We start from the raw sequence: 57,671 nt of genomic DNA, 5'->3' as shown, positions 1-57,671 counted from the left end.
CCGGCGTCCTGTACTCCAGCACTTCTCTTGGAAGCGTCGGTTCCTTGTACACGGAACGGCTCGCCTCGTTCATGCGGTCACGCAGCTCGTACGACATGTACTTGTACATTTTGTACTCTAAAAGCTGCTGCACCAGCTCGGCTCTCGGGTCCTCTTCCTCGCCTTCCTCATTCACTTCTTTCGGAAGCAGCATGCGGCATTTGATATCCAGAAGCGTCGCCGCCATGACCATGAACTCGCTCATGATGTCGAGGTCTTCCCGCTCCATATGATGAATGTATTCCAGATACTGGTCCGTAATCTCTACAATGGGGATATCGTAAATATCTATTTTGTTTTTATCGATCAGGTGAAGAAGAAGGTCCAGCGGTCCTTCAAACACCGGAAGCTTTACTGGTATCGCCATGTGCTCTGTTCTCCCTTACGGTTTCCCGATATCTGTAATAATCAATTCTCTTCTGTTCCAGATGCGGACCGGAATGGTGTGTTCGCCCGTTCCTGCACTGATGATCTGGCAGGTGCCGCCCGTCAGGAACAGCCCGCGGCAGTTTTTCGAAAAAAGGCGGAAATCCGGCGTCACAAGCCCCCGGTGCGCGCCAAGGCCCACCACGCCGCCGTGATAATGGCCGGAAAGCGTCAGATCGACTCCATATGATGCATAGGAGCTGCGGTAGGCAGGGTGATGCGCCAGCAGAATGCCGTAGTGCGCCGGATCCGGTTTTCCAAGGTTGTCCGTCAGTTCCGAAACCGGCAGCGGTCCGCGGTAAAAGCGGTTGTAATAGGTGCGGTCCATGGCATAGCCGTAGATCCGGACCGGACAGCCGCTGATGGTAAGATCCGCCGTCTCATTTTCCAGATAGCAGATTCCTGCCTTTTTCAGGCGCTCCCGGAGCTTTTCATACAGATCACCGTACTGTTCCGGATACAGCTTCAGACGGTATTCGTGGTTTCCGCAGCCATAGATTACCTGGTATTCCTCCGCAAGACGTTCCGCGAAACTCAGACCCGGGTCGAGGTTCTCCCCCGGCTTTGCCACAATCTGGTCCCCGCCGATGATGACAAGATCCGGAGCCGCCTCATCGATGACTGCCTTTAACACCGTGTTGTCCGGGCCAAACTCCATATTGTGAAGATCACTGATAAACGCCAGACGAAAACCGTTTCCTTCCGGAAATTTTCCGTTTGACGAAAGTTTGTAATAGGTCGTTGTAAATTTTCTCATATCGTTCATTATACTTGATTTTTCGGTGTATGACAACCCGTTTTCCCTGCTGTTTATAAGCCCAGTGCCTGTTTTGCCAGCTGATCGGCTTTTTCGTTGTAGGTGACGCCGGTGTGGCCCTTTACTTTGCAGAAGCGGATCGCAACTTTGGCCGATGCCAGATCGTAAAAATTCCGGTAATCGATGGTTCCCTGTTTTTTCGCCTGCCATTCTCTCGTACACCAGCTTGCGATTCCCTGGTAATCGTGATAGATGGCCAGCTCCGGAATATCATGTGTCAGGCAGTAAGCCATGGCCAGCTCTGCGCCCTTGATCTCGCCTGCCACATTCCGCATGGAGACGAGATCCGGGTCGCTGTATTCTTCTGCAAGATTCAACTCTTTTCCGTCCAGGAAGAGGACCACACCGCAGGAGAACTTTCCGAGCGCATGCTGATAGCTTCCATCCACGTATGCGACGGCGCTCCTGCCGACACCGGCGTATTCCGGGTCTTCGCATGGTTTTTCCGCCAGAATCAGGTGTTCCCAGTCCCAAGAAGAAGGATCGGGTGCTGCCGTGCTCTGTACTGCCTTTCGTTCCGGGGCAGCGAAATACGTTCCTTTTGTTTCCCGCAGCAATGGTTCCGGCATTTTACCGCCGCCCAGAAAGGCCTCTGCCTCCTCCAGACGCTCAAATCCCTTGTAAATTGCGCCAGGATAACCGTGTACCTGCGCTTTGCACGCATCCCATGTCCGGTAGATGCCCGGAACCTTTCCCTGTTTTACCGCATAGTAATTTTTCTTTGCCATGTTTTTCTCCTTTTCGCGCATGATACTCCGGCTTTATGCCGTCCCAAGAAAATATTGTTTCATCGTACATCCGAACAGATCCCACATGCCGGCTCTTGCCACGTCTGCTCCATATAAAATCGCAACGGAACCAAGTTCCTCACCGTCTGCTTTGTAAACAACTCTTCCGGCACACTCGCCTTTCTGGATAGGGGCCTGCACCTCTTCCGGCAGTTCCATCGTTTTTTCCACTTCACCAATCACCGTCCCGCCCGTCGTAAGATAGCGGAATTCTTCCGCATATTCCAGTTCTGCCGTATCCTGCTTTCCGTAAACAACCGAAAGTTCCGGCAGGAGATCACGTTCCCGGTCTATGTAGATGCTGCAGGACGAAAACCCATACTGGAACAGTGACGCTGCATCTGCAAACCGCACCTTGTAGTCCGGTGCTCCCATCACGACTGCCAGCATCGTCAGATCATTTTTCTTCGCCACTGCCGAGACGCAGTACTTCGCCTTCGAGGTGCTTCCTGTTTTCAGTCCCACACAGCCCTCATAGCCGCGGATCAGCTTATTTGTATTGGTGAGGGTGAATGGTTTGCTTCCCTTCTGTGTGACATGCGTAATCTCTTCCATCCAGATAGAGGAATAGTTCAGGATCTGCGGAAAGCGCTCGATCAGCTCCCGAGACATTTTCGCCACATCTGCCGCTGTCGTGTAATGGCCGTCGGAATCCGTGAGGCCGCAGCAGTCCTCAAACTTCGTGTCGTTCATGCCGAGTTCTTTTGCTTTCTGGTTCATCCGGCTGACGAACTCGCTTTCTGTCCCCGCAATATGCTCTGCCATCGCTACAGATGCATCGTTTCCCGAAGCAACGACAATACACTTGATCATCGTCTCAACGGTCTGCTTTTCGCCCTCTTCCAGAAAAACCTGGGACCCGCCCATACTTCTGGCGTGCGCACTCGTCGTCACTTCGTCGGTCAGCTGGAGCGTCCCTTTTTCGAGCTCTTCAAAAATCAGCAGCAGCGTCATGATTTTTGTGATGCTCGCCGGGCTTCGCTGTTCCGACGCATTTTTCTCGTACAGAACAGTTCCGGTCTGTGCCTCCATCAAAAGAACAGACGGCGAAGCCAGCCCAAGGTCCGTTGTCATCTCCGGTGCTGTCTCCTCCGTCTCTTCTGTTTTCTGTTCCGTTGTTTCGTTCTGCTGCTTGTCGGAAGATTCTCCATTCTGCTCTGCCGCAATCACTTTCAAGGGCGCTGCAAGAAGCGCCAGGATCATCAGCAGGCTCCAGACGATATTTCGTGTTCTTCTCTTCATATTCCCCCGAAACATCTGCTCTTTCTTCCCTACAGGCTATGCAGACGACCGCAGAACTATGCTGTCTGTTCCGTTTACAGCAACGGTGCCAGAAACTTCAGCGCACCGCGGAGTGCACGGACTGCAAAATTTTTCTTTCGGCAGTAGTCCATATTGATCTGCTCACACTGTTCAAACGTGATCAGCGCATCCTCTTTTACCTGGGCAACCGCACTGCTGCCGTACATCCAGACACCGCACTCAAAATGCAGGTACATGCTCCGGTAATCCATGTTGATCGTTCCGACCGTCGCAACTTCATCATCACAGACAAAGCTCTTGGAATGGATAAAGCCTGGCGTATACTGGTAAATCTGAACGCCGGATTCCAGCAGGATCTCGTAATTGGCCTGCGTCAGAATATAGACAATCTTCTTATCCGGGATGCCCGGCGTTACAATCCGCACATCGACTCCGCGCTTTGCCGCCATGCAGAGAGCGGTCAGCGTCTCGTTGTCCGGAATCAGATACGGGGTAAAAATATAAAGATATTTTTTCGCCTGTGAAATAATGTTCAGATAAACATGCTCGCCTACTGTCTCTCCATCCAGCGGGGAATCGCCGTACGGCTGCACAAAACCGTCTTTTTTAAACGCTTCCTTGTGATAGATTTCCGGCCGGTATGATTCGAAATCGCATTCCATACCGGTGATTGTGCTCCACATCTGCAGAAACATCACCGTAAAACTCCATACCGCCTCACCATGCAGACAGATTCCGGAATCCTTCCAGTGGCCGAACCGCTCCTTGCGGTTAATGTATTCGTCCGCAAGATTAATGCCGCCCGTGAAAGCCGTATGACCGTCGATCACGGCAATTTTCCGGTGGTCACGGTTATTTAAAATGACATTCAGCACCGGTCGGAACTGATTGAACGCCGCACACTTGATGCCCATCTGCTGCAGCGATTTATAATACTGATACGGCAGTGTCGTCACGCAGCCGAAATCATCGTAAATCAGCCGCACATCCACACCGGCGGCCGCTTTTTCCTTCAGAATCTCCAGCACCGTATCCCACAGATACCCCTCGCTGATGATGAAATATTCCATAAAAATGTAGTGTTCTGCCTTTTTGAGTTCCTCAATAAAGTGCTCAAACCATACATCTCCCAGCGGGTAATACTCTGTTTCTGTATTTTCATAAACAGGATAATGCGCATAATTGGTCAGATAGGAAGACTGCCCCGCTGCCAGGATATTTTCTTCCTCGAGCTTTTTACGCGTCTCTTCTTCCTCTCCAAGAACGCCTCCCTGCGAAAGCAGAACTGTATCGTAATGTGTACGGAATTTTCTTGCCACACTGGAATGGCCGAGAATGCCGTACAGGCAGATTCCGGTTACCGGAAGCGCCAGGATACAGACTGCCCACATCAGTTTGTAGCCGGGATTCATTTTCGGATTATTGATAATCGAAAGCACTGCAATCAGGGAAAGGATCGTGACCGCATAGTTGATGTAGACAGATTTTTCATTGAGCTGCATCACAATTCCGGCCAGCCAGCAAAATTCCAGAAGAAGTGCAACACCGATAATGACCATACGGCTGGTAAGCAGCTTCAGAATCTTTTTCACGATACGAAACAGCTTGTTTGCTATTTTGTACAAAATTCTCATTTGTCACCGCCTTGCTGTTTTGTCAAAACCTGCGACTTTAAGTTACAAGTATAAAAATCCCCGGCAAAACAGATCGCCGGGGATTTTTTGCACATTAATTATACTTACGTTTTCTGGCAGCTTCAGATTTCTTTTTACGACGAACACTTGGTTTCTCGTAATGCTCTCTTTTACGAATCTCCTGCTGAATGCCAGCTTTTGCACAGCTACGCTTAAATCTGCGTAAAGCGCTGTCCAACGTTTCGTTTTCTTTAACGATTACATTTGACATAGTCTCACACCTAACCTCCCTCCAGTTGTAGATTGTGCATAATACAACTGTATGGGTATTTTTTGCACTGTTCTTATTATACCAGAAAAATCTCGTACGTCAACAAGTTTTTTCATTTTTTTGCAAAATTTTTCCCTGCCGCCTGCCTGGCTCCTTTTTCTGCCCTGCAGGCGGCAGGATTTTGTGCTGTTTTTCCTGCTTATTGTTATGCGATCTGGCCTTCCAGTACCTCAGCAGCTTTTGCAACTGCTTCGTCGATCTTCTCCGGATTCTTTCCGCCGGCCTGTGCCATGTTCGGACGTCCACCGCCGCCGCCGCCGACAACGGCTGCCACTTCTTTGATCAGTTTTCCGGCATGTGCACCTTTCTTCATCGCATCATCGGTTACCATGGCAAGAAGGCTTACTTTACCGTCCTTTGCAGATGCCAGAACAACAACGCCGCTTCCCAGTTTTTCTTTCAGCTGGTCGCCAAGGTCACGCAGTCCGTTCATATCGACATCCGGTACGGATGCAGCGAGAAGTTTTACACCTTTGACTTCGGTTACTTTATCCATAACATCGCCGAGCGCTTCTTTTGCCAGTTTGCTCTTTAAGGACTCATTCTCTGCCTGGAGTGCTTTTGCCTCTGCCTGCAGATGAGCGATCTTCTCGAGGAGATCCGCCGGTGTTGTCTTTAAGAGAGCTGCTGCCTCATGTATTTTCTCTTCCTGTGCTTTATAGTATGCAGTAACAGACGGTCCGGTCAGAGCTTCGATTCTGCGGACACCTGCTGCAACGCCTGCCTCAGAAACAAGTTTGAACAGTCCGATTTCAGCGGTATTCTTTACATGGGTACCACCGCAGAGCTCTTTGGAGAAGTCTCCCATGGAAACGACACGTACTTTGTCGCCGTATTTCTCACCGAACAGAGCCATCGCGCCGGATTTCTTTGCTTCCTCAGTATCCATGATGTCGGTTACAACCGGGATCTGCTCCTGAATCTTTTCATTTACCAGATTCTCAACTTTTTCCAGTTCTTCCGGTGTCATAGCCTGGAAGTGGGCAAAGTCGAAACGGAGTCTGGTCGGGGTTACGAGAGAACCTTTCTGCTCTACGTGTGCACCGAGAACAGTCTTTAATGCCTTCTGCAGAAGGTGTGTTGCGCTGTGGTTCTTCTCGATATTTTTTCTTGCCTCTTCGTTGACCTGAAGTGTAACTTCCTCGCCGTTTGAAATCATACCGGATTTCATGACACCGACGTGGCCGTATTTTCCGCCGCGGAGTTTGATGGTATCTTCTACTTCGAATACACCATTTGCTCCTTTGATGATACCGCAGTCGCCTTCCTGACCGCCCATGGTAGCGTAGAACGGAGTTTTCTCTACGAAAATGGTTCCCTTCTGGCCTTCCATCAGAGATTCTGCAATCTCAGTCTCTGTCGTCAGAACGGTTACTTTGGAGGTATCCTCCAGATGATCGTATCCGGTAAACTCAGTTGTTACGGACGGGTCGATCTCATCGTAAACGGTTGCATCAGCACCCATGTAGTTTGTTACTTCACGGCTCGATCTTGCACGCTCTCTCTGCTCTTCCATTGCTGCATGGAAACCGTCCTCGTCGATGCCGTAGCCCTTCTCCTCGAGGATCTCTTTGGTCAGATCCAGCGGGAATCCGTAGGTATCGTACAGTTTGAATGCATCCTGTCCGTCCAGAACTTTTTTGCCTTCGCTCTGCATTTTTTCTTCGAGCTCGGAGAGGATATGAAGTCCCTGGTCGATGGTTTTGTTGAACTGGGTCTCCTCGTTGTTCAGAACGTTGAAGATGAAATCTTTTTTCTCTTCAAGTTCCGGATATCCGTCTTTGGAGCCTTCGATTACGCTTGCGGAAAGGCGGGCAAGGAACAGTCCGTCAATGCCAAGCAGACGGCCATGACGTGCTGCACGGCGGATCAGACGGCGCAGTACGTAGCCTCTTCCTTCGTTGGTCGGCATGATTCCATCGGAAATCATGAATGTTGCGGAACGGATATGGTCTGTGATAAGGCGGATGGAAACATCGGTCTCATGATCTTTATCATACTCTTTTCCGGAGATTTCGCATACTTTGTTGCGGAGTGCCTGAATGGTGTCGACATCGAAGATGGAATCTACATCCTGTACGACAACGGCCAGACGCTCAAGTCCCATACCGGTATCAATGTTCTTCTGGATCAGGTCGGTGTAGTGGCCCTCGCCGTCGTTGTTGAACTGGCTGAATACGTTGTTCCATACTTCCATGTAACGGTCACACTCGCAGCCAACGGTACATCCCGGTTTGCCGCAGCCGTATTTTTCTCCGCGGTCATAATAAATCTCAGAACACGGACCGCACGGACCTGCGCCATGCTCCCAGAAGTTGTCCTCTTTTCCAAAACGGAAAATACGGTCTGCCGGGATGCCGATCTCTTTGTTCCAGATATCAAATGCTTCATCATCGTCCTGATAGATGGATGGGTACAGACGATTCGGATCGAGCCCTACTACCTGTGTTAAAAACTCCCAGGACCATGCGATTGCTTCGTGTTTGAAATAATCACCGAAGGAAAAGTTTCCGAGCATCTCAAAGAAGGTGCCGTGACGGGCTGTTTTTCCTACATTTTCAATATCGCCGGTACGGATACATTTCTGGCATGTTGTTACTCTTCTTCTCGGCGGAATCTCTGCGCCTGTGAAGTAAGGTTTCAGCGGAGCCATACCGGAGTTGATCAGTAAAAGACTTTTATCGTTGTGTGGAATCAACGAAAAACTCTTCATAGCAAAATGTCCTTTGCTCTCGAAGAACTCAAGAAACATCTTTCGTAATTCGTTTACGCCATATTTTTCCATGACTGTTTGTCCTCCAAATAATTCAGTGTGTCCCGGAATTTCTTCCGGGAATCCATTCTTTTATAATAGCACACTTAATTATTTAACGCAAATTTTTTTGAAATTCTTCTTTCCTTTTTTCAGAACGATACCGTCCTCGCCGAAGGCTGCTTTTTCTACGGCATATTTCGGATCTGTGATTTTCTCACCGTCTACGGATACACCGCCCTGCTCTACGGCACGGCGTCCTTCGTTTCTGGTCTTTGCAAGCTCTGCTTTGACAAGAAGGGTTACGATATCGATTTTATCGTCCGTGAAATCCTCTGCAGAAAGTTCACTGGTCGGCATATGCTCGGAGCTTCCGGTAGAGAATACGGCACGTGCGCCTTCCTGCGCTTTCTTTGCTTCTTCCTCGCCGTGTACCATGGAGGTCAGCTCATAGGCCAGGATCTCTTTTGCCTCGTTCAGCTTGCTTCCTTCCCAGGAATCCATCTCGTCGATCTGCTCCAGCGGCAGGAAGGTCAGCATACGGATACATTTTAAGACATCGGCATCGTCCACGTTTCTCCAGTACTGGTAGAAATCGAACGGGCTGGTCTTGTTCGGGTCAAGCCATACAGCGTTTCCTGCGGTTTTACCCATCTTCTTGCCCTGAGAGTCGGTCAGAAGGGTGATGGTCATTGCATAGGCATCTTTTCCAAGTTTACGGCGGATCAGTTCGGTTCCTCCCAGCATGTTGGACCACTGGTCATCGCCGCCGAACTGCATATTGCAGCCGTATTTCTGGAACATGTGATAGAAGTCGTAGCTCTGCATAATCATATAGTTGAACTCCAGGAAGGAAAGACCTTTTTCCATACGCTGTTTGTAGCACTCTGCACGGAGCATGTTGTTGACGCTGAAGCATGCACCTACCTCACGGAGCAGTTCTACATAGTTCAGGTTCAGCAGCCAGTCTGCGTTGTTGAGCATCATAGCTTTTCCCTCGCCGAACTCGATGAAACGCTCCATCTGACGTTTGAAGCACTCTGCGTTGTGGTCGATCTCCTCGCGGGTCAGCATTTTTCTCATATCGGTTCTTCCAGACGGGTCACCGATCATGGTGGTGCCGCCGCCGATCAGGGCGATCGGTTTGTTTCCTGCCATCTGCATCCGTTTCATCAGGGTCAGTGCCATGAAGTGACCTGCGGTCAGACTGTCTGCGGTGCAGTCGAATCCGATATAGAACGTTGCTTTTCCATTGTTTACCAGGTCTCTGATTTCATCTTCGTCGGTTACCTGTGCCAGAAGGCCTCTGGCGATCAGTTCGTCATAAATCTGCATTTTGTTTTTCTCCTTTTTTCGGTTGACTTTCGGGTATGTGTTACCGTCTGGGACCAAAGTTTTTTATACAAAAAGACTCCCGTCCTTTCCGATTCAAAGGACGAGAGCCCGTATCTCCCGTGTTACCACCTTACTTCACAGCTGTCTCACGGCAGCTGCCTTTGTCGGTATCCAAAACCTCTGAATACCCTGACGCTGTAACGTTCGTCTCTTACGTCGCAGCCTACTAAAAACGTGCATCATAGTTCTTCTGCCGCCCGTTTTATTCGGTGCGCAACTCCGGGATGTATTCGAATCGTACAGAACCTGCATGCGCCTCTCATCTGCCGGCTACTTTCTGTCCGCGTTTTTGTACGTCTACTTGTTCCCTTCCAAGCCTTTTTCCATGTTCCATAGTATAAACGGTGATTCGAAATCTGTCAAGACTTCTGCTTTCCGTTTTTTCATCTATTTTTAATATCCGCGGTCCTGATCCATCATATACAGGAGTGCGTTGCAGATGCACGCCGCGATATTGCTGCCGCCTTTTCGTCCGCGTGCCACGATATACGGGATATTGGTCTGCATAATCAGTTCTTTGGACTGTACCACATTGACAAAGCCGACCGGAACTCCGATGATCAGCGCCGGTTTTATTTTTCCTTCCCCGATCAGTTCATAGAGGCGGACCAGTGCCGTCGGCGCATTTCCAACCGCAATAATCAGCTTTTTATCCAGCTCCGCTGCTTTTTCCATGCAGGCTGCCGCGCGGGTGCTTCCGGTTTCTTTTGCTCTTGCCGCAACATCTTCGTCTGACATAAAGCAGAGCGCTTCACCGCCGTGGCGCGCAAGCACCTTTTTGTTGATGCCGGATCTTGCCATCTGCGTATCCGTCACAATGCAGGCTCCCTCCCGGATCGCCTCGATGCCTTTTGCCACCGCATGCTCCGAAAAGCAGAGATTATCCGCATAATCAAAATCCGCACTTGTGTGGATACACCGCTTTACAACCAGTTCCTGATCCTCTGGAAACGTTCTTCCGTTTAATTCTTCCGTGATAATTTCAAAGCTTCTCTTTTCAATCTCGTGCGGGCTTACCTGCTCCAGTTCTATCTTCATCTTTATGCCCCTTCTTCCAGAATTTGATAAATCTTCTTCATGTCGAGATGCTCGCGCAGCGCATCTGCGAGAATATCGTACTGTGTCTCTTTGAATGTCTGGTAATCGACACCGTGAATCTGCTCCATGGCAATTCCCTTATTCTTTGCAAGTGCTTCCACGATCCGTTCGGCAACTTCTTCTTTGTCGAAAATGCCGTGCACATACGTACCGTACACATTTCCTTTCTGTGCACCGTCCAGCTTATCCGAATCAGCACGGTTCTGATCATCGATGAACGTGAATGCTTCTGTTTCTTCTTTCCGCACCGTTTCTCCCATATGGATTTCATAGCCCTCAATCCGGGTTCCCTCGATCCCGGCAAGAACGCCTTCTGTTTTTCCAAAAGCGCCCTCCGCGCGGGTTCTCGTCTTCTCACCGGCAAATACGGTATCCATCGGCAGGAGTCCCATTCCTTTGATCGTTCCGCCGGCTTCGACATGCAGCGGATCGCTCAGCGTATCTCCGAGCATCTGGAAGCCGCCGCAGACACCGAAAATTACTTTTCCGGCCGCAGCCGCCTTCAGTACGGCCGCTTCCAGACCATTCTGACGCATCCAGAGCAGATCCTCCATCGTGTTTTTCGTTCCCGGAAGCAGAATCATATCCGGATTTTTCAGTTCGGAGACAGAGCTTACGTAGCGGAGTGATACGCCTTCGATCCGCTCGAACGGGTTGAAATCGGTGAAGTTTGAAATACGCGGGAGACGGATGACCGCAAGGTCAATGAGACCGATCTCCTCTTTTCTGGTGAATCGCTCGGTCAGACTGTCCTCGTCTTCCACTTCGATGTGGAGATACGGCGCCACGCCGACCACCGGGATGTGTGTTTTTTCTTCCAGCATCACAACGCCCGGGTCCAGGATGGTTTTGTCCCCGCGGAATTTGTTGATAATCAGACCCTTGATGCGGTCGCGCTCATCCGGCTCTAAAAGCTCTACGGTACCGTAAAGCTGAGCAAAAACGCCGCCGCGGTCAATATCTCCGACGAGGAGCACCGGTGCATCCACAAGCTTTGCCATTCCCATATTGACGATATCATCGGCTTTCAGGTTGATCTCCGCCGGACTTCCGGCTCCCTCGATCACAATGATATCATACTGTTCTTCCAGTGCATGGTACGCTTTCATGATGTCCGGGATCAGCTCTTTTTTGTGGGAAAAATATTCCCGCGCACTCATGTTTCCCAGTACCTCACCGTTTACAATCACCTGCGAACCGGTGTCATTCGTCGGCTTTAACAGAATCGGGTTCATCAAAACGGACGGTTCGATCCCGGCCGCTTCCGCCTGCATGACCTGTGCACGTCCCATCTCAAGGCCTTCTCTCGTAATAAACGAATTCAGCGCCATATTCTGTGATTTGAACGGCGCCACACGGTATCCGTCCTGATGGAAAACCCGGCATAAGCCCGCCGCAAGCAGACTTTTTCCCGCATTTGACATCGTTCCCTGTATCATAATTACTTTCGCCATCGTTTTTCCTCCTAAAACCACTGCAGAATCTGTGAAACGGCTTCTGTCAGAATCTGGTTTTCTTCATGTGTGCGTACGGCTGCACGGTAATATCCGTCGGCAAGGCCCGGGTAGTTGGAACAGTCGCGGATCAGAATGCCGCCTTTTTCCAGCCGTGCGGCAAGTCCCTTCGGTCCCTCAAAGAACAGATAATTTGCACAGGAATCCCATACGGTAAGACCTGCTTTTTCCAGTTCTGCTTTCATCCAGGCGCGTTCTTTTCCGATCAGTTCCCGTGCTTCTTTGACATAAGCATCCTCGTTCAGGGCGGCAAGGCCTGCCATCTGCGCCGGAATCGAAACATTCCACGACTGCATGCTGCGGCTGATCCGATCCAGCAGATCCTCGTCGCTGCAGAGCAGATAGCCAAGACGCAGGCCAGGCATTGCGTAAATCTTTGTGAACGCACGCAGAATCAGCAGATTCGGATATTCGTCCAGTTTTCCCTGCATCGTCACTTTTTCCGGCTCCGGCAGAAATTCTATGAAACACTCATCCAGCACCAGATAGATGTTACGCTCCCGGCAGTTATCCAGGATCTTTAAAAGAAGCTCCTGCGGAATCGTAAGGCCGGTTGGATTATTTGGATTACATAAAAAAACAAGATCCAGATCGTCGGTCAGATCATCGCAGAAATCGTCCTGTAAAAGAAAGCCTTTTTCCTTTTGCAGCGGATACATACGGATAAAACACCCTGCCGCTGAAAGTGCTGCTTCATACTCTGCAAATCCCGGCGCTGCAATCAGCGCTTTTTTCGGGCGGAGAGCCTGTGTCAGGGCAAAAATAAGCTCCGCGGCGCCGTTTGCAAACAGGATATTTTCTTCTGGAAGCTGCTCCTTTTCCGACAGTGCCCGGGTCAGGTCCCGGCACAGTGCGTCAGGATACTGTTCCACCGATTCCGCGCTCTTTCTCACCGCCTCTTTCACACTTTCCGGAACTCCAAGAGGATTGACATTCACAGAAAAATCGACTCTGCATTTTTTCGTGTAAATGTCTCCTCCATGTGGATTTTGTCTCATACCATATGCCTTCCTTTCTCTTTTCCGTTGTGTTTCTATCTTCTCTTTTTACAGAAATAAAAAGAGCGCGCGGATTCCCGCAAAGAACACCAGTCCGAGGAACGAGGTCAGATACATCAGATGATTTGCTCTTTTGATATCTTCCGCCTCGACCGGGCGGATGTCATCGCCGATCGTTGGTTTCTTTACGACTTTGCCGAAATACACGGCATCTCCGGCAAGCTGTACTTCCAGCGCCCCTGCCATAACTGCTTCTGTCTGCGCAGAATTTGGGCTGGCGTGGCAGTAACGGTCGCGTTTGTAAATTTTTTCTGCATTTTTCCAGTTCATGCGCTCGCATGCAGACGCAAGAATCATCAGCCATGCGCTGATTCTCGCCGGTATGTAATTGACGACATCGTCCAGCTTTGCCGCACACCGTCCAAAATACAGATATTTGTCATTTTTGTATCCCACCATGGAATCCATGGTATTGATGGACTTATACAGAAAGCCCAATGCCGGTCCGCCGAGGGCAAGAAAGAGGAGCGGTGCAATGACACCGTCCGACGTATTCTCCGCGATCGTTTCCACGGCAGCTTTCGTCACTCCTGTTTCCGAAAGATTTTCCGTATCACGTCCTACGATCATGGAAACCGCATAGCGCGCCCCCGGAAGATCGTTTTCTTTTAATTTCTGATAGACCTTCATGCTCTCATCCTTCAGGCATTTCGTTGCCGGAATCTGCCAGCACCAGAGAACCTCCAAAAGGAAGCCGATGACCGGATGAATTTTAAATGCCGCAAAGAGCAACAGTGCCGGAACACCGTATCCCGCCAGACAGACGAGGATCACGAGAAAAACTCCTCCGGCAAGCTCTCCATTTGGCGTTTTCGGAAATACCTTCCGCAGCCATTTTTCCAGCAGGGCAATGAGATTTCCGATCACACGGATCGGATGGTACAAAAAGGAGGGATCTCCAAGCAGCAGGTCCAATCCATAGCCCACAATCAGGGCTGCTAATGCTGTTTTCATCTTGTTTTCTCCTGTTCTTTCCGGTAAGAGACACACTGCTCCAGAAATTCCAGTGCGAGGTGCGGACTTGCCATATAGTAAAGATGCGGGAATCCCGCCATCATCCGTTTTGTCGCATGAATGCATTCCCAGTTCCGCTTCCGCAGCGGTTTTGCCGCATGCCATGCACTTCCGCAGTCTGTGCTGTCAAAGTAATGGAACTCATGGCCGCGCACCGGATTTCCGCCGTTCCGAAAGGTATCCTTCGTGTTTGGCGTGAGGGTGATATAGCCGAATCTTCCCAGCTTTTTTGTCCGGTAAACATTTCCCGGAACAGCCTGTACCATAGGATACACATTTCCATCCATATCCTCCATGGATTCTGACAGGTACATATAACCGCCGCATTCTGCAAGAACCGGCATTCCCTGACGGATGTTATCGCGGATCTTCGTTCTCATGGTCTGGTTTTCCGAAAGCTCTTCTGCGTGCAGCTCCGGGTAGCCGCCGCAGAACAGAAATCCGTCTGTATTCTTTGGCGGCTCCGCATCGGAAAGCGGCGAAAAATATTCGATTTTGGCTCCAAGTGACGCGAGAAGCTCCAGATTATCCCGATAAAAGAAACAGAATGCTTCATCCTTTGCAACGGCAAGAATCGGCTTCGCAGCACGCACCTTGGCGGCTGCTTCGCTTTCTGTCACCTTACGCAGGACTTCCGGCATTTTTCCCGAGAGCTCTTCTGCCCCTTCTGCAATCGCAAGAATTTTTTCAAAATCCAGTGTCTTCTGCAGTGTTTCTGCAAGCAGATTGACCTGCTCCTGCAGATTTTCCACCTCATCCGGCATCACAAGGCCGAGGTGGCGGCTTTCTAAGTGGCATTCCTTCAGTTCCGGCACAAAGCCGGCACAGGAAATGCCAAGTTCTTTTTCCGCCATCGGCGCGATCTCCCGGTACAGCATCTCTGACATCCGGTTAAAGATTACACCGGCGATCCGGCTGTCCTCTTTGTACTGCAGGTATCCCTTGATAAAGGCAAGCGCTGAAACGCTCATGCCTTTGGCATCGACAACCAGAAGAACCGGCGTTTTTGTCATACCGGCGAGATCGTAGGCGCTGCCTTTGGTAGAAATTCCGCCAAGACCGTCGTAATACCCCATAACGCCTTCCAATACGGAAATGTCATGACCCGCTGCATGTTTGCAGAACAGATACTGTGTTGTTTCTTCCTCTGTGAAAAATGGATCCAGATTACACGACGGGGCGCCGATTACCTGTTCGTGAAACATCGGATCGATATAATCCGGGCCGCATTTAAACGCTGCGGGCTGCTTTCCCATCTGCTGCAGTGCACGGAGCAGTCCGCAGGTGATCATCGTTTTCCCGCTTCCGCTCCTTCCTGCTGCCAGCATGATTCTTGGTGCTTTCATTCTTTGGCACCTCCCTGGGCTGTAAAGATATAAACCGGATTCTGGGCAATCATCAGATGGCTTCTTCCGGCCTTTTTCGCATTGGAAGCCTGCAGGCAGACGATTTCCGGCTCTTCAAACGCAAGTTTTTTGAAACACGATGCTGCCTCCGCTAATGTTTCCACGGTTACTGTATTTAATACCACGCGGATGTTCGGATTCTTCCGCAGGAGCAGTTCCAGAATCTCTTTTAAGTTTCCGGCAGACCCGCCGATAAATGCATGCGTCGGAACCGGAAGTGCTTCGAGTGCTTCCGGTGCAGTTCCCTCAATAATTTCCAGATGATCCACTGCAAATTTCTTTTTATTTTCCTGCAGAAGTGCAACGGCTGCCGGATTTTTTTCTATCGCATATACCTTTCCCTGTGCTGCACGAAGCGCCATCTCAATCGAAACAGAACCTGTGCCCGATCCAATATCATAGACAACAGAATTCAAAGAAAGCTGCAGATGAGAAAGAGACGCATTGCGCACTTCCCGCTTGGTCATCGGTACTTTGTCACGCAGAAATACTTCATCTGCCATGCCGGCTGTAAACTCCGGTTCCGGATTCGGGTTTTCAAACAGAAGAACCGCAAGCGGGGCAAACTCCATTTTAGCAAGTTCGAATGGGGTTCCTGTCACAATCTGTTCTTCCGGATACGACAGATCCGTTCCCACATGCAGCACAATCTGCTCCCAGCCGTACGAACTTAACGTCTGGCAGATTTCCCTGACACTGCCCTTTCCGCCGGCGATCGCCAGAGTTTTCCGGTTTCGGCGGACCGTCTCCAGAAAGTTGCAGTGCTGTCCGTGCAGGCTCACAAATGCTGCATCCTCCCAGGACACTCCGATTTTGGCACAGAAATAAACCAGCGAAGAAATTCCCGGCTCTACACGGACAGAAAAATCCGCATCTTCCGCAAGGACGGCCTGAAGTTTCTTTGCTCCGCTGTAAAAGCCGACATCACCCGACTGCAGAAGAACAATCTTTTCATATTCCGGGTGCGCCTTCAGATACTCGTAAATCTTTTCCGGGCTGTATTCTGCAAGCATTGGCTTCTGATATTTTTCTACTGCTTTTGTCATGCGTCCCGCACCGATCAGCACATCCGCCTGCTCACACGCGTCTACGAGCGCCAGCGTCATCTGTGCTTCTGCACCAGGTCCGATTCCGGCGATCACGACGTCCCGTTTCACGGACAGATCAAATTTTTCAACGAGATACCGCTTGACCTCGTCCTCCGAGAGTCCTTCTTCCTCTTTCGGACGGCCGATCAGAACGACACGGACACCGGCCTTTTTTGCTGCCTCAATTTTTTCTTCAAAGCCGCCGTTTCTTCCGGATTCCTTCGTTACCATCCATTCGGCATGGAACGACTGCAGCATTGCAACGTTCATGTCCATAGAAAACGGTCCCTGCATGCCTATGGTATGTGCGGCATCAAATCCAAGTTCCGCGCAGGATGCAATTACGCCTGGCAACGGCAGCACCCGGGCATACACACGGTTTTTATAATCCGGAAGCTCTGCAAATTTTGCGAGTTCCTTGCTTCCTGTTGTCACCAGAATCTTTCCCTCTGTGCCCGCCAGATACGATACCGCTTCTTCTGTCGTATCGACCATGACGCAGGATGGATCTGCCGCAAGCGACGGCCGCAGCAGCCGAAGATACGTTTTTCCTGCTTTTTCACATGCAGACCGGATATTTTCCGACACAAGATCGGCATACGGATGGGTTGCATCGATAACCATTTCCGGCTGTTCTTCGCCAAAAAGCTGTTCCATCTCTTCTTCTGTCAGTCTTCCGCTTCGAACCGTCAGGGCACCGCCCTCCTCGATCCGGCACTTGCCGTATTCTGTCGCCGTACAGGCAAGGGATGCAATCTCATATTTCTTCAGAAAACTGCAGATTTCCCGGCCTTCCGTCGTTCCGGCAAAGACGATTACTTTATTCATAGCGATATCCCCTCGGCGTTACCATGTGATCCCGGATTTCCTTTGTCTGACTGTTTCCGATAAATACCGTCGTAAACATATCCACTTTTGTATTGCGAAGTTCTGCAAGCGTCATGGTCCGGCTCGTCTCCCCGTCTCTTCCGATTTGGCTTACGATTCCGCAGACGGTTTCCGGCGCTTTGTAACGAAGCATCAGATCACACGCTTTTTCCAGATAATCCGCTCTCTTATGGCTTCCCGGGTTATAAAGACAGATGACAAAATCCGCTTCCGATGCCAGCAGAAGACGTTTTTCAATTTTCTCCCACGGTGTCAGAAGATCGCTCAGGCTGATCAGGGCGAAATCGTGGATCAACGGTGCACCAAGAACGGCAGCGCCTCCCGTTGCGGCGGTCACGCCTGGAATTACCTTAATTTCAATATCAGGCCATTCTTCCGAAAGCTCATACATCAGACCTGCCATACCGTAAACGCCGGCATCTCCGCTGCAGATCATAGCAACCTGTTTTCCCTCTGCCGCAGTTTCAAATGCTAGACGGCAGCGCTCCACCTCTTTCCGCATCGGCGTCGTCAGAAATTCTTTTCCTTCAAAATGTTCTTTTACCAGATCCACATAGACGGTATAGCCGATGATCACATCGCAGTTCCGCAGCGCATCCGCCGCCTCGATCGTCATTTTTTCATATGCTCCGGGGCCGATGCCCACGACAAAAATTGTACTCAAAATACTGCCCTCCAGTCCGCCGCAGCCAGTGCAACTGTTACACCGTCCGCTGCCTTTTTTTTCTTTATCAGTCTGCCGCCGGCGAGAACTGCGCTGCGCTCACAGACATTGTCAATTCCTGTAATCTTCCTCACAAACGGAGACGGCGTAAATTCCCCCTCCGCCGTTTCCAGTTCTTCTGCAGAAAAGGTCCGGTACTGCCAGCCATACTTTTCCACCAGCTGCAGAATTCCCGGCTCCTGCGCTTTCAGATCAATACTTGCCGCCTGTCGAACTGCTTTTGGAGAAATCCCGGCCGCCGCAAGTGCCGCAAGAACCTTTTCTTCAATCCGGCCGGCCGGTGTATTCTTCTTACAGCCGATGCCGACGGTGATCACCTTCGGGATCAGGTGAAGTGTTCTCTCATATGGCGAATCCTCTTCCGATGTGGTAATGCAGATTCCCATCGACGGTTTTGCCGCCTCTTCCGGGATCAGTTCCTCCGGTTTTGTTCCCTCCACCGGAAAACGGCTGCAGAATCCAACCGTTTTTCCGTCCACCAGAAGCGCCGCTGCCTCTTTTGCCAGCTCCATCTCACAAATTTCACAATGATTTTTTACAGCAAAGACATCGACCGCAAACTTGTGATTGACATCCGTTGCCGTTGTAATGACCGGAACCGCACCCGTTACAGCTGCAACTTCTTCCGTCAGCTCGTTTGCTCCGCCGATATGGCCGGAAAGTAATGAAATCACAAACTTTCCCTGTTCATCCATACACAGAACCGCCGGATCTGTCTTTTTACTTTTCACGTACGGTGCAATACTGCGCACCGCAATCCCGCACGCCCCGATAAACAAAATCGCATCCATTTTCTGAAACATGCGCTCTGTCCATGCAGGAAGCGACGGTGCAATCGCAGGAATTCCCGCTTCTTTCCCGTACTTTTCCAGTGCATATCCTTCACAGCTGTGTTTTTTCAGTGCCGCACAGAGTTTTTGATTCCAGGCGCATCCGTTTCTTGTAAAACTTGCTATGGCTATTTTCATCTTATTTTTCTGCCTCTCGGAATTCGGTGGTAAACGCCGGATTGTACAGATCACTTCTGCGGTAATTTCCCTGGGAAACGGCATTTCCGATGATCATCAGCGCTGTCTTGGTGATCTGGTTCTTTTTCGCCGTCTCGGCAAGTGTTCCAACGGTGCAGACGAACGTCTTCTCCTCCGGCCAGGTTGCTTTGTAAACGATCGCTGCCGGAGTATCTGCCGTATAGCCGCCTGCAATCAGCTCACGGGAAAGTTCCTCTAAGAGTCCCGTGCTTAAGAATACAACCATCGTTGCCTGATGTGCCGCAAAAGACGCAATGCTCTCCCGCTCCGGAACCGGTGTTCTTCCGGCCATTCTGGTGATGACAACACTCTGGGAGATATCCGGCAGCGTATATTCCATTTCAAGGGCAGCAGCCGCTCCGCAGAAAGAGCTGACACCCGGACAGTCATCGTGAGCGATTCCAAGGGCATCGAGCGCATCAATCTGTTCGCGGATTGCACCGTACAGGCACGGATCTCCCGTGTGGAGTCTTGCCACAGTCTGGCCTTTGCTTTCGGCCTCTTTCATAACATCAATCACCTGCTCCAGCGTCATGGTTGCACTGTTATATACCACACAGCCCTCTTTTTTCAGATCCAGCAGTGCCGGATTGACAAGAGAACCTGCATAAATGATAATGTCCGCCTCACCAAGCAGCTTCTGTCCTCTTACCGTAATCAGATCCGGGGCTCCAGGGCCCGCTCCAATAAAATGTACCATCTATTTTTTCCTCTTTTCTTTTACAATAATCAGTGAATAGTAACTTGCCTGGTCCGGGATTTCTTCCGCGCTGAAATACTTCTGTTCCGTATCCATGCCGCAGTTTTCTACCATCACCGCCCGGCAGTTCTTTTCCTTCAGGAACTGTTTCACAGCCGGCATCTTTTTACCCGCTTTCATCAGAACCTTTGTTCCTGAAAGTTCCAGTGCATCTTCAATCTGATAAGACGCCGGAATCACATGCAGTTCTTCGGAATTTTCCACCAGTCCCTCGGAAAGAGATGCTGCTGCCGCGCAGAACGATGTAACACCGCTTACAATTCTCGCATCGTAACCGTCTTCCAGTACCCGTCTGTGTACATAAAGGTAGGTAGAATACACGGTTGGATCTCCGAGTGTCAGAAATACTACGTTTTTTCCTGCATCCAGCAGCTCCTCTATTTTTTCTGCACCGCGCCGGTGATTTTCCTTCAGTTCTTTGGCATTCTTTGTCATCGGCATTGGAATAGCAACAAGCTCTTTTTCTGCCAGTTCCGGCACTGCCTGAACAGCAATCTGGTAGGCAATGCTCTCTTCCGGTTTCTCTCCTGGTACTGCAATCGTATCATTTTCCCGGATCAGACGGACGGCCTTTAACGTCATAAGCTCCGGGTCTCCCGGTCCGATTCCTGTTCCAAATAAAATTCCTGTCATTTTGTTTTTACTCTTTTCTGTTTTCTTTTTCTTCCTGCTCCCGCAGGCGCTCCAGAAGTTCTCCCGCTCCCGGGGTTTCCCCGAGCAGGCCCTCATTGCTTGAAAAAACAATCGCCTCCGTCTGCACTCTGCCCTCAATATGGTAATTCATGTAAAAAGCAATTTTTTCTGTCACTTTTTCCATGGTCTCTTTCAGGCATCCTGCTTCCTTTAAAATCTGCACCGCTTCTTCCGTCGTTCCAGTCTCCAGCAGTTTTTTTGCCAGTGCAAGATCCGCCCCTGCACGCACCGCCTGCGCCGTAAGAAGTTCCGCACGGCAGTCTGCCTCGTGGGAATGGGTATTCATAATTCCGCCGGACACCTTGACAAATTTTCCAAGATGGGCCACAAAAAGGATGGCGTCAAAGCCGAGCTCAGCTGCAAATTCCAGTGTTTTTCCGACGTAATTACTGCACTTAACGGAATGGTCTGCACGGACCCACGGATACGTTTTTAAGAAATCCTGTCCGTAATTTCCCGGTGTCACCAGAAGGACGCGGTCACCCTGTGCTTTCCGCATTTCCATCTCGACGCGGATCGTGGAAATCAGCGCCTCCTCGCTCATCGGCACTACAATCCCGCTCGTTCCAAGGATTGAAATGCCGCCGGTGATGCCAAGTCTCGGATTGAATGTATGCTTTGCCAGTTCTTCCCCTTCCGGTACGGAGATGATAACCTGCAGTGCGCGGAAATCATCGAGTTTTTTCTGAATCTCCTCCACATTCTCGCGGATCATCTGGCGCGGTACATGGTTGATCGCCGCGTTTCCGACCGGCTGATCCAGCCCCGGCTTTGTCACACGCCCGACGCCGAATCCTCCATCGATTACAATTCCCTCTTCTGTTCCAAACGTCACTTCCGCGTAAATCAATGCTTTATCTGTCACATCCGGATCATCCCCGCCGTCTTTTCGGACGGCACAGCTTACTTTTTCGGCACTTCTCCGGATATCCAGCAATTCCAGATTCAGAACAATGCCCTTTGGCGTATGGATTTTCACTTCCTGTATTTCTTTCCCGGAAAGCAGCATAAACGCCGCTCCCCGCGCTGCCGCTGCAGCGCAGGAACCCGTCGTATATCCCATGCGGAGTTTCTTGCTGCCGCGCATAATATATGCATCTTCCAAGCCTGTCCTGCTCATGTTTTTCTCCTTAACAGATCCGGCGGTTTTTCTGCCGGATCACGCGATCTATTTTATCATAACACACAATGAAAAAATGCTGAACCATTTTCGCATATTTTTTCAAAAAAGATCAATTTTTCCCGGCTGTTTTTCTATCTCAGAAACTTATTCTTTTCCCAGCTTCCTGTTGTTTCAAACTCCGCAGCTCTTCTTTCTGCCTGTTTCACAATTTTTTCATCAATTCCCATATTTCCAAGCAGCGCAATCGCATTCTTTCCTCTTGCCGGCCCCTGTTCCAGGCGATACGGGAAGGAAATACTCTGCGCGGTAATCTGCTCTTCAAAATGATAATTGGTGTAGAGATCTTCCAGCAGATACGTCAGTTCAGTATCATGTGTTGCTGCAAGACAGAGCACATTTGCACGGCGCAGGGCAGCAAGCACACTCTCTGACGCTGCAATCCGCTCCGTCGTGTTTGTTCCCCGCAGCACCTCATCAATGACGCACAGAAGCGGTGTTTTTTCACGGCTTGCCTCCAGAATCCGTTTTAAAGATTTTACTTCCACAACAAAGTAACTCTCTCCCTGTGCCAGATTATCGCGGAGTGCCATGGATGTCATGATCCGGCACACAACACCGCGGTACCGCTTCGAAAGACTCGTGTTCAGTGCCTGTGCCAGAATCGCATTCACTGCCATGTTTTTCATAAATGTGGATTTTCCCGACGCATTCGAGCCGGTCAGCAGAATTCCGCCCTCCGCATACAGACTGTTTGCCACCGGATGTGTCAGAAGCGGATGATAAAGCTCCTCCACATCGATCCGACAGCCCGCCTTTTTCTCATCCAGGAATTCCGGCCGGCAGTAATACGAAAGGCTCTCCCGGTACGATGCTGCAGACAGTGCAAAGTCCAGGAGTCCAAGATCCTCTGCCATCTGCAGAATCGCTTTTTCATACGATTTCACTCCGGAAACAACCGAAGAATACTCGATCAGATCCAGCAGAAAGAACGTGCGAAAGTATGCAAAAATCATGTTTGCTGCACCGCCCTGCGATTCTTTCGTATTCACAAGTGTTCTGCATTTTCTTGTAATCGGACGGAGTTGTTTTTCCTGTTCTTCCAGACGCTTCTGATACATTTCCAGTCCGGAAATTTTTTCTTTTCCAAGTTCCCTGGCTGTCCGCTGCAGCCGCAGGATACAGCCAAACGCTTTTAATGCACTCTCCAGCTTTTTGCTCTCCCTTCCATGCATCAGTCCGTTGCCGACCATAGAAGCAAACAGAACAGACACACCCAGCGGAGGCAGTACAAACAGCAGTCCAATTCCAAGCACAGCAATACCGGCCATCAGAAGATATTTCCCCTTCTCTCCCGGCTCCGCCTCCATCAGTACGGCTATTTCTTCTGTCGGCGGATTCATCTTTTCTTTTCCCATCAAAAGAAGTGCTTTCTGCACTGCTTCTCTGGCTTTTTGGTTCTCTGCAAAAAGCTTCATCAGCCGTTCCCGCTCTTCCCTGATTTCTGTTGTTGTGACCGGCATCCGAAGCGCCGTGTACAGATATTCTTCCCCGCACACCGACACTGTGTGGTCGACTGTGTCAAAAACCGCATCGAGATCCAGGTCATTCCAGGTAATCGCGTCCACGCAGAAGTTTTCCCCTGCTTTTCGTCTCAGACACGCTTCCAGTTTTTCTTTCTTTTCCCGTGCCGTCCGTTTCTCCTGCTTTTTTCCCCATTTCTTCCGCAGTTGTACCAGCTTCTTTTCCTGTTCATTTCTGTTATTCTGTACCATCCAAACTCCCAGCAGTATCAGAACCACAAAAATTCCTGCTGCCGTATACAGTTCTTTCATGTCTTATCGCCATCCTTTTTCCTGCTCTGTATCATAAGTCTTTTGATTCTGTCTTATTCTAGCACAGAACCCTCTTCCCTTCCAGATTTTGTTGCAAAAATCATCTCCACCGCCGCATGTACAGCCAGTCTCTGTGAACTGCTGCCGTCACCAATGCAGGTGGAAAGGGTAAGTATCTTTTGAACTTCCTTTTCCTCACCGCTGCCAAAGATAATGCTGTTTTCTTTTCTTTCCTGTACCCATGCATTCCAGTCCGCATCGCTCCATGCTCCCAGCCGGTAAACATCACTTTTGGCATCCGTCTCCTCCACACTCCAAATACGGCACTGCCATGCTTCACCCGGCAAATACAGGTACAGATACGGAAATTCCTGTTTCCACGACGCTTCACGATACTTTTTCAATCCTCCGAACATCGTTCCATCCCGCATATTATGCCCATATAAAATCGTGTGACGTTCAGAAAAATCCTCCGGTGTATCACACGGTGCAAAAATACTGCCGTAAATCCGCTCCCTGCAAAACGCATCGTGTGTCAGATAATATGCGTTATCCTGCCCGTGCGCAACCGGAACATCTAAGGCGCAGCCCGGAATCCAGAGCCACGCGCAGATTTCTCTATTTTTTGATCGAAGTCCTGCAAAATCAATTGTCCGAAACAGATTTTTGTCTGTACTGCCCGGTTCCTGCTCCTGCACTTCTTCGCTTTTTTCGTTTTCCTCTTTGTTCTCTTCTTTTTCTTCTCTGACATACATCTCCACCGCTTCTTCCTGTTCTTTTCGAATCTGCCGGCTTACCTGAATCTGCGGCAGATACCAGAAAAAAAGCGCCGCCAATGTCAGAACTGCAATCCCTCTTCTTTTTCTGCCGATTTTTTCTCTCTCCATTTTGTTTTCATTCCACCACCCGAACCGATGGTGGAATGTTTTTTCCATTTTGTTATTCAACCGGAATCCGGTTTTTTACAATACTGTTGTGTCCATAATCATCCCAGCGGTATTTCTGATTTTCAAATACAACCTCACTTTCTTTGGGATGTCCGCAAAGATTTACCGATACCGAAAAGACGCGCGCAGGATCTTTTCCATATGCCGGCTCTTCTAGTTTTTTCACGGTAACATTCTTCGTACCTGTCACCTGCATAAGCGAATACCGCAGCACCTTCTTCTCCTGTACCCGGTAATCGTTTCCTGCCGGAATTCCCCGGATCTGTACCGACTGTTCCGTGTAGCCGTCCTGATCTGTCGTTTTCTCCACCTGTGTTTTTGTAAACGTAAGATAGCATTGGTATGTATGTTCTTTTCCATACAGATCCTTTCCCTTCACGGAAAACAGAAACGTTGGATTTCCATGCGCCCATGTAATCTCATCCGCCTTAATCTTCTTTGTAATCGTCAAGGTTTCACATGCAAGATCCTTCATCGTCACGGTCTGCACTTCCTGTTTTGCCTCCAGCACAAACGAAACCGGTTCTGCCGCAAGGTATCCATCCGGCGCGGCCTCCTCCACAATGACATAAGAACCCGGCTTTAATTTTTCCAGTTCATGCGGGCCGCTTCCTCCTGAAATCCAGCTGTCCACACGGTTTCCATCCATATCTTTTAATACCAGCTTTGCGCCGGAAATTCGTTTTCCGCTCTCTGCATCTATTTTTTCAATTGTCAGATGTGTTCCATCATTTTCGACCGTCACCGACAGTTCCGATTTACCGTCAATTTTTCCGTTTTCTACCACAAATTCCCGGCATGTGCTGTCCAGCAGATAGCCCTCCGGAGATGCTGTCTCCTGATAGTACCAGACACCGTCCAAAAGTCCCGTCAGCTCAATTTTTCCATTTGCATCCGTCTTTTTTGTCTCATCAAAACTTCCATCTTTCGTCCAGATATGAAAGGCTGCTCCCTGAAGCACTTTTCCGTCTCCCTGACTTACTTTCTGCAGAATAAAACGGTTCTTCCAGTTTGTAAACGTCAGTGTGATCTGTGCGTTTTGTTCCCCGATCGTTATTTTCTTTTCCGTCGGATCCAGCACATATCCATTTGGAGCCGCCGTTTCCCGCACAAGATACGTTCCGTACTCCAGCCCGTCTTTGAACGCCTCTCCATTTTCATCCGTTTTCAGCACAGCTGCTACCGCCTGATCCGGAAACAGCACTGTTCCGTTTACCGTTGTAATTGCTCCGCTCGCAATCACCTGATATGTTGCACCAGAAAGTGCTTTCCCTGAGTTTTCTTCCGTCTTTTTTATCTTCAGTGAGCCTGTTTTTCTTGTGTTTTCTGCCTCCAGATGGATCGTCTGCATGCCTTCCTTGTCAATGGAAAATTCCTGCTCCCAGCTTCCTGCATAACCAGCTGGATTCTTTGTCTCCACAACACGGAATTTTCCATTTTCACTGTCTGTATCCAGAATTCCCTCCAGCAGATAAGAACCCGTTTTTTTCACCCAGTTCATCTTTTTGAATTCACTCCAGGTGTTGTTTTTCCAGCGGTACACGGTAAATTCTGCACCCGAAATAGCTTCTTTTGTCTCTGCATCCATTTTTTTCACTACAAGATCTCCTACTTTCGACAGATGACAGGGAACGTTCGCTGTGTAACCAAATTCCGAAGTATTCCACGGCACAACAGTTATTCCCGTTTCCCGGGATGCTCCATGCCAGTTGTTGTACGTACTGGAAGTATCGTTTACAAAATTATCCGGCCATTTTTTCGGTGCTTTTACTCCGCCGCCAGGACCAGTTACCGCGTCGTTAGTGCCTCCATCATAGAAAATCATCGTCTGGGAATTTCCTTCAAAGGTAACTGTAACCCAGCCTTCCGAATTTTCCGGAGTTGTTCCACCGTCCGGCTCAGAGCCGCGTCTTGCCGACCAGATCGCTTCTGTTCTGGCATCGTAGACGATTCTGGCATCTGCCTCCTTCGTCAGATAGATATGTTCTGTCTCATCAGCCAGATAAAAGCCCTGCTTAAAGTCCAGATCTGAAAGTGTAAAATACCCTTTCACATTCAGCGGATTTCCTTTACTGTCGTAATAAGCAAACCGTACCTTGATCCAGAGCAGACCTTTAATATCAATGACCGGCTTATTGTGGTCAATCGCCACGACTACCGCATCCACGTCCTCATACCCTGATGGTACAACCGTGTTCTGCCAGTCTTCCAGCCAGATCCGCATCGTTACATTTTCCCCGTGGCACTCTCCAACATTCGTATATTCCGCATACATTTTTCCTTTTTTCGACTCCAGCGGCGTGAAGGAACGGAGATTACTCCATCCCTTCACATCGGCCGCCGGCCACCATGTGGAACAGCATTTCGAATGGCTCTCTCCGTTTTTGCAGAACAGATTGTCCCAGGTACTTCCATCTGTACTTCCAAAACGGATTTTTGTCTCACTTCCGATCAGCGGGGTAAAATCATATCGGCCGTCAATAACAGAGTCCGATGATACAACTTCTCCGATTCCGGCTTTCGAAAGAGAAGGAAGACTCGTAAGACTCGAAGCCAGAACATCTTCCCGAAAACAAAATCCCAACAACAGCAGAATTCCTGCGAGAAACCAGAAGCTTTTCTTTGCTCTTTTCATTCTTCCCTCCTTTCAGACCGGCCCGCGGCAAGAAACAGGAAGGCTCCTGTCACGGCAATTCCAATGGGGACCGCTGCTAACGGATCGCGCAGACCTGTTTTTGGCGCGCTGTGCCAGATAGAGGGGCCTTCTTCCTGCGGCAGATCTTCTCCTTCGACAGAAAAAATCCATTTTACCCCGCTTTTCCGAAGTGCCCATTCATTTCCAAGTTCTGACGGCACACGGATTGAAAAACAGATTTCTTTCCGTTCATCTGGACTGCATATTCCAAGACTTTTTGCTGCCCATAGTCCCTCACTCTCTAAATCACCTTCATAAATCACGCTGTTTCCCTCTCGTATTTCCAGTTTCACCTTGGAAAGCAGTTCTTTTTCTGTTTCACTGAGTTCTTCCGGAAGTTCCGTCCGCAGAAAAAATTCTGCACGGCTTGCTGTCGTGTTCACCAGTGTGAACGTATCTTCCCATTCATCTCCCGGCATCAGCACTGGAAAGTTCCGAAAGAAATTGTCGGGTGCCAAGATCAGATTCCGCGCTGCTCCTTCGTACGAAACGGTGAGGAAGCTCTGCTGCGAAACCTCCGAAACGGTATTATCCGCCTCGTGGACACACTGTTCAATTTCCAGTTCTTCTCCCCACGGAGCTTCTGCCGTAAAATCCGGCGTCACATTCGCTGCCTGTACGGCCTCCGCCTGGATTTCAACGGACAGCACCTGTCCCTCCGCCTCACTGGTCCACGCAGATGGAATGGTGATTGTACGGAAAAAATCGACAGATTCCTGCTTTCCCAGCACTTTGGGATAATAATAATACTCTCCTGCTTTCAGCCAGACGTCCTCGATTCCCCCAAGATCCTCTTCCCCCAGACGGTAATCCTGCGTTTCTTCCGCATCAAACACAGGCTTTACGCGGACATAGCATGGTTCGGCATAATTGGTGATCCGCGGAATTTTTGAAATCACCTGGGAAGGCAGTACAATGCCGTTTTCCGGTCCCTCATACTTCTTTTCTCCATCCCCGTCTTCCTCATATTCCCAGATTCCAATATTTACATCTCCGACAGCTATTTTGTTAATGGTCTCAACACTGCTCCGGTAATATGCATACGTTCCGCTGATTCCCATCAGAAGACTCGCCGCCGCACATCCGATCCTGACGCGTTTTCCTTTCATGTCTGACCACCTCTCTCATAAGCATCCCATGCCTCCCGATAGCCGTGAAATACCATATTCCCCTTCTGGATCTGCACCGATTCCTCATAGACCGAAACCTCAAGTTCTTTCTGTTCCATTTCTTTTGCAACGCGGATTCCGGTAAACAATTCCGTCGTGCTTTCGCCTTCTGAAACCGGTTTTTTGTAATAATAGTAGTCATCTTCTCCTTTTACCCAGTTTTCCGTATCAAGTCCCTCAATCGCTTCAATTGGTTCACTGAATATAAGTGCCGCACGAATATAGCAGGCAACGGAACCTTCATTTCTGATTTTTACTCTCTTTACCACACTTTTCCCTGGCGGTACGGGCGTCGGTGTCGGAAATTCTTCATCGATAGTACTTGTATTATGTCCGAACACCATACGATTCCAGACACTCTCGTGATCTGTAAAATACGCCGAAGTTCCCGGCAGCAGCCAAATGGCTGCCGCCATCGTACACCCGGCCGCACCCGCAAGGAAAAACAGCCGTTTCGTCTTTTTCTTCATCTTTTGTCCCCCAGAAAACTGCTTAAATTCCAGGTGCTTCTGTCTGTTCCGGCTCCGACTGCGGTGCCGTTACCTGCCCCTTCTGCCCATTATTCTGATTTACATACTTCTTCCAGGCCTTTGCTGCCCGCTCGGCAGCCGTACTTCCCTCACCGGTATTCAGCGCCTGGATTGCATAATAATTGATCGGAATATCGACCTCTTTTTCATCCAGCTGCCCTTCCACGATATTAGCTGCTGTCACGCTCGTAAATAAAGGATCCGTCGTTTTGCCAGCTGCAAGCACTTCATTGTAGAGATATGTATATACCATCGAATTGTTCTGTTTTTTCTTGTACATCAGCACCCATTTTTTCGAAAGCTGATTCATCGAAAACAGTTCCGTATCGCCGGCTGCTCCGCCGTTTAAACGGTTTCCGGATGTATCTGCAACGATCACTTTTGCGATTGGTATGGAAACATCCATATAGACGTAAGAATCATTTTTACCTTTATTTTTGATACGCGGGTCCTTCGGAATCACCTGGGTCGGCACAATATGATTGGTCTTTCCGTCCGGATCCGGTGCGTACGATGGTTCATTTCCTTCGATATCTACTTTTCCCACAACAAACTGGTTCGTCACAGAATCCTTATCCGTCAGATACGCCAGTGTTCCGCCCGCTGCCAGGGCTCCTGTCAGAAGCAGTGATGCTGCCCAGAATACGATTTTCCGCTGTTTTTTCATAGATCAATTCCTCCTGTTTTCCTAAATAATTTTGCTAATTCTTTTTATAACTTGTTTTCCTGCATGATTTTTCTACCGTGCCAAAGCTGCCGGATTGTAAAAAGCATCACCGCTCCCACGGCCAGAAAAAAGAGTGTTCCTCTCTGCCGGAGCCAGACGATACCAAAGCCAAGCCAGGGAAGAGCTACGATCACATTCCCGATCACCTGTTTTTCCAAAACGATGCCTGCATCTTCCTCCGCGTTGGCATCCCCCTTAGTACAGTATCCTTCCTCGCTCTTTTCCACGATCCGGTGTGTCACCACCATATTTCCTCTCCGGTAGGTAATCACATCCCCCGGATTCCATTCCTTCTTCCGTCCATCCACAACCACAACAGATCCCGTCGGGATCTCCGGTTCCATGGAACCGGACAGTACGACATAGGCGCAGAAATACTGCATCAGATACCATCCCGCCGCCAGAAAAAGGAAGGAAAGAAAGCCCTGCAGCCCCAGTTTTCCTTTTGCTTTCATTTGCTCCCTTCCGTCGATGCGGATATCCAGACTGTCATTTTTGCACGCAAAAAACAGAGGATAGCATTTACCCTCTGTCTCAGAATATCCCTGTTTCATTTTCTCTAAAGTTCTTGTAAAAGTGATTTAAACTTACCATAGTCCGGGCGAAAGCGCAAGCATTGTCTGCCCGTTTAATTCTAAATTTTTTCTAAAGCCTGAAACGCAGAAAATTTTCAGAACTTTTCCCGGATCTTTTTTTCTCCAAACGCAAGCCGCTTTTCCAGCTCCTGCCCATTTTCTGCCCCAAGGATTTTTCGCATTACACTCTCTTCTTCCCGGATTCCTTTTCCGTGAAGTACGCCGTATGCGCCGGCATCACTTCCCGCCGCAAGCACAACGTCCTTTTCAAATGCGAGCTGCAGACCTTTTTTCTGCGTCTCAAAAATCCACGCCAGCGTTTCAGCCGGATATCTGCCGTTCTCCAGAAGATTCGAAACCGTCACAATTGTCGGCACCCAGATTGTTGCATGCTCTGCCATACAGCAGATGCTCTCTTCATTCTGAAAGTTCCCGTGTTCAACCGAGTCCACGCCTGCCTCTGCCGCATCCATCACAGCCTGTGCGCCGTTCACATGCGCCATCACAGAAAGCCCCGCATCATGTGCCGCAGCCGTCATTGCAAAAACCTCCTCCCTGGAAAGCGGCTCACTGGTCACATGCCCCTTTGTCGCGAAATCCAGGATTCCCGTCGTCATGATCTTGATAAAATCTCCGCCCGCACGGCGTACTTCACGCACAAGCGCACAATACTCTTTCCAGTCTGAAAATGCGCGTCCGACAATTTTTCCATAACGGCCCGCCCTGTGAATCGCAAAAACCGGTGTGCGGTATGTGATCCCGTACTCCGGCGCAAGGCTCCGTGCAAGAACACCCGCCCCGTACGGATCCCCGCCGTCACGCACATAGGAAATCCCTGCCTTCTGATACGCCGCCAGATGTTCCCGGATCAGATCCTCCCGCGGGCCGTTTTCATGCGCTGCCGCCGCCTTTTTGTAATCCACACCGTCCATAAAAATATGGGCATGGCATTCTGCTGTCACCATTTTTGTTTACCGCCTTATCTCCGATTCCACCACAGCTTCTCTACGGCCCATTTTCCAGTTCTGCTCCGAGAGATACAGATGATATCCACAGCCGTTTTCTACTCGCCAGTCATAGTAACTCTTCTGTGGCACGCCGTACTGCTCAAGGATACTCATGATCGTGCCTCCGTGTACCACCATCGCCACGTTGCGGTAATGGCGGCGGATACACGTATCCACCATCTTGTCAAAGCCGGCGATGCAGCGGTCCTTGAACTGCTGCGGGCTCTCACCGCCCGGAAAGGCAAGCGTCGCCATGGAATCAATCCACTCCTGGTATTTCGGATTATCTTTTAATTCCTGATAATTTTTGTTCTCAAACTCACCAAAATTGCACTCTGCAAATTCCGGGATTTTGACCTGTTTGGCGTACGGATACAGAATGTCTGCCGTTTCCAGACACCGTTTCAGCGGGCTGACGAACAGAAGCTCAACAGTATCCATCGTCCGCTGTTCCAGCTCTTTTTTCCCTTCCTCACACAGTGGTTCATCCGTCACGCCGATATACCGTCCTAATGTATTGCCATAGGTTTTTCCATGGCGGATCATTGCAATTTTAATCATGTTTTTCCTCACCTTTCAGCAGGATTCCGATTCCGCACACCACACGGGTTACCGAATCAGCCTTTGCTGCCAGCTCCGTACAGATGCGCCCCGTCTTTTCCCGCCATTTCCGGTCGAAGGGTTCGATCGGAACCACTCCGTAACCGAGTTCATTCGTAACAATGCAGATTTCCGGATTTTTCTGCAGCAGTTCTTCCAGTTCCGCTTCCGGTGCAGTCCCGGTCTCCTCTTCCAGAAGGAGCCATCTGCGGACCAGTTCCTGAAAATCATATACGCCGGAACATGCCGACAGCTCCTCTTTCGAAACTGCTGCCCCATCGGCCCATCCTGTTTCTTTTCCGGTCATCTTTTTTGCAAAGTCAAGCTTTCCCTGAAAAGCCCCTCCAATTACTAATTTCATTTCCAGTTCTCCATTCCAAGAGAAAGTACCACAAGAGACAGGAGCTGTGCCAGCTCACAGAGCGAAAGGAAATAGCCTGCGAGATCTCCTGTAATTCCTCCAAAATACTTACTGCTTTTCCATTTATAATAACAGAATACCAGTGCCGATACAACCAGTACATCCAGTGCCGCCCAGACGCAGAATGAAGCTGAGAGCACCGTCACGGCAAAAATCGTCACAACAAGCACCGCCGCCGTTCTTTTTTTCTCTGCGCTCATGCCAAACGCTGCCGCTGTTCCTTTCGGATTGGCATTTGGAAAAAACGCGATCGAAAGACCGCTGAACGATCTCGAAACTGCGAAGCCAAATGCATACGCCGGAAAAATCTTCCAGACAAGTTCTCCGGCTGCGCCCGCGTACAGTACAAAATACAGACATCCCATAATAATCGCAAATGCTCCGGCGTGCGGGTCTTTTAAGATTTCCAGTCGGCGCTGTTTTTCTCTCCAGGAACTTAACGCATCCATCGTATCCAGATAGCCGTCGAGGTGAATGCCGCCCGTCACCAGAACCGGAACTGCCGTCAGCACTGCAGCCCGCAGCATGCTTCCCGCGCCAATCTGCTGCAGCAGCCAGAAAAGCACCGCCGAAACTGCACCGACAGCCAGTCCGACCCACGGAAAGAAACACAACGCATATTTCATGTTCTCTTTTTCCCAGTCTGCCGGCGGCATCGGGATTTTCGAGTACATGGCAAACGCCACTTTAAAGTTATTCCATATCGTTTTCATCTTATTCTTTTTTTATTCTGACGGGAATCCCATACACAACCTCGGTCACACAGTCCGCCATCTCTGCCAGACGTACATTAATGTTTCCCAGGATCCGCTGGTATTCCATCGTCTCCTCCTCATATCGGTATCCGTCCGAAAAAATTTCATTCGTCACCAGAACCAGATTCCGCGCCTGATGGGCCAGACGGGAAACGCCCGCAAGAATTTCCTCCTCCGCCCGCGCTTTTCCCGCCCCGGATGGATCAAATATTTCATTTGCCGTGAGATTCGACATACATTCGAGCAGCACATCGCTTCCCGGTTCCAGCTCCACTTCTTTTAAATTCGTATAACACTCAATCGTCGAAAACTTCTTTGCCGCGCGCATCTTCCGGTGGCGTGCAATACGCGCCTGCCCTTCCGCACCGAATGGCTGCATCGTTGCGATATAAACCCTCCGTGTTCCGCCAAAATCCAGAATACACTGCTCCGCATACGCCGATTTTCCGCTGCCGCTGCCGCCTGTAACCAGATGTATCATCGTTTCACCTGCCTTTTTTAAGTCAGCGGCACATACGTTTCGATCTGTGCCTCGTCAAATGTCGCCATGCCGCGGTATACGGCATTTGCCTGATCCAGAATCGGGAAAAGCATGATGGCGCCCGTTCCCTCGCCCAGACACATATCGCAGTGCAGAAAGGCTTCTTTTCCAAGCTCTGCAAGCAGCAGATGCGCCGCCGGCTCCTTCGATACGTGCGAAGCGATCATATAGTCCTTTGCAAACGGTGCAATCCGTGCAGCAAGAAGCGCTGCCACACAGGAAATAAAGCCGTCCATCACAACCGGAACGCCATGTGCAGCCCCTGCAAGAAAGACACCCGCCATGCCGGCAATGTCAAAACCGCCGACCTTTGCCAGCACATCGATGGGATCGGACGGATCCGGCTGATTGATGGCAATTGCTTTTTCAATCGCTGCAATTTTCCGCGCAAGACCTTCACTCGAAAGCCCGGCGCCCCGTCCCGTCAGTTCCGGAACCGGCTGATTCAGGAAAACGGCTGCCATTGCACTGCTCGTCGTCGTATTTCCAATGCCCATCTCACCGGTTGCCATCAGCTGATAGCCCGCCGCAATTTTTTCTTCCGCCACGGCGATTCCTGTTTCAAGCGCACGAACGGCCTCTTCCCTTGTCATCGCCGGACCTTTTGCCATATTTTTTGTTCCATACGCAACTTTATACCGCGGAACCTTCGTATCGCGCGCCATTCCGATATCAATCGGAAACAGATCCGCATGCGCACCGCGGCAGAGAATGGCTGCTGTCGCCTTCTCCTGCAGAAAATTTTCCGCAACTGTCGCTGTCACTTCCTGACCGCTCTGCGTCACGTTTTCTTCCACAACGCCATTGTCCGCACAGAACGTCAGAAGTGCTCTTTTTTCAATCGAAATCTCCTCTTTTCCGGTGATTCCGGCAATCTGGATGAGCACGTCCTCCAGCTTTCCGAGGCTGTGGAGCGGCTTTGCAATGCCGTCCCAGTGAGCCTTGGCACGATCCATCGCCTCTTTCGAAAGCGGATGGATCTGTTCGATTGTTTCCTGTAATGTCATCTTTTGTTCGCCCCTTCTTTCGATATGACGTCCGATCAGCTCTGTTTTTTCACCCAGTTCACAAAGAAAATATGGGAATCTTCCCGCGCTGTTCCGCTGGAAGTTGTCCATTTATAGGTGTATGTATATGTCACACATTTTTCTTTATCCATATTCAGATTTTCAAATGCTTTCGGAGTCATGAAATATAGATAATCAAAATCATCTCTCGTATCGCCAAAGCCCGGGATCACACGTTTTGTGCCGTTCTTCAGATATGCATCCATGATCGACCGGGATTCATCCACTGCACCGTAGGCTCCATTATTTTTCAGCTGATTGATAATCGAACTGCTCTGCTCCGCAATTCCCGTCAGATAGTTTGTCAGACTTCCGTTCCGCGCCGGTTCAAACTGCTGCTGTTTATAAATCGCTGTGCGGAGCGAAATATTCTGTGCCGCCATCCGGTTCCGGATGACCATCGCAACTGCCGTCATACCGGTTTTTCTCTGGACACCCGCCTCCGCACTGCAGATAGCCGCAAAGAAATCACGGTCGCTCACAGACGGATCCGTGTAATACTGATGCTCCATCGTATAATATTTTCCGCTTACGCTGTCCTTTGCACGCACATACTGGCTCGAGCTGAGAATGCACACTCCGTTTTCGTCAAAGCTGTAGTACCAGTTGCTGCTGTTCTTTTTCAGCAGAGCGTAATACGATTTTACCATCTTTCCGTCGCTTCCAAAGTAATACCAGCCCGTCTGCGGATCACCGCTTACCATCCGTTTCTGTGCATTGAGCCACTGGTTCTTTGCCATGCCTCCCCAGTCTTTAAAGTAATAGGAAGCGCCGTTGATAGTCCGCTCTCCCGTCACCATCACGCCGTTGGCATCGGCATAGTAACTGTTGTTTAAATGCGTAAAGAAGGTATTGCGGTACATCGCACCATTTTCCCGGAAGTAATACCACTGGTTCTCTTTCGAAAGCCAGCCCGTCACCATCTTTCCATCCGCATCGGCATAATACGTTTCACCGCCAAGCTGGAAAAAGGTACCACGGTACATGCCGCCCCAGCCCCGGAAATAATAATACGTACCATTGATTTTCTGCCAGCCGGTTGCCATCTTTCCATCTGCATTCACACGATATGTATTGTTGTCATATTCAAAAAAGCGGTCAAAATACTGCTCTCCGTTTTCATCAAAATAGTAATATGTACTGCCCTGCTGCAGCCAGCCGACGGTCAGTTTTCCATCTGCAGCCGCATGGCATACACTCGTTCCGTTTTTGATGAATGCATTCTGATACATGCCGCCCCAGTCCTTGAAATAGTACCAGTCACCGTCGATCTGTTTTTTTCCGACAGCCATCTTTCCGTTCTCATCGGCATAGTAAAGTGCACTTCCTGTCGGTGCTTTGAAAAAGGTGCTGCGGTACATGCCGCCCCAGCTTCGGAAATAATACCAGGTTCCATCCTGCTACAGCCAGCCGGTCGTCATCTTTCCATCCGTATCAACATGATAAATATTATTTTTATGCGTCAGAAAGGTGTTTTGTGCCATGCCGCCCCAGCTTCGGAAGTAATACCAGATCCCGTCAATCTGTTCGAACCCGGATGCCATTTTTCCATCCGCATCAACATAATACGTATTCTTGTCATACTCAAAAAAACGATTCCGGTACATCGCGCCCTGATCATCAAAATAATAATACACATCATCGATCAGTTTCCAGCCGGTCGCCATTTTTCCGTCCGCATCAGAATAATACGGTACATTTTTCACGGTGTAAAAGGCATCCCGGTAAACACCGCCCCAGCTTTGGAAATAATACCAGGCTCCATCAAGTTTTTTCCAGCCGACCGCCATTTTTCCATCATTATTCAGGTAGTAACGGTTCTTGTCGTACTCTCTCCAGGCTCCTTTGACAATGGTACCATCCGGATCCTTAAAATACCAGATCCCGTTCTCATTCACCCATGGGTAATAGCTTCCAGCCTGCACGGATACCGCCGTCTCTTCGGACTTTCCGCTCTGTACTTCTGCCGCCGGAAGATCCGAGGCGGCATTTTCCGCTGTCGAATCCGGCGTCTCCGTTTCTGTCATCTCCGGCGTATTTTCGTCTGTGGTTTCCGCCTCCGATGTTTCTTCTGTTTCTTCCTGTGTAACAGCAGAAGCCTCATTTACCAGACTCTGCTCTGTGCCTGCTCCAAATACGTTCGCAGCACTGACAGCGGTTGTCACGCAGGCTGCCGCCAGTACTCCCCTGATTACTTTATTTTTCATTATTTATTCTTCTCTCCCTGCAAAAACAGGCAAAGCCTGCTGTGTGCTCTGCCTGTTTTAAAATTCTGCTCCTGCTTTATCTTATTTCAAAAACGCCCGAACAGTCTCCGGCATCTGATCTACATCACACTCTGTCGTATGAAGCACCGGTGCAGTACGGATTTCTTCGATCGCACGCGGAATCTCGGTATTGGCAAGTGCAGACAGCTTGTCTACCTGCTCCAGTACCGGAAGGGTGTCATACTCCGGTGCAATCGCTGCAAGAACGCTGCTTGTAAATTTATACGGGCTTGCGGTAGATGCGATGACGGTCTTGGTTTCGTCATAGGTTTCCTCGCGGTATTTTCCGTATACAGCCGCTGCAACCGCGGTATGGGTATCAATCACATATCCGGTATCGCTGTACAGTTTTGCAATCGCGTCTGCTGTCTCCTGTTCGGATGCATAATTGCCGTAGAAGTCTGCCAGCTCTTTTTTCATCGCATCGGTGATCTCATATTTTCCGTCCTTTGCAAGATCCTGCATCAGCTCGCGGTCTGCTGCTTCGCTGTTTCCGGCGATGCGGTAGATCAGACGCTCCAGATTGCTCGAGATCAGGATATCCATGGACGGTGATGTTGTCAGAATAAAGTCTCTGTTTCTGTCGTAAACGCCGGTGCGGAAGAAGTCAAACAGAACTTTGTTCTCATTGGAAGCGCAGATCAGTTTTGCGATCGGCAGTCCCATCTGTTTTGCATAGAATGCAGCGAGAATATTTCCGAAGTTTCCGGTCGGAACGGTTACATTGATCTTTTCTCCGTCTGCAATCTCTCCGTTTTTCACCAGGTTTGCGTAAGCATATACGTAGTAGACGACCTGCGGAACGAGTCTTCCGATGTTGATCGAGTTTGCAGAGCTGAACTGGAAGCCTTTATCTGCCAGCTCTTTTCCAAGCTCTTTGTCGTTAAACATTTTCTTCACGCCGGTCTGTGCGTCGTCGAAGTTTCCGTGGATGGCAACAACGTGGGTATTTTTGCCCTTCTGTGTTACCATCTGTTTTTCCTGAATCGGGCTTACGCCGTTCTTCGGGTAAAATACAATAATTCTGGTGCCCGGCACATCTGCAAAGCCTGCCATTGCTGCTTTTCCAGTATCTCCAGATGTAGCAGTTAAGATGACGATCTCATTTTTCACGCCGTTTTTCTTTGCGGCGGTCGTCATCAGATGCGGCAGAATGGAAAGTGCCATGTCCTTGAACGCGATCGTTGCGCCGTGGAACAGCTCCAGATAGTAAACACCGTCTGCTTTTGTCAGCGGTGCAATTTCCTCTGTGTCAAATTTTGCATCGTATGCGTTTGCAATACAGTTTTTCAGTTCATCTTCTGTAAAGTCGGTAAGAAAACGGCTCATTACCTCGTATGCCACTTCTTGATAGCTCATAGCCGCAAGTTTTTCCATGGGAACATCCAGTGCTGGAATGGAGGTCGGTACAAATAATCCGCCGTCGTCGGACAGACCCTTTAAGATTGCCTGGGATGCAGTTACGGTTTCTCCATTGCCTCTGGTACTTTTGTATAATACTTCCATGCTCTTTCTCTCCTTCACTTTGACTCCCGGCAGAGCCTCTCTAACTCCCGGCCGGATACGTTTCAGATTAGTTTTACCTGTACGCTTCCTCTTATTATAATGGATGAAGTATGAAAAAACAACAAAAATATACAAAAAATGACTGTGCACAAAAATGCACAGCCATTTTCCACCATTCTGCCAAAATATTTTTTGTCAGAATGTATGATTTAATTTTCGTCGGACTCCTCCGTTTTTGCTTCGCCGTCTTCTAACGCCGGAGCTTCCCTTTCTGTCTCCTCGAGTGCGAGTGCCTCTTCCTCTTTTTCCGCATTCTCTGCGATTTTATCTTCCGCCCAGGTCACAAACGCTGCCGCGTCTCCGATTTCAAAGCGTTTCTTATCGAGAAAGGTGCTTCTGCCTCCGATGGTGATGCGGATAAAGTTGTCAAACTCCGTCACCTTTGTCAGCTCTTCGAGCGGAATATCAGTGCTTCTGCCCTCTTTTTCGTATGTCATTGTGAGCACCTGCTCAGTAAAACGAAGGGTACGTTCTCCAAGGAGTCCTCTCTTTTTGCATTTTTTCATCTGTGAACGTGCCATCAGATTCGGCAGAAACGTACACAGAAGTGCCATCAGAATGGAGATTCCAAGATTGAAGAAGTCTCCCGGCATGATAAATCCCCGCGCTGCTGCACCGTAGATCATAAAAGCGATCGCAGCCACAACAGCAATCCCTGTAATGATCCGCAGTACCAGACGTACTTTTTTTATCTCGGTGCCGTAAATCTCCACAAACATTCCTTTGGTGTATTCAATTTTGTTTTTAAACAGCATATGCTCTCTCTTTTCTTATCGGTTGTTGATTGCAGTTACCAGCGCGTCGATGGAAGCACGGATGATATCCGGATCTACGCCTGCGCCCCAGGAAAGGATTCCGTCCGGCTTTTTGATGCCGACGTAGGCAATTGCCTGTGCACTTGAGCTCTGCTCCAGCGCGTGCTCCGTATAGCTGACCAGATCATACTGCAGATTGTACTGCTGTTTCAGCGCGTTGCTGACAGCATTCAGACGGCCGTTTCCTTCTGCATATGCAGTTGCATACTCACCGCCCTCGTAATTGGAGGTAACCTGTGCTTCAATTCTGCCCTCATCGAGCTGTTTAAAGTGAACGCCGTTGATGTTGTACGGTGTCGTTACGTTCTCGAAGGTATCTTTAAAGAGTTCAAAGATCTCATCCGGACGCAGCTCTTTATGCAGATGATCGGAAACGGATTTTGCGGTATAGCTCATAGCCTCGCGCATCTTCGCCGGCAGATTCAGGCCGTATTTCGTCTCCAGAATATAGCCGACACCGCCCTTTCCAGACTGGCTGTTGATGCGGATGACGTCTGCATCGTAGTTTCTTCCGATATCGGTCGGATCGATCGGCAGATACGGAACGGTCCAGGTATCCGGTGCTTTCTCCTCGATCCAGTGCATGCCTTTTGCGATCGCATCCTGATGGGAACCGGAGAAGGCTGCAAATACGAGAGATCCGCAGTACGGGCTTCTCGGGTTGATGCTCATACCGGTGAAGGATTCAAATGCATGGCAGAGTTTCGGCATATCGGAGAAGTCAAGCTCCGGATCGACGCCCTGCATGTACATGTTCATGCCGACCGTGATAATATCCACGTTTCCGGTTCTCTCGCCGTTTCCGAACAGCGTTCCCTCGATACGGTCTGCTCCGGCAAGGATACCCATCTCTGCATCGGAAACGCCGCAGCCGCGGTCATTGTGCGGATGAAGGGAAAGAACGACATTATCGCGGTATTTCAGGTTTTTGCTCATGTATTCCACCTGGCTTGCATAAACGTGCGGCATGGAAAGCTCCACGGTGCTCGGCAGGTTGATGATGGCTTTGCGGTCTGCAGTCGGCTGCCATACGTCGAGAACGGCGTTGCACACCTCAAGCGCATATTCCGGCTCGGTTCCGGTAAAGCTCTCCGGGCTGTACTCGAAGCGGTATTTCTCGCCGGCCTCTTCTGTCAGCTCTTTTAAGAGCTTCGCTCCCTCAACGGCGATTTTCAGGATGTCTTCTTTCGACTTTTTGAAGACCTGCTGACGCTGTGCATAGGAAGTGGAATTGTAAACGTGAACGATAGCATTCTTGCAGCCCTTTAATGCCTTGAAGGTCTTGCGGATGATATGCTCTCTCGCCTGGGTCAAAACCTGAACGGTTACGTCTTCCGGGATCAGATCCTGCTCGATCAGGGTGCGGAGAAACTCATATTCGGTCTCGGATGCTGCCGGGAAGCCAACCTCGATCTCTTTGAAACCAACTTCCACAAGAAGTTTGAAGAACTCTACCTTCTGTTCCAGGCTCATCGGAATGACAAGCGCCTGGTTTCCGTCACGCAAGTCAACGCTGCACCATACCGGTGCTTTCTCGATGCTGTCTTTTTTTGCCCAGTCCATGCACGGAACCGGCGGCATATAGTACTGTTTCTGATACTTCTTTACATTCATCATGATTTTCTCCTCTCAGAAAGTGAAATATAATTTATTCTGCCGACATAAATTCGGGATGAAAGCATAAAAAAATCTCTCATCTTCTGTGTCGGCTTCTGACACAAGAGACGAAAGACTTGCTATCTTACGCGGTACCACTCCTGTTTTACAGAGATTTTCTCTGTACACTCTGCGGATACGGATGAAACATCTGCATATCCTGCCCCTCTAACGGTGGGTTTCCGTCTGCACCTACTCTTTTTATTCTAAATTTGGGAGCAGCGGCTCTGAGGTCAGTTCCACGGAATTCGTCTGCTGTTTCGCATCACCCAACAGCTTTCTGGATTCGGAAGCTCCATGTAGTATTCCTCTTCTTTGCCTTTTTCCTAACTTGGCTCTTATGTTACCATTTTTCTCCATCTCTGTCAAGCGCAAAACGCAGGATTCCGTAAAAATACACCCGCCGGAAAGGAGGCTCCGGCGGGTGCTCTAATACATGATTTCGTTGTTTTATTTGTTGTACTCTTCCAGGTATTTCTGGTAATCCTCTACCTGTTTTCCGTGGATTTCCTTGAGCTCATCCAGTGTAGTCGGAACAGCCAGTCCTAAGTTGTCCAGCCAGTCTTTCCAGATCCACAGAGTCTCACATGCCGGCTCTGCAACGTCGCCCGGGATACGGTAAATTCCGTTGTCTCCGGATGCATAGAACATAACGCCAGGATCTACGCTGTTGTAGTAGTCAACCATGTTGGTGTATTTCTTCATATACGGAGAAACATCCACCAGAAGGCCTGCGTCTACCCATTTCGTATAGTCAGCTTCCATGTTCCACCACCAGATGATGTCCGGTCGCTGTGTCTCATCGCCCATCAGAAGGGAAATTTTGGATGTTGCATCCGACCAGCCCGGCAGTGCAATGATATCGATATCCAGGTTGCAGCGGTCCTCCATCCATTTCTGCATTTCGCTCTCTCCTTTCCTTCCGGCGATATAATGCATTATTTTGCACCATTATTTTTTAATGTGTGATATTAACAAGGTTTTTATTCTTGCGTTTTTGTTCAGTTTAGTTTTCCTTAAATGCACCATTTTGCATTACTAATTAGTGTTTTTCTACATGGCATTTATGCACGAATTTGAATCATTGCAAAAAGGGAGCCGGAAACGCCCCGGCAGACGGTTTTTCTTCTCGTCCGCCGGGGCGTCCCTGGCTTTCTTTCTTTGTTCACTTTTTCCTGTTTTTTCTATTTCTTTCTATCCCTGGCGCTTGCACGAGGAACGGCGCACCACAACCTCCCCCGAAACGAGAATCCGCTCTTTCGGCGCTTCCGGGTGCTCCTCCCGCCATAAAAATTCATGCACCATACGGCGGCCAAGCCACTTCGTATCGACATGAACGGTTGAGAAGAACGGATACAGCATCCGGTCCTCATCATCATCAAATCCGGTCAGTGCCACATCCTCCGGCACGCGCACGCCGATTTTCCGGAAGGATTCTGTCAGTCTTTTGGCGATCATATCGTTGCCGCAGACAATCGCTTCCGGCAGTGTATCGTAGCTCGCCACAATCTTGTCAAAATTTTCCGGGTAATAAAAATGATCGCTCTCCATATTGGGGCGCACAAGCTCCTCATCGAGCGGAATGCCCGCCTGTTCCATCGCTGCAAGGAAACCGACATACCGGTCATGCATCGACTCATACGTGCTGCTGTGCTCACTTAGGAAACCGATCCGCGTCATGCCCTGCCCGATCAGATGGGACGTCAGAAGACTCACCGGCTGCACACCGTCCACACGCACGATATCGCCCATCGGCCGCTGTTCGATGCCGCAGTAATGGTCGAGCTGAAAGATGCGGTAACCCAGATTTACCAGTTTCTGCATATATTCCGGCGGCAGCATTTTAATGCAGAAGATCGCATCGATATTTTCATTCAGGCCGAGCGGCAGAATGCCGTTCGCCTCCTCCCGCTCCGTCACGACCGCAACGCGCGTCTGACAGTTATTGAGGCTCGCCTCCTCGGAGATGCCGCTCACGACACGGTCCCAATAAACAGCGGCATCCCGCGTACGCAGAACCATAATATTGTAATGCTTCTCCTGCGGTGCCCGAACTTCTTCCACATATACATTTTCGCCCAGATAGCCATTTCTTTTCGCCATCCGAAGAACTCTCTCCCGCGTCACCGGAGCTACCTTCGGATCATCCTTTAATGCCATGGCAACCGTATTCCGGGACAATCCCAGCTCCTTTGCCATACTCTGTATCGTTACTTTCCCCATAACTTCCTCCCTGTTTTTTCTGCGCAATTCATTTTTCTTCCGCACACGTCTTTGTCCGTAAGAAAAAAAGTGCCGTAAAACGACACTCTTACCGATCGGGGCAACAGGATTTGAACCTGCGACCTCACGGCCCCCAGCCGTGCGCGCTACCAAGCTACGCCATACCCCGTAATCATGTTTTCATTATACCAGCGAACTTCTGAAAAATCAATGTTATTTTTCCCTCTCCCGTTTCATTACATTCATTTCTTTATTTCGTGTCATATTCTCTTTTATTTTACTATATTGTCACTTTTTCTTTCTGAATATGTAATTTTTCGACGTTTTCCACGTATCATAAGTGAAAGGGGAAAATCGTATGCCATACAAACTTTCACCTCTGGCATGCCCGTCTGCAAAGACTATGTAAAAACTGAATAAAAGGAGACATCGTAATGGAAACTGAAATTTACTTTCTACTACACTCTTTAGGAATTGGTGCAAAATACCGCGGATTTCGCTATCTCGCCTATGGTATCGCTTTATGCATGGAAGACGAAGATTATCTCCTTCGGGTCAGCAAAACGCTGTACCCAAAGATCGCGCAAACGTTTCAGGTATCGTCCTCCTGCGTCGAACGAGACATCCGCACCGCTATTTCCGTCTGCTGGACCCGCGGAAACCGTGATCTGCTCTTTTCGCTTTCTGTGCATCCGGTTCTGACAAAACCGACCAATTCCGAATTTTTTGATATTTTAAGTTCTTATATCAAATACTACCGTGCTTTTCCTGCCTGTCGTCAGGAGGCATAAAAAAACGAATACAGAAAAGATAACACTTCCGCGCCCTATCATATTGGGGGATATGCATGGCGCGGAAGTGTTTTTTCTATGATAAAACGATAGAACGAAAAAAGGAGACTGCCCGCAAAGGCAGCCTCCCGATATGGATCATTTGACAGCAAACCGATTAGTTGTTGATCAGTTTGTCCTCGTTGCTCCAGCTGTACAGTTTTCTGACTTCTTCTCCGACTTTCTCTGACGGATGCTCTGCAGCTTTTCTTCTCATTGCACGGAAGTGAGCCTGTCCGCCTGCTGGGGACATATCCAGAAGGAAGTCTTTTGCGAAAGTACCATCCTGGATATCGGAAAGGATCTTCTTCATGGTCTTCTTGGTTTCTTCTGTGATGATCTTCGGTCCGGTGATGTAATCGCCGTACTCGGCTGTGTTGGAGATGGAGTATCTCATTCCGGAGAATCCCGACTGATAGATCAGGTCTACGATCAGTTTCATCTCATGGATGCACTCGAAGTATGCGTTTCTTGGGTCGTATCCAGCCTCGCACAGAGTCTCAAATCCAGCCTGCATCAGGGCGCATACACCGCCGCAGAGAACTGCCTGCTCACCGAACAGGTCTGTTTCGGTCTCAGTTCTGAAGGTTGTCTCCAGAAGACCAGCTCTTGCTCCGCCGATTCCAAGGCCGTAAGCCAGTGCTCTGTCCAGAGCTTTTCCGGTGTAATCCTGCTCAACAGCAACCAGGCAAGGAGTTCCTTTGCCAGCCTGATACTCGCTTCTTACTGTGTGGCCAGGTGCTTTCGGAGCGATCATAGCTACATCTACGTTCTTCGGAGGTACGATCTGTCCGAAGTGGATAGCGAAACCATGAGCGAACATCAGCATGTTGCCCTCTTCCAGGTTTGGCTCGATATCTTTTTTGTACATTGCAGCCTGTTTCTCATCGTTGATCAGGATCATGATGATATCAGCCTGTTTTGCAGCCTCAGCAGCGGTGTATACTTTGAATCCCTGTGCCTCTGCTTTTGCCCAGGATTTGCTGCCTTCATAAAGTCCAATAATAACATCACAGCCGGAATCTTTCAGGTTCAGTGCATGAGCATGTCCCTGGCTTCCGTAGCCGATAATTGCGATTTTTTTGCCTTCCAGTAAAGAGAGATTACAATCTTCCTGATAAAAAAGTCTTGCTGCCATTTTATTTTCCTCCATAATATATAGAATGTCTTGACCGGCGGCAGGTCGGTCAATTTATACAGCGAAAAGCATTTCTGCCTTTTGCTGTTTGTCAGGGAAATGAACTTTTCTATACAAAAATTTCATTCCTCTAGCAAACGTATGTAATGTGATCTGCGTTAATCGAGGTAACGCACATCGTGGGCTCCTCTGGAGAGTCCTGTCACTCCTGTTCTGGCCAGTTCCAGGATTTCGTATCCCTGTACCAGATTCAGGAATCCTTCGAGCTTTGACTGGTTTCCGGTCAGCTCTACAATCAGGCTTTCCTGTCCCACATCCACGATTCTTCCACGGAAGACATCGGAGATGGCGATGACATTGCGGCGTTCATTTTCATTCACACGGATTTTGACCAGCATCAGCTCTCGTCTGACACTCTCGTCCGGCTTCAGCTCTTTGATATCCCGCACATCGACAAGTTTTGCCAGCTGTTTTTTGATCTGCTCCAGAATCATTTCATCACTGCAGTACAGAACAACAGTCATTCTTGTGTATCGCGGGTCTGCTGTCACACCGGCGGTGATCGTCTCGATATTGTATCCGCGTCGGCTGAAAAGACCAGCTACTCTGCTTAAAAGTCCCGGCGTATTATCCACCAGCAGGGATAATGTTCTTTTCTGTTCCATAAACACCAACTTTCCTCCATCCGCAGGCGCCGCGGATTTTCAGCAATTTCTTACAACTTCCAACGCCTTATCCAATATATTAGCAACTTATCCTCACTTTGTCAACAAAAATTTTACCAAATTATTCTTTTGAGCAAAAATCTTTTGCCTCCTGTGGTTCCCATTTGCATACCTTCCGGTCATACGTAAGGATGCCGTTCGACTCCTCCTCGACATCGGTAAGCTGTGTGTAGACTGCTGCGGCAAGTCCCTGTTCTGTGAGTTCTCTTATCTTTTCTGCCAGTGCATTCATCGCTTTCTGGTACTGTGTCTGGTTCTGGTACGTGCGGTAGCCGAACGATTTTTCGGAGTAGAGATGCTCCTGTACCGGATACGTATAGCCGCCGTATTCAGAAAAAGCAAACGCGCGCTCCTCCGGTTTTACTTTTAACGGACGAAAGTAATTGTGAAGGCTCTTGATGTCCCCCGCTCCCTGATCGTACCAGCCGCTCGCGTGGTCGATCTGCCGCGTCGGATCGAGAGCGCGCACCATTTCTGTCATCTCCCTGGCATCAAACTGTCCCCATCCCTCGTTGAACAGAACCCAGAGCGACACGCACGGTGCATTGTAAAGCTGATGAACCGTCTCGCGGCACTCCCGCTTCCACCACTCTCTTCCCGTTTTTGAGGTCCGCGAAAAGAGCGGATAACAGTTATCCCTGAATTCCGTTGTCACAAACGGCAGTACGGTCGGAAGGTACAAAAGGAACGTCTGAATCGACCGGCCGCCGCCGTTGATCATATCCTGCCACACCAGCATACCGATATGGTCGCAGTGGGAATACCATCTTGCGCACTCAACTTTCAGGTGTTTCCGGATCATATTGAAACCGAGGCGTTTGGCCGTCTTAATGTCATAAACCATCGCCTCATCGGACGGCGGCGTGTAGAAGCTTTCCGGCCAATAACCCTGGTCGAGGACACCGTTCTGGAAATACGGCTTTCCGTTTAAGAGAAGACGCGTGATTCCTTTCTCATCTTTTCCAATGCCGAATTTGCGCATGCCGAAATAACTCTCGATGCGGTCTTCTCCCGCTTCAATGGAAACCCCATAGAGATGCGGATGTTCCGGGCTCCAGCCTGCAAAATTACCGAGAATCAGCTCCGCCTCGTTTTCTCTCGTCTCCCGGACGCAGATCACCTTCGCATCCGGCGCTTCGCTCTCCCGCACCGTAATTTTTTTCGTCAGTCCCGCATCCGGTCCGTTGAGGAAAACCCGTACTTTTACGCTCGCCGTATCATATTCCGGCGTGATCACGATGCGTTCCAGATACGTCTCCGGCACCCATTCCATCCAGACGCTCTGCCAGATGCCGCTCTGCGCGGTGTAAAACATGCCGCCCGGGGTAAGGCTCTGCTTTCCGCGGCCCTTCCAGTCCGTGTCCGTCTCATCGCGCACCTTGACGGCAAGCTCGTTCTCTCCCGTTTTGAGATACGGCGTAAGATCCACTGAAAAAGAAAGATACCCGCCGAGATGGCCTCCGGCACGCTTTCCGTTGCAGTAAATTACCGCATCCTGATCCACGGCGCCGAACTGCAGCAGCAGCCGTTTTCCGGCAGGAATTTTGGGAAGCTGAATCGTGCGGAAGTACCACAGATATTCTTTTGGAAGCAGCTGCCGCTTCACGCCGGACGCATCGCACTCCGGGGAAAACGGAACGAGAATTTTTCCGTCCCGCTGTTTTGGCATTTTCTGCGTTTCCGTGAACGCATACTCCCACCATCCGTTCAGATTTGTCCAGTTTTCCCGGCGCATCTGCGGACGCGGATATTCCGGAAACGGGAGCTCTTCTTCCGGATTTTTCCCAAATTCCGTAGAAAGGCGGAATTTTTTTCCTTCCTTTTTTCCAATCTGTAATGCTTTGACCGCATTTTTGAAGTCCATTCTTTTCCCTCTTTTTCTGATTTTTATGATTGATAAAAGCGTGCCCGGACAAAATCCCGGACACGCTTTTGGTGTACTGAAAATCAAAGCGGATATTCGCAATCCGGTTAGATAAACGCCAGCGTTTTCATCAGATACAGCCAGAACGTCAGCGTAAAGGCACTGCCGCACGTTGTGAGCATAACGGTGTTTGCCGTCAGACTTCCCTCATGACCCATATTTTTCGCCATGATAAAACTGCTCACCGTCGTTGCGGAACCCAGCATCACAAGGATTGCCACCAATTTTTCCTGACGGAAGCCAAGTATCACGGCGATCGGCAGAAAGGCAGCTGCAAGACCGACCAGCTTAATCGCAGCTGCAGCAATCGACGGCCGGATATTCTTTGCCGCGCTCTTTGCCTCAAACGACGCACCCATCGCAATCAGGCCGAGCGGCGTTGCAAGTACCGCAATATTCTGCACCGTTTTCTGCAGAATCACCGGCTTTGGAATGCGAAGCACCGACCAGAGAAGTCCTGCAGCGATCCCGAGGATAATCGGGTTTGTCACGATATTTTTCGCCGTCTTTTTCACAAAATCTGCCGTGATCTCCTCCCGTTCCGGACGGAATACTGCAAGAACGATAACCGCCATGATATTATACAGCGGCACACTGCTGATGATCATCAGCGGCGCCATGCCGGAATTTCCGTAGATATTCTGGATAAAGGCAATACCAAGGATCGCCGCACTGCTCCGGTACGCCGCCTGGATAAATTCGCCTCTTGCACTTCTCTCTTTTAAGAGATGGGAAAGTCCCCATACCGCAAGAATTGAGAGCAGTGTTGCAAAGAAGCAGAACAGAACGAATTTGATATCCCACACAGCGGAGAAATCAGAATCCGACAGGTCCTGGAACAGCAGCACCGGGAGTGCGATTTTAAACACAAATTTGTTCATTTTGCTTGTGAACGATTCGTCCAGAATACCAACCTTTCGAAAGAAAAGTCCCAAAATCATTGTCAGGAAGATCGGCATCGTCGCGTTCAGGCTGAAGATCAGATTACTCATACCAGTGTTTTTCCTGCCAGTACATTTTTATAATCTTCGTAGTTCTCTTCGAGAAGCTTCGGCGTATTCAGACCGTAGGGACATTTCTTCATGCAGGCGCCGCAGTGGAGACAACCTTCGATTTTCTTCATCATCGCCTGGCCGCGCTCGGTGAGCTGGTTGGCGGACGGGGAACGGCGCAGAAGCAGGCTCATGCGCGCGCAGGTGTTAATCTCAATGCCTGCCGGACATGGCATACAGTAACCGCAGCCGCGGCAGAAGTTGCCGGAGAGCTCTTTCTGGTCTTTCTCGATGATCGCCTTGATTTCATCCGTCATGGCAGGCGGACAGGCAATGTAGCTTAAGAACTCGTCCAGCTCTTTTTCTCTCTGGACGCCCCAGATCGGAAGCACGTTGTCGTACTGGTCTTCAAAAGCATATGCAGCCGCGGAGTTTGTGATCAGCCCGCCCGAGAGCGCTTTCATTGCGATAAAGCCGATATTTTTCTCTTTGCATCCCTGTACCAGTGCTTTCTCACGGTCCGTTGCCAGATAGCAGAACGGGAACTGCAGCGTCTCGTAAAGACCGGTCTCGATGATCTCCTCTGCCACGCTCATGCGGTGGTTCGTGATACCGATGTGGCGGATTTTTCCCTGTGCTTTTGCTTCCAGCATCGCCTCATACAGGCCGGTTCCATCTCCCGGCTTAGGACAGAAGGACGGATTGTGGAACTGATAGATATCGATGTAATCCGTCTTCAAAAGGGAAAGGCTTGTCTCCAGATCCTTCCAGAAGCCCTCCACATCCTTTGCCATCGTCTTCGTAGAGATAAAGACCTTCTCACGCATTCCCTCAAACGCTGCGCCTAATTTTTCCTCGCTGTCGCTGTAGGCACGCGCGGTATCAAAAAAGCGGATGCCTCCGTCATACGCTTTGCGCAGCAGATAAACAGCGTCTTCTTTCGTGACACGCTGTACCGGCAGCGCGCCGAAGCCGTTCTTGTTTACACAGATTCCTGTACTTCCCAGTGTTACCATGGACATACTTATGTTCCTCCTTTTTCGCTTTCGTTGTTTCAACTCACAGTCGGTATTTCACGGAGTCTGACATATCGAAAATAGTTCGACTGTGACTTGCCTCATGTCAGTGGAGAATACCGATTTCTCTCCGCCCGCCACTGCCGTTATGTTTCTTTTAGCAATTCATCCCACCGCTTCAGAAACGGGGGACTTCTTGTCTACTGGTGTTAAAATCCGTTATTTCTATAGTATCACACTTTCTGTCAGACGGCAAACGCGATTTAAAGAGGCAGGCACAAAGGGAAATACTTTCCTTTTATGTCTGCCTCTGAATATCATTTTTTATTTTACTTCTTTATAAAAGTTTACGCAGTCCGACGGATCATAATAGATTTTATTATCCGCAAGCAGCGTGGAAACACCGTTCTGTACTTCGATGATGCTGACCGCACAGTTGTACGGCACGCCGCCGTGCCAGAAGTCGTTCTTGTCTTCATAGACATTGCGCAGCAGCGCGCGCATGCAGCAGCCGTGGGTGGCGATCAGGATCGTCTTGTCCTGGAGCTCCGGTTTTGCAGTCAGCTCATGATAGAACGCTTCCGCCCGGTCGCAGACCTCCTGGATCGTCTCTCCGTCTCCCGCCGGGCGGAAGTGGAACGGATCTCTGTAAAAATCGTCGAAGTGTTCAGACGGAATCTCAAAATTGTTTACCCGGCATCCAAGCCCTTCCCAGGAGCCAAAGGAAAGCTCCATCAGGCGGTCGTCGGTCGTAAGCGGCACATTTCTGCCCGCAAGGACAAGCTCTGCCGTGTGCTTTGCGCGGCGCAGCGGACTGGAAATTCCAAGGTCAAACGGGATATTTTTCAGTCCTTCCGCCGTCACTTTCGCCAGACGGACACCGTTCTCATTCAGCTCGGTGTCCGACTGGCCCTGCAGTCTGCCTTCTACGTTCCACGCGGTTTCACCGTGGCGTATGATATAAAGTTTCATAAAAATCAGCCTCTCAGTTCGATGTTGAACTCATTCTGCAGTTTCTTGCAGATCTTCTCGACAAATTTCTGTACTTTTTCGAAGTCAAATGCTTCTTCCTTCGGTGCAAAGGTGACGGTGAACGCCATGCTCTTCTTGCCTTCCGGAATCTGACCGCCCTCGTAAACATCGAACAGACGGATCTCTTTTACGTATTTGTTTGCCTCGCGGATGCAGTTCTCTACATCGCCGCAGCTGATGTTTTTGTCCATGACAAATGCCAGATCACGTTTCTCCTCCTGGAATTTGGAGATCGGCTGGAAGGTGCGTTTTTTGCCGTACCATCTGGAGAGCTCTTTTAAGTCAAGCTCCATGATGTAAGCGGAAGTACGCATGCTCAGCTCGTTCTGGATATCGTATGCTGCTTTTCCGAAGTATCCGATTTCTGTACCCTCGCAGAGTACTTTCACTGCCTGATACGGATGCAGGAAGGATTTCTGAACCGGCTCGTAGGTGAACTCAATGTCCATGCTCTCGGCGATGGTGTTGGCGATGCCCTTCATCGTGAAGAAGCTCTCGTTGTTTCCGAAGGTTCCGACGCAGAGAACTTTTCTCTCATCCGGGTAGGATGTCAGCGGCAGGGACTCCGGAATGTAGATGCTTGCTACCTCGAACAGTCTTCCTTCAAGGGTGCCCTGTTTCTCATTTCTGGAAATGGCATTCAGCATGGAAGCTGCCAGTGTGGTACGCATCAGGGACAGATCCTGGTTGATCGGGTTGATGATCTCGATGGCATTTCTCTCTTTTGCATCTGCCGGCAGTTTCAAAAGATCCAGATCTGCAGGGGAGAAGAAGGAGTAATGCATGCACTCGTAGATACCCATGGTGCATAAGGTATTCTTCAGTGCCAACTCGCCTTTCTGCTCTTCATTGTAGCCGCCCATCGTTACCTGTGCAGCGGAAAGGAAGGTATCAGTTACGTGATCGTAGCCGTACATACGGATGACTTCCTCTGCCACGTCCGGATAGCGCTCGACATCGTTCTCTCCCTCCGGCAGCATATCCTCACGGTAAGCCGGAACCTGGATGGTCAGCTCATCGCCGTTGATTTCCGGTGCAAAGTTCAGGTTTTTCATAATGCGGAGAATCTCTGCTTCCGGAACTTCGATACCGAGTACGCCGTTTACTTTGCTGACACTGACGGTCATCGGAGTCGGATCGATGGAGTTTCCGGTGTTCACATCGAAATGGGTACGGGAAACTTTACCGCAGCCAAGCTCTTCCATCAGATGCAGGGCACGTTTCATACCAAGTACGGTTGAATACTCGTCCACGCCTTTCTCATATCTTGCACTGGCATCCGTCGCTTTTCCAAGCGCACGGGCTGTCTTTCTGACGTTGTCGCGTGCGAATTTTGCGGACTCAAACATAACAGCCTCTGTCGTGCCGCGGATCTCGGAGTTTAAGCCTCCCATGACACCGGCAAGTGCAACCGGTTTTACGCCGTCGCAGATCACGAGGTTGTTCTCATTCATTGTGTATTCCTGCTCATCGAGGGTCACGATCTTTTCATTTTCTTTTGCTCTTCTGACACAGATTTCATTGCCTTCCAGATAAGAGCAGTCAAAGGCATGCATCGGCTGACCGATCTCTTTTAAGACGTAGTTTGTGATATCAACCACGTTGGAGATTGCGGACATGCCGACGAGTGCCAGACGGCGTTTCATCCATGCCGGGGACTCTCCGATTTTTACATCATATACGTAATGAGCGCTGTAACGCGGGCAGAGTTCCGGAGCTTCCACGCGGACAGAGAAGCCTTCTTTTTCCACATCCGTCTCGGTGTAATCGGTTGCCGGCATTTTTAAAGGTTTTTCCAGCATCGCCGATACTTCTCTTGCGATACCGAGGATACTCTGGCAGTCCGGTCTGTTTGCAGTCAGGGAGATATCAAAGATCCAGTCGTCAAGACCTGTCAGCTCTTTGACATCTGCGCCAAGCTCGGCATCTTCCGGCAGAACAAGCAGTCCGTTGTAGCCTGCGCCCGGGTACAGATCCTCGGTAAGGCCGAGCTCCACGCCGGAGCAGAGCATTCCGCAGGACTCATATCCTCTTAATTTTCCTTTTTTGATGGTCATAACACCCTCGATGGTCTTATGATCTTTTGCTGTTGCATAAACAGAAGCGCCAGGAAGGGCAACCGGGAATTTTCCGCCGGTGCGCACGTTGTCTGCACCGCAGCAGATCTGCATGGTGCCGTGTTCTCCTGCATTTACCTGGCACACATGAAGATGGGTCTCCGGGATCGGCTCGCAGCCCTCCACCAGACCGACAACAACATTGCTGATGTCTTTTCCCACCTGATAACGCTCTTCTACTTCAAAACCGCCGTCGAACAGTTTTTTCTCCAGTTCTTCCGGGGTAACATCAATATCTACATATTCTTTCAGCCAACTTAACGGTACTAACATATTAAACCTCCAAATTCAAACTGTTTCGTCTTTATTTCTCGTTAATCTGATTTAAAACCCGCAGATCGGAACCGAATAACAGTTTGATGTTGTTGATTCCGTATTTCAGCATGGCGATACGCTCCAGGCCGATACCAAAAGCGAAGCCGCTGTATTCTTCTGAATCAATGCCGCAGTTCTCCAGCACGCGTTTGTTTACAATACCTGCTCCAAGGACCTCGATCCAGCCGGTTCCCTTGCAGAGGCTGCATCCTTTTCCGCCGCAGGCGAAGCAGCTGCAGTCTACCTCAACGGACGGCTCCGTGAACGGGAAGTAAGACGGACGGAGACGGGTTGTGGTTCCCTCGCCGTAGATCTTCTGTACGAGTACGTCGAGCATTCCTTTCAGGTCGCAGAGGGTGATGTTTTTGTCGACAACGAGTCCCTCCATCTGATGGAACATCGGAGAATGGGTTGCGTCGTCATCAGACCGAAAAACACGTCCCGGGGAAAGGATCTTGATCGGCGGCTTTTTGTTTTCCATGACATGAATCTGGCCTGCCGATGTCTGGGTACGAAGCAGGAATTCCGGGGAGAGATAGAAGGTATCCTGCATATCTCTTGCCGGGTGATCCTGTGGTGTATTCAGTGCAGTAAAGTTGTAGTAATCGGTCTCGATTTCTCTTCCCTCGTATACCTCAAAGCCCATGCCTGCAAAGATGTCGATGAGCTGTTTGCGGATCAGGGTAACCGGATGAAGGTTTCCGATCGCTGTCTCTTCTGCCGGAAGGGTCAGGTCGATTTTCTCGGACTCATATTTCTTCTGCAGCTCGCGCTCTTTCATCTCCTCTTCCACTTTCTGGAAGCGGCCAAGCGCCCACTCTTTTAACTCATTGACGGATTTACCGTAGTTTGCGCGCTCTTCCGGGGCAATGTTTTTCATTTCTTTCATCAGCCCGCTGATCTTACTTTTCTTTCCTTCCAGATACTCGCTCTTAAATTCATACAGTTCTTTGGAGCTTTTCAGCTCTTCCAGTCCATTTTCAATCTTCTGTTTTAATTCAGACAGATGGCCGGTTAATACACTTTTTTCCTGCATTTGACTCTCCTACTTTCTTTTTCTTGCTTGTTTGATGGTAAATGTGAAAAACAATCAGATACCCCGCTGCAAACAGCGGAGCATCTGATTTTCGTGGCAGTCGCCAGATATCCATGCAAGCATGGCTGCCTGGCTCGTTGCTCACAAAAAAAGACCCCGCCCCACAAAGGGACGAGATCTGAAATTTCGCGGTACCACCCTGATTTCTGCAGATACTTCCTGCAGACACTCATAACCGGTGCTGTAACGTACACCAAACGTCTGTCCCTACTTGCATTTCCAGTATCCTGCTATGCGTTCCGGACATCTGCTCCAATGCGAAATTTGAAATATTCCTGAACCTGAAGGAGCTTGCAGCCGATGACTCCCTCTCTCTGGCGGAAAAAATATTTCTCTGAACATCTTCACAGCATTTTTCCTGTTAGATTATTTATAAAACTTTCATAAACAATGTTTATTGTACCGTCTTGACCCCCGGATGTCAAGCCATTATTTTCCCGCTTCTTTATTTGTCTCTTTATTTTCTATAAAATGCTCGATCGCCGCGTTCTGCAGTTTCCGCAGTTTATCCTCAAAATACGCGTTGATCTCCGCGCCGATCAGAAGGATCCACATGCAGAAATACATCCAGATCATGATAAACACGATCATCGTCAGACTGCCGTACATATTGGACGCTGCAAGCGCGATGTCGAGATACATGGAAAATGCAAGGGAAAAAATAGACCAGGCAAGGGATGAGATCAGTGCGCCCGGGCACTGGCTCTTAAAGCTCGCCTTCCGGTTCGGAATGCATTTATACAGCACCAGGAACAGAACCGCCAGCACGCCTGTCGTAATCAGGGTACGCATGCCCATGATAGAGGATGTCACGCGCGCCACCATCGGCAGATGTTCCGTCAGCTTATTCTGAATGCGGGTTCCGAAGACCAGAAGCACCAGACTGGTGAGGAATGCAGCGGCAAATATCAAGGTATATGCCATGCCCCGCAGCCGGTTGATGATGTAATTACGTGTCTCTGTTACGTGATAAATGCTGTTCAGCCCGTTTGTCAGCGCCGCAATGCCCTTTCCCGCCGACCACAGCGTTGTGATGATCGTAATCGGCATATAGGCAACGGACTGATAAAAGATCTCATTTACAATACCGCCCACGTAGCTCTGGAACTCCGTGGGCAGCATATTGATCAGAACGCTGTAAACATCGTCGCGTGTCAGCGGCGTATATTTTACAAGCGTAACAACCAGAAGAACAAACGGAATAAAGGAAAGAAGAATGAAATACGCGCTCTGCGCTGCATAAGCACCGACATGGTCCTCATTCAGGCGCTTCATAAAACCGCGGATTGTTTTTATCATCTGGCAAAACCGCCTTTTCTTTGTTTTCGTGAATCTATCCCATTCTTGCACATATATCGTACTTCAGGATAGCCTACAAAGCATATCATACTTTTCTTTCCTTCGCAAGGGATTTAATTCCATTTCCGGTAATACCATGCGTAACCGCGTGCCGGAACCGGAACGCCGCGCAGAACACGTTTCTCGCCGGTAAACAGATCCTTCCAGGTGAACTCACCCATATCGATCCAGGCCGTGCGGTCTTCATTGCTGAAGTTAAAGAGACCCGTTACCATCTCATTGCCGGATTTTCTGCAGACACAGAGAAGCGCCGTATCATACGTTTCCTCGGTCCAGACATCCGCCTCACCCTCAAACGGACGGTATTTGAATTTCAGCTCCTCCATCTTTTTCATCGAAGCAAAAATCTGATTCTGAACCGTTCCTTTTTTCTCCTTCTGGGGCTCCAGATCCCAGCGGAAGTGGCCGCGGTGCAGATAACGGCTGTCGGCTGCGCGGTCAGAATCTTCACTCTCTTTGTAGGAATAATCGTTGACCTGGCCGATCTCATCGCCGCTGTAGATAACCGGAATACCAGACTGGATGAAAAGGTATGCGTTCAGCATCTCAATTCTCTGGATCGCCTGTTCGGTCTTCGCCTCATTCTGCTCAAAGCCTGCCGCCTCAAGTCCACACAGGGAAGCGGTTGTTCCGCAGAGACGCGCATCCTGCAGCACCGGATCGTCGTTATAGAGCTCTCCTCTTGCGTCGCTTCCCTCCACATAACCGCGGAAATAGTCATTCAGATATTTCTTATGCGGTGCCTCGGCGATGCCGAACTGTTTCAGCCATTCGTAATCGAGGCCCCAGCCGATATCATCGTGGCATCTCAGATAGTTCAGGAAGACATAGTCCTTCGGCAGTCTCGTCACAATATCCATCTGATGTTTCAGCAGGCGGGTATCTGCCGTTGCAATGGTGTGCCAGGTGGATGCCATCGTCGTTACGTTGTACAGCATATGGCATTCCGGTTTCTCGAGTGTTCCGAAGTACGGAACAACCTTTTCCGGCTCCATGACAACCTCGCCGAGCAGCAGAACGCCCGGGCAGACGATCTCGGTGATCATACGCATCATGCGGACAATGGTATGTACCTGCGGCAGGTTACGGCAGGTGGTGCCGAGCTGTTTCCAGATGTATGGAACGGCATCAATGCGGACGATATCGATTCCCTGGTTGACGAGATAGAGCATATTGTTTACCATCTCGTTAAAGACAACCGGGTTCGCATAGTTCAGATCCCACTGGTATGGATAGAACGTCGTCATGACAAATTTATGGCAGTCCTCTCTCCAGGTAAAGTTGCCCGGTGCCGTTGTCGGGAATACCTGCGGACAGGTCTTTTCATATTCGGACGGAATATCGTAGTTGTCGAAGAAAAAGTAACGGTCCTGGTACTCTTTTTCACCGGCAAGTGCACGTTTTGCCCATTCATGATCCTCGGAAGTGTGGTTCATAACGAAATCCATACAAAGGCTCATGCCCTGGTCATGGCATTTTTCAGAGAGGGCAGCCAGATCTTCCATCGTTCCAAGGGACGGCTGTACCGTGCGGTAATCGGCAACCGCATAGCCGCCGTCGCTTTTTCCCTTCGGCGTTGCAAGGAACGGCATCAGATGCAGGTAGTTGACGTTGCACTCTTTTAAATAATCCAGTTTTTTCTCAAGGCCGCTGATGTTATCTGCGAATGCGTCGATGTACAGCATCATACCGAGCATTTTCTGGCTCTTGTACCAGTCTTTCTGTTTTTCTCTTTTCCGATCCAGCGCTTTCCATTTTTTATTCCGCTCTTTGTACCACTGCTCCATGGCTGCACAGAGTTCCTCAAAGCGTCCCTGGCCGTTTGGATACAGCTCACAGTAGAGCCATTTCAGCTCGTCGTAGTGTTTTTCGAGTCTTCTCTGATATTCCACTGT

50 protein-coding genes, 1 tRNA gene and 2 other annotated features (2 of these 53 cut by a window edge) are annotated in these 57,671 nt (G+C 49.7%); of the genes, 1 reads left to right on the top strand and 50 read right to left on the bottom strand.

Features of this window, described 5'->3' with window-relative positions:
- From DWX00_RS05000 to DWX00_RS04805, 40 genes are all read right to left on the bottom strand, one after another.
- A protein-coding gene (locus tag DWX00_RS05000) for a segregation and condensation protein A (protein ID WP_118594749.1) crosses the window boundary here: on the bottom strand, positions 1–406 show its start. 416 nt of this gene lie to the left of the window's left edge; only the first 406 of its 822 coding nucleotides appear in the window; its start codon is at positions 404–406; the stop codon falls past the left edge of the window.
- Between the two features lie 15 nt (positions 407–421).
- Positions 422–1,222, bottom strand: coding sequence for a metallophosphoesterase (locus DWX00_RS04995; RefSeq protein ID WP_158578756.1), 801 nt, complete (start codon positions 1,220–1,222; stop codon positions 422–424).
- A gap of 53 nt (positions 1,223–1,275) precedes the next feature.
- Positions 1,276–2,010: a ribonuclease H1 domain-containing protein gene (locus tag DWX00_RS04990; RefSeq protein WP_022462318.1), complete on the bottom strand. Its 735-nt coding sequence runs from the start codon at positions 2,008–2,010 to the stop codon at positions 1,276–1,278.
- Between the two features lie 33 nt (positions 2,011–2,043).
- Complete coding sequence (locus DWX00_RS04985; RefSeq protein WP_243037961.1) at positions 2,044–3,312, bottom strand: D-alanyl-D-alanine carboxypeptidase family protein; 1,269 nt, start codon at positions 3,310–3,312, stop codon at positions 2,044–2,046.
- Between the two features lie 74 nt (positions 3,313–3,386).
- On the bottom strand, positions 3,387–4,967 hold the full coding sequence (gene cls, locus DWX00_RS04980) for a cardiolipin synthase (protein ID WP_055226404.1): 1,581 nt from the start codon (positions 4,965–4,967) through the stop codon (positions 3,387–3,389).
- Positions 4,968–5,061: 94 nt separating this feature from the next.
- On the bottom strand, positions 5,062–5,238 hold the full coding sequence (gene rpsU / locus DWX00_RS04975) for a 30S ribosomal protein S21 (protein ID WP_004222305.1): 177 nt from the start codon (positions 5,236–5,238) through the stop codon (positions 5,062–5,064).
- Between the two features lie 205 nt (positions 5,239–5,443).
- Positions 5,444–8,083: an alanine--tRNA ligase gene (alaS, locus tag DWX00_RS04970; RefSeq protein WP_118594747.1), complete on the bottom strand. Its 2,640-nt coding sequence runs from the start codon at positions 8,081–8,083 to the stop codon at positions 5,444–5,446.
- Positions 8,084–8,161: 78 nt separating this feature from the next.
- A complete protein-coding gene (gene tyrS, locus DWX00_RS04965) occupies positions 8,162–9,385 on the bottom strand; it encodes a tyrosine--tRNA ligase (protein WP_022462314.1) in 1,224 nt (407 codons plus the stop codon).
- Between the two features lie 453 nt (positions 9,386–9,838).
- On the bottom strand, positions 9,839–10,483 hold the full coding sequence (locus tag DWX00_RS04960) for a precorrin-8X methylmutase (RefSeq protein WP_055218068.1): 645 nt from the start codon (positions 10,481–10,483) through the stop codon (positions 9,839–9,841).
- 2 nt (positions 10,484–10,485) lie between these two features.
- Positions 10,486–11,997 carry a cobyric acid synthase gene (locus DWX00_RS04955; RefSeq protein ID WP_118594746.1) on the bottom strand — a complete coding sequence of 504 codons (1,512 nt, stop codon included), beginning with the start codon at positions 11,995–11,997 and terminating at the stop codon, positions 10,486–10,488.
- Positions 11,998–12,008: 11 nt separating this feature from the next.
- Entirely contained in the window at positions 12,009–13,055 is a 1,047-nt protein-coding gene (gene cobD, locus DWX00_RS04950; RefSeq protein WP_118594745.1) for a threonine-phosphate decarboxylase CobD, read from the bottom strand.
- A 48-nt stretch (positions 13,056–13,103) separates the two neighbouring features.
- Positions 13,104–14,069: an adenosylcobinamide-phosphate synthase CbiB gene (cbiB, locus tag DWX00_RS04945; protein WP_118594744.1), complete on the bottom strand. Its 966-nt coding sequence runs from the start codon at positions 14,067–14,069 to the stop codon at positions 13,104–13,106.
- A complete protein-coding gene (locus DWX00_RS04940; protein ID WP_118594743.1) occupies positions 14,066–15,475 on the bottom strand; it encodes a cobyrinate a,c-diamide synthase in 1,410 nt (469 codons plus the stop codon). Before DWX00_RS04940 ends, cbiB begins: the two co-directional genes overlap by 4 nt.
- On the bottom strand, positions 15,472–17,451 hold the full coding sequence (gene cobK, locus DWX00_RS04935; protein ID WP_117760336.1) for a precorrin-6A reductase: 1,980 nt from the start codon (positions 17,449–17,451) through the stop codon (positions 15,472–15,474). Before cobK ends, DWX00_RS04940 begins: the two co-directional genes overlap by 4 nt.
- On the bottom strand, positions 17,444–18,175 hold the full coding sequence (cobJ, locus tag DWX00_RS04930) for a precorrin-3B C(17)-methyltransferase (protein WP_118594742.1): 732 nt from the start codon (positions 18,173–18,175) through the stop codon (positions 17,444–17,446). Before cobJ ends, cobK begins: the two co-directional genes overlap by 8 nt.
- Positions 18,172–19,203 carry a cobalt-precorrin 5A hydrolase gene (locus tag DWX00_RS04925; RefSeq protein WP_118594741.1) on the bottom strand — a complete coding sequence of 344 codons (1,032 nt, stop codon included), beginning with the start codon at positions 19,201–19,203 and terminating at the stop codon, positions 18,172–18,174. The genes cobJ and DWX00_RS04925 overlap by 4 nt, the downstream gene beginning before the upstream one ends.
- Position 19,204: 1 nt before the next feature.
- The gene (cobM, locus tag DWX00_RS04920; RefSeq protein ID WP_022462305.1) at positions 19,205–19,963 is read right to left on the bottom strand and encodes a precorrin-4 C(11)-methyltransferase; all 759 of its coding nucleotides are present in this window, start codon (positions 19,961–19,963) and stop codon (positions 19,205–19,207) included.
- Positions 19,964–20,656, bottom strand: coding sequence for a precorrin-2 C(20)-methyltransferase (gene cobI, locus DWX00_RS04915; RefSeq protein ID WP_117812894.1), 693 nt, complete (start codon positions 20,654–20,656; stop codon positions 19,964–19,966).
- A 7-nt stretch (positions 20,657–20,663) separates the two neighbouring features.
- Positions 20,664–21,836 (bottom strand): cobalt-precorrin-5B (C(1))-methyltransferase CbiD, encoded by a 1,173-nt coding sequence (cbiD, locus tag DWX00_RS04910; RefSeq protein ID WP_055226415.1) that lies wholly within the window; start codon positions 21,834–21,836, stop codon positions 20,664–20,666.
- 134 nt (positions 21,837–21,970) lie between these two features.
- Complete coding sequence (locus DWX00_RS04905) at positions 21,971–23,671, bottom strand: MutS-related protein (RefSeq protein ID WP_117812893.1); 1,701 nt, start codon at positions 23,669–23,671, stop codon at positions 21,971–21,973.
- A 53-nt stretch (positions 23,672–23,724) separates the two neighbouring features.
- Complete coding sequence (locus DWX00_RS04900; RefSeq protein ID WP_158578754.1) at positions 23,725–24,558, bottom strand: class B sortase; 834 nt, start codon at positions 24,556–24,558, stop codon at positions 23,725–23,727.
- Positions 24,559–24,610: 52 nt separating this feature from the next.
- Positions 24,611–27,253 carry a SpaA isopeptide-forming pilin-related protein gene (locus DWX00_RS04895; RefSeq protein ID WP_118594739.1) on the bottom strand — a complete coding sequence of 881 codons (2,643 nt, stop codon included), beginning with the start codon at positions 27,251–27,253 and terminating at the stop codon, positions 24,611–24,613.
- The gene (locus DWX00_RS04890; RefSeq protein ID WP_118594738.1) at positions 27,250–28,422 is read right to left on the bottom strand and encodes a hypothetical protein; all 1,173 of its coding nucleotides are present in this window, start codon (positions 28,420–28,422) and stop codon (positions 27,250–27,252) included. The genes DWX00_RS04895 and DWX00_RS04890 overlap by 4 nt, the downstream gene beginning before the upstream one ends.
- On the bottom strand, positions 28,419–28,952 hold the full coding sequence (locus DWX00_RS04885) for a hypothetical protein (protein WP_022462298.1): 534 nt from the start codon (positions 28,950–28,952) through the stop codon (positions 28,419–28,421). Before DWX00_RS04885 ends, DWX00_RS04890 begins: the two co-directional genes overlap by 4 nt.
- 22 nt (positions 28,953–28,974) lie before the next feature.
- Entirely contained in the window at positions 28,975–29,679 is a 705-nt protein-coding gene (locus tag DWX00_RS04880; RefSeq protein WP_118594737.1) for a SipW-dependent-type signal peptide-containing protein, read from the bottom strand.
- Positions 29,680–29,723: 44 nt separating this feature from the next.
- Positions 29,724–30,293, bottom strand: coding sequence for a signal peptidase I (locus tag DWX00_RS04875; RefSeq protein ID WP_022462296.1), 570 nt, complete (start codon positions 30,291–30,293; stop codon positions 29,724–29,726).
- Positions 30,294–30,409: 116 nt separating this feature from the next.
- Complete coding sequence (locus DWX00_RS04870) at positions 30,410–31,279, bottom strand: amidohydrolase family protein (protein WP_022462295.1); 870 nt, start codon at positions 31,277–31,279, stop codon at positions 30,410–30,412.
- 6 nt (positions 31,280–31,285) lie between these two features.
- Positions 31,286–31,882: a histidine phosphatase family protein gene (locus tag DWX00_RS04865; protein ID WP_022462294.1), complete on the bottom strand. Its 597-nt coding sequence runs from the start codon at positions 31,880–31,882 to the stop codon at positions 31,286–31,288.
- Entirely contained in the window at positions 31,875–32,282 is a 408-nt protein-coding gene (locus DWX00_RS04860; protein ID WP_022462293.1) for a bifunctional adenosylcobinamide kinase/adenosylcobinamide-phosphate guanylyltransferase, read from the bottom strand. The genes DWX00_RS04865 and DWX00_RS04860 overlap by 8 nt, the downstream gene beginning before the upstream one ends.
- On the bottom strand, positions 32,279–33,055 hold the full coding sequence (locus DWX00_RS04855) for an adenosylcobinamide-GDP ribazoletransferase (protein WP_118594736.1): 777 nt from the start codon (positions 33,053–33,055) through the stop codon (positions 32,279–32,281). The genes DWX00_RS04860 and DWX00_RS04855 overlap by 4 nt, the downstream gene beginning before the upstream one ends.
- Before the next feature lies 1 nt (position 33,056).
- Positions 33,057–33,578 carry a bifunctional adenosylcobinamide kinase/adenosylcobinamide-phosphate guanylyltransferase gene (locus DWX00_RS04850; protein WP_022462291.1) on the bottom strand — a complete coding sequence of 174 codons (522 nt, stop codon included), beginning with the start codon at positions 33,576–33,578 and terminating at the stop codon, positions 33,057–33,059.
- Between the two features lie 17 nt (positions 33,579–33,595).
- The gene (cobT, locus tag DWX00_RS04845; RefSeq protein ID WP_022462290.1) at positions 33,596–34,645 is read right to left on the bottom strand and encodes a nicotinate-nucleotide--dimethylbenzimidazole phosphoribosyltransferase; all 1,050 of its coding nucleotides are present in this window, start codon (positions 34,643–34,645) and stop codon (positions 33,596–33,598) included.
- 35 nt (positions 34,646–34,680) lie between these two features.
- Complete coding sequence (locus DWX00_RS04840; RefSeq protein ID WP_118594735.1) at positions 34,681–36,066, bottom strand: cell wall hydrolase; 1,386 nt, start codon at positions 36,064–36,066, stop codon at positions 34,681–34,683.
- 39 nt (positions 36,067–36,105) lie between these two features.
- On the bottom strand, positions 36,106–36,912 hold the full coding sequence (locus DWX00_RS04835; RefSeq protein WP_118594734.1) for a hypothetical protein: 807 nt from the start codon (positions 36,910–36,912) through the stop codon (positions 36,106–36,108).
- Positions 36,913–36,993: 81 nt separating this feature from the next.
- Entirely contained in the window at positions 36,994–38,478 is a 1,485-nt protein-coding gene (thrC, locus tag DWX00_RS04830; RefSeq protein WP_117760348.1) for a threonine synthase, read from the bottom strand.
- A 209-nt stretch (positions 38,479–38,687) separates the two neighbouring features.
- Positions 38,688–39,293, bottom strand: coding sequence for a hypothetical protein (locus DWX00_RS04825; protein ID WP_055218094.1), 606 nt, complete (start codon positions 39,291–39,293; stop codon positions 38,688–38,690).
- A gap of 15 nt (positions 39,294–39,308) precedes the next feature.
- Positions 39,309–40,970 (bottom strand): 2-isopropylmalate synthase, encoded by a 1,662-nt coding sequence (locus tag DWX00_RS04820; protein WP_173815685.1) that lies wholly within the window; start codon positions 40,968–40,970, stop codon positions 39,309–39,311.
- 100 nt (positions 40,971–41,070) lie between these two features.
- Positions 41,071–41,334: a binding site (T-box leader), on the bottom strand.
- 125 nt (positions 41,335–41,459) lie between these two features.
- Positions 41,460–41,912: an extracellular solute-binding protein gene (locus DWX00_RS04815; RefSeq protein ID WP_158568304.1), complete on the bottom strand. Its 453-nt coding sequence runs from the start codon at positions 41,910–41,912 to the stop codon at positions 41,460–41,462.
- A gap of 291 nt (positions 41,913–42,203) precedes the next feature.
- Entirely contained in the window at positions 42,204–43,232 is a 1,029-nt protein-coding gene (locus DWX00_RS04810; protein WP_022462284.1) for a LacI family DNA-binding transcriptional regulator, read from the bottom strand.
- A 95-nt stretch (positions 43,233–43,327) separates the two neighbouring features.
- Positions 43,328–43,401, bottom strand: a tRNA-Pro gene (locus tag DWX00_RS04805).
- A gap of 265 nt (positions 43,402–43,666) precedes the next feature.
- Between DWX00_RS04805 and DWX00_RS04800 the strand changes: the two genes are divergently transcribed.
- On the top strand, positions 43,667–44,023 hold the full coding sequence (locus DWX00_RS04800) for a sporulation initiation factor Spo0A C-terminal domain-containing protein (protein WP_022462283.1): 357 nt from the start codon (positions 43,667–43,669) through the stop codon (positions 44,021–44,023).
- A 157-nt stretch (positions 44,024–44,180) separates the two neighbouring features.
- Here the strand turns inward: DWX00_RS04800 and ilvC are convergent, their stop codons facing one another.
- The 10 genes from ilvC to DWX00_RS04750 form a co-directional block, all read right to left on the bottom strand.
- Complete coding sequence (gene ilvC / locus DWX00_RS04795; protein WP_022462282.1) at positions 44,181–45,200, bottom strand: ketol-acid reductoisomerase; 1,020 nt, start codon at positions 45,198–45,200, stop codon at positions 44,181–44,183.
- 158 nt (positions 45,201–45,358) lie between these two features.
- Positions 45,359–45,865: an acetolactate synthase small subunit gene (gene ilvN / locus DWX00_RS04790; protein WP_022462281.1), complete on the bottom strand. Its 507-nt coding sequence runs from the start codon at positions 45,863–45,865 to the stop codon at positions 45,359–45,361.
- Between the two features lie 121 nt (positions 45,866–45,986).
- A complete protein-coding gene (locus tag DWX00_RS04785; protein WP_117804051.1) occupies positions 45,987–47,789 on the bottom strand; it encodes a glycoside hydrolase family 2 protein in 1,803 nt (600 codons plus the stop codon).
- Between the two features lie 107 nt (positions 47,790–47,896).
- Complete coding sequence (locus DWX00_RS04780; RefSeq protein ID WP_118594733.1) at positions 47,897–48,841, bottom strand: AEC family transporter; 945 nt, start codon at positions 48,839–48,841, stop codon at positions 47,897–47,899.
- Positions 48,838–49,863: an aldo/keto reductase gene (locus DWX00_RS04775; RefSeq protein ID WP_118594732.1), complete on the bottom strand. Its 1,026-nt coding sequence runs from the start codon at positions 49,861–49,863 to the stop codon at positions 48,838–48,840. The genes DWX00_RS04780 and DWX00_RS04775 overlap by 4 nt, the downstream gene beginning before the upstream one ends.
- Positions 49,864–50,181: 318 nt before the next feature.
- Positions 50,182–50,829 (bottom strand): histidine phosphatase family protein, encoded by a 648-nt coding sequence (locus DWX00_RS04770; protein WP_118594731.1) that lies wholly within the window; start codon positions 50,827–50,829, stop codon positions 50,182–50,184.
- 5 nt (positions 50,830–50,834) lie between these two features.
- A complete protein-coding gene (gene pheT, locus DWX00_RS04765; protein WP_118594730.1) occupies positions 50,835–53,279 on the bottom strand; it encodes a phenylalanine--tRNA ligase subunit beta in 2,445 nt (814 codons plus the stop codon).
- A 31-nt stretch (positions 53,280–53,310) separates the two neighbouring features.
- On the bottom strand, positions 53,311–54,357 hold the full coding sequence (pheS, locus tag DWX00_RS04760; RefSeq protein ID WP_022461828.1) for a phenylalanine--tRNA ligase subunit alpha: 1,047 nt from the start codon (positions 54,355–54,357) through the stop codon (positions 53,311–53,313).
- A 164-nt stretch (positions 54,358–54,521) separates the two neighbouring features.
- Positions 54,522–54,774, bottom strand: a binding site (T-box leader).
- Positions 54,775–54,846: 72 nt separating this feature from the next.
- Positions 54,847–55,716 carry a YihY/virulence factor BrkB family protein gene (locus tag DWX00_RS04755; RefSeq protein WP_118594729.1) on the bottom strand — a complete coding sequence of 290 codons (870 nt, stop codon included), beginning with the start codon at positions 55,714–55,716 and terminating at the stop codon, positions 54,847–54,849.
- 113 nt (positions 55,717–55,829) lie between these two features.
- On the bottom strand, positions 55,830–57,671 hold the 3' portion of the coding sequence (locus tag DWX00_RS04750; protein ID WP_022461830.1) for an alpha-amylase family protein. It continues 3 nt past the right edge of the window; only the last 1,842 of its 1,845 coding nucleotides appear in the window; the start codon falls outside the window, past its right edge; its stop codon occupies positions 55,830–55,832.

Origin of the sequence: Blautia sp. AF17-9LB (assembly GCF_003479185.1) — a bacterium.
GTDB lineage: Bacteria > Bacillota > Clostridia > Lachnospirales > Lachnospiraceae > Fusicatenibacter > Fusicatenibacter saccharivorans.
The sequence above is the reverse complement of the archived record's forward strand: the minus strand, read 5'-3'. Positions and strand labels throughout refer to the sequence as shown.

Excerpts from the sequence above, each read along its gene's own strand:
- DWX00_RS04780 (WP_118594733.1), bottom strand. The coding sequence starts at position 48,841 with ATGAGTAATCTGATCTTCAGCCTGAACGCGACGATGCCGATCTTCCTG.
- DWX00_RS04955 (WP_118594746.1), bottom strand. The coding sequence starts at position 11,997 with ATGGCGAAAGTAATTATGATACAGGGAACGATGTCAAATGCGGGAAAA.
- DWX00_RS04880 (WP_118594737.1), bottom strand. The coding sequence starts at position 29,679 with ATGAAAAAACAGCGGAAAATCGTATTCTGGGCAGCATCACTGCTTCTG.
- cobM (WP_022462305.1), bottom strand. The coding sequence starts at position 19,963 with ATGGTACATTTTATTGGAGCGGGCCCTGGAGCCCCGGATCTGATTACG.
- DWX00_RS04905 (WP_117812893.1), bottom strand. The coding sequence starts at position 23,671 with ATGAAAGAACTGTATACGGCAGCAGGAATTTTTGTGGTTCTGATACTG.
- DWX00_RS04890 (WP_118594738.1), bottom strand. The coding sequence starts at position 28,422 with ATGAAAGGAAAACGCGTCAGGATCGGATGTGCGGCGGCGAGTCTTCTG.
- thrC (WP_117760348.1), bottom strand. The coding sequence starts at position 38,478 with ATGGAAGTATTATACAAAAGTACCAGAGGCAATGGAGAAACCGTAACT.
- cobT (WP_022462290.1), bottom strand. The coding sequence starts at position 34,645 with ATGACATTACAGGAAACAATCGAACAGATCCATCCGCTTTCGAAAGAG.
- pheT (WP_118594730.1), bottom strand. The coding sequence starts at position 53,279 with ATGTTAGTACCGTTAAGTTGGCTGAAAGAATATGTAGATATTGATGTT.
- DWX00_RS04850 (WP_022462291.1), bottom strand. The coding sequence starts at position 33,578 with ATGATACATCTGGTTACAGGCGGCAGCGGCAGCGGAAAATCGGCGTAT.
- cls (WP_055226404.1), bottom strand. The coding sequence starts at position 4,967 with ATGAGAATTTTGTACAAAATAGCAAACAAGCTGTTTCGTATCGTGAAA.
- cbiB (WP_118594744.1), bottom strand. The coding sequence starts at position 14,069 with ATGAAAACAGCATTAGCAGCCCTGATTGTGGGCTATGGATTGGACCTG.
- DWX00_RS04785 (WP_117804051.1), bottom strand. The coding sequence starts at position 47,789 with ATGGACTTCAAAAATGCGGTCAAAGCATTACAGATTGGAAAAAAGGAA.
- DWX00_RS04985 (WP_243037961.1), bottom strand. The coding sequence starts at position 3,312 with ATGAAGAGAAGAACACGAAATATCGTCTGGAGCCTGCTGATGATCCTG.
- cbiD (WP_055226415.1), bottom strand. The coding sequence starts at position 21,836 with ATGAGCAGGACAGGCTTGGAAGATGCATATATTATGCGCGGCAGCAAG.
- DWX00_RS04775 (WP_118594732.1), bottom strand. The coding sequence starts at position 49,863 with ATGTCCATGGTAACACTGGGAAGTACAGGAATCTGTGTAAACAAGAAC.
- DWX00_RS04855 (WP_118594736.1), bottom strand. The coding sequence starts at position 33,055 with ATGAAAACGATATGGAATAACTTTAAAGTGGCGTTTGCCATGTACTCG.
- DWX00_RS04960 (WP_055218068.1), bottom strand. The coding sequence starts at position 10,483 with ATGAAGATAGAACTGGAGCAGGTAAGCCCGCACGAGATTGAAAAGAGA.
- DWX00_RS04875 (WP_022462296.1), bottom strand. The coding sequence starts at position 30,293 with ATGAAACAGGGATATTCTGAGACAGAGGGTAAATGCTATCCTCTGTTT.
- DWX00_RS04990 (WP_022462318.1), bottom strand. The coding sequence starts at position 2,010 with ATGGCAAAGAAAAATTACTATGCGGTAAAACAGGGAAAGGTTCCGGGC.
- DWX00_RS04815 (WP_158568304.1), bottom strand. The coding sequence starts at position 41,912 with ATGCAGAAATGGATGGAGGACCGCTGCAACCTGGATATCGATATCATT.
- cobI (WP_117812894.1), bottom strand. The coding sequence starts at position 20,656 with ATGACAGGAATTTTATTTGGAACAGGAATCGGACCGGGAGACCCGGAG.
- cobD (WP_118594745.1), bottom strand. The coding sequence starts at position 13,055 with ATGAGACAAAATCCACATGGAGGAGACATTTACACGAAAAAATGCAGA.
- DWX00_RS04835 (WP_118594734.1), bottom strand. The coding sequence starts at position 36,912 with ATGAAAAATAAAGTAATCAGGGGAGTACTGGCGGCAGCCTGCGTGACA.
- ilvC (WP_022462282.1), bottom strand. The coding sequence starts at position 45,200 with ATGGCAGCAAGACTTTTTTATCAGGAAGATTGTAATCTCTCTTTACTG.
- DWX00_RS04840 (WP_118594735.1), bottom strand. The coding sequence starts at position 36,066 with ATGTACCGCAGCACCTTTTTCAAAGCACCGACAGGAAGTGCACTTTAC.
- DWX00_RS04940 (WP_118594743.1), bottom strand. The coding sequence starts at position 15,475 with ATGAAAGCACCAAGAATCATGCTGGCAGCAGGAAGGAGCGGAAGCGGG.
- DWX00_RS04820 (WP_173815685.1), bottom strand. The coding sequence starts at position 40,970 with ATGATGAATGTAAAGAAGTATCAGAAACAGTACTATATGCCGCCGGTT.
- DWX00_RS04900 (WP_158578754.1), bottom strand. The coding sequence starts at position 24,558 with ATGGAGAGAGAAAAAATCGGCAGAAAAAGAAGAGGGATTGCAGTTCTG.
- DWX00_RS04865 (WP_022462294.1), bottom strand. The coding sequence starts at position 31,882 with ATGATTAAAATTGCAATGATCCGCCATGGAAAAACCTATGGCAATACA.
- pheS (WP_022461828.1), bottom strand. The coding sequence starts at position 54,357 with ATGCAGGAAAAAAGTGTATTAACCGGCCATCTGTCTGAATTAAAACAG.
- DWX00_RS04870 (WP_022462295.1), bottom strand. The coding sequence starts at position 31,279 with ATGGTGACAGCAGAATGCCATGCCCATATTTTTATGGACGGTGTGGAT.
- DWX00_RS04995 (WP_158578756.1), bottom strand. The coding sequence starts at position 1,222 with ATGAGAAAATTTACAACGACCTATTACAAACTTTCGTCAAACGGAAAA.
- cobK (WP_117760336.1), bottom strand. The coding sequence starts at position 17,451 with ATGAATAAAGTAATCGTCTTTGCCGGAACGACGGAAGGCCGGGAAATC.
- DWX00_RS04885 (WP_022462298.1), bottom strand. The coding sequence starts at position 28,952 with ATGAAGAAAAAGACGAAACGGCTGTTTTTCCTTGCGGGTGCGGCCGGG.
- DWX00_RS04755 (WP_118594729.1), bottom strand. The coding sequence starts at position 55,716 with ATGATAAAAACAATCCGCGGTTTTATGAAGCGCCTGAATGAGGACCAT.
- alaS (WP_118594747.1), bottom strand. The coding sequence starts at position 8,083 with ATGGAAAAATATGGCGTAAACGAATTACGAAAGATGTTTCTTGAGTTC.
- DWX00_RS04925 (WP_118594741.1), bottom strand. The coding sequence starts at position 19,203 with ATGAAAATAGCCATAGCAAGTTTTACAAGAAACGGATGCGCCTGGAAT.
- tyrS (WP_022462314.1), bottom strand. The coding sequence starts at position 9,385 with ATGCAGATTTATGACGAACTGATCGCCAGAGGCCTTCTGGCACAGGTA.
- DWX00_RS04825 (WP_055218094.1), bottom strand. The coding sequence starts at position 39,293 with ATGCTGTTTAAAAACAAAATTGAATACACCAAAGGAATGTTTGTGGAG.
- DWX00_RS04800 (WP_022462283.1), top strand. The coding sequence starts at position 43,667 with ATGGAAACTGAAATTTACTTTCTACTACACTCTTTAGGAATTGGTGCA.
- DWX00_RS04860 (WP_022462293.1), bottom strand. The coding sequence starts at position 32,282 with ATGAAATTAGTAATTGGAGGGGCTTTTCAGGGAAAGCTTGACTTTGCA.
- DWX00_RS04895 (WP_118594739.1), bottom strand. The coding sequence starts at position 27,253 with ATGAAAAGAGCAAAGAAAAGCTTCTGGTTTCTCGCAGGAATTCTGCTG.
- DWX00_RS04810 (WP_022462284.1), bottom strand. The coding sequence starts at position 43,232 with ATGGGGAAAGTAACGATACAGAGTATGGCAAAGGAGCTGGGATTGTCC.
- rpsU (WP_004222305.1), bottom strand. The coding sequence starts at position 5,238 with ATGTCAAATGTAATCGTTAAAGAAAACGAAACGTTGGACAGCGCTTTA.
- ilvN (WP_022462281.1), bottom strand. The coding sequence starts at position 45,865 with ATGGAACAGAAAAGAACATTATCCCTGCTGGTGGATAATACGCCGGGA.
- DWX00_RS04770 (WP_118594731.1), bottom strand. The coding sequence starts at position 50,829 with ATGAAACTTTATATCATACGCCACGGTGAAACCGCGTGGAACGTAGAA.